Here is a 57,671-nt window from a genome sequence, read left to right on the forward strand (position 1 = left end):
ACACAAAATTCACCCCATTGGACGTGGTATTCTTGATGTATACCACAGAACGTTCCCCGGTCCACATCACTGCCGACTTAGGAATGGTTATCGCTTCTGATGCAATGGGCTGTTTTGCTTTTACGGTTCCGGAAGCGAACATTTCCGGCTTTAACCTTAAACCGGTGTTCCCGATCTCGATTCTGGCCTTGGCAACCCTTGTCATGGGATTGATCACCGGGTCGATATAGGAAATCCTGCCTTTGAAGTTTTCGCCCGGGAGCGAGGGTATGGTAAAGACCACTTCATCGCCTTTTCTTACCCAGGGCATGTCGGACTCATAAATATCGAACAGTACCCAAACGCTGTTCAGGTTGGCAATTTGATATAATGCCTTGCCCTTGTTGACATAGTCGCCAAGGTTTACCATTTTTTCGGTAACGTAGCCTGAAACATCGGCATGTATCGGCAATTCCTCCTTAACGGTCCCGGATTGAAGTATCTGTGCGATTTGGTTGTCGGAAAGCTTCCAGTTTTTTAATTTTTCCTTGGCGGCATTAAAAAACTGCGGTTGGGTGTCCGCCACCTTTCTTGCTTCAAAAAGTTCCTCTTGTGCAGTGACCAGATCAGGGGAATAAATATAGGCGATGATCTGCCCCTGCTTGATGTACTCCCCTGTAAAATTGACCATTAGCCGTTCCACCCTCCCGGGAATATGGGAAGATTGGGAATAGATCGATCGTTCATCCGCTTCCACCTTGCCATTAAGATCGATCAATTTGACCGGGGCGGTCTTGCCCACGATTTCCGTAGTGACATTGGCAAGCTGCATGGCGGTTTTCGACATGCTAACGGCCATGGGGTCCAGTTCCGAACCGTTGTCATTTTCCAAAGGGATCAAGTCCATCCCACAAATGGGACAATCTCCCGGTTCCGTCTGTCTGATCTGGGGATGCATGGAGCAGGTCCAAATGGTTTCTCCCGATACTTCCGAAGTATGTTGGTGTTCCTCTTTGGCATTGCCCTTGGAGCCCCCGAACAATAGCCATCCCAGCAAAAGTCCAAGAACCAAGGTGGACAAGGCTATTTTTACTATTTTTTGTGTTTCTGATTTCATCTGATTATTTTTTTGCCGTGATATAGTTAAACTTGGCCAACGCTATTTCATATTGCGTCAATGCGCTTATTTTCAATTTAGTATACTTCAACAATTGTTGCTGCATTCGCAACACCTCCTCGAAGTCCTTCCCGGAATTCCCATAGGCTGTGAACAACAGATTGAGTGCTTGTTCCGATTCCATGATCTGTTCATCAAAGAGGGAAATCAAATCCGTCTGCTGCCTTATGTCAAAAACGGCCATTTCATAATTGGTCTTCAATGTATTGGTGACTTCCTTTTTTTGCAGTGCATAACTTTCCTGCATCAATTGGGCCTCCTTTTCGGCTGCCCTGTACTTACCCCTGAATAGGGGCAGGCTCAAGGTAACCATGGGCATCAATACATCCTTGCCATTATCGGGAACCACCATGTCGGTACGCTTATCAACCATTACATAGTCCAGTCCGACCCCCACTTTTGGCAGGCCTTGTTTAAGGGCTGCCCTTTCGGATGCCGCTGCAGCCTTGACCTTTAATTCCAGGGAATTCAAGAGCGGATGGTCCACTACCAAGGAATCTTTGACATAATCAATGGGCAGTACATTGACCCCAAAGGTCTCAGGGATGTTTATTTGTTCATCTTCCTTACGGTCCAATAGTTTATTGAAGGACGCCAAAAGGGGGATTTCCTTATGTTTAAGGATACCCAGATTCGTCCGGGCTTCCTTTAAAAGCACGTCCACCCTTAAGACATCGACCAATGATCCCAAGCCATTTTTGAATTTCGTATTGGAAACCGTCCTGTAGGATTCCAGAATGGCAATGTTGTCCTCTTCGATCCGTACCCACTCCTTAAGTTCGTACAATGGAAAATAAGCTGCTGAAACCTCGTAATAAAGTTTGTTCCTGGCATCCAAAAAAGACTGGTACTTGGCCTCTGCCATAAGTGCAGCGGCATCACCTTGGGCCTTTAAGGTTCCAAACCAAGGAAACATCTGAGTCAGTGAAAACCTTGCCTTTTGGGGCCCTACCCGGGTTTCGACCGGGGAGATGAAGTACCCAAAGGACAGGTTTGGATCTGGTAAAGCCTTCACCTGCGGTACTTTTTGTAACGCCGCCTCAAAATCTTTGTACTGTGAAAGCAACCCTGGATTGTTCTCAGCCGCTACCTTAAAGTAATCCTCCAAGGTCTGGCCGTTGGAAAGGATACTTGTCAAGACAAATATGATGGTCAATACATTTTTCATTTTACTGTATTTTTTTCAATGCTTTGTTGCGATTTATAATGACTGTTTCCCTCCAATAGGCTTGGAGTACCGGGACCACGAACATGGTCATGATCTGAATGGCCATTCCCCCAAAAGTCGGGATGGCCATGGGAATCATAATGTCGGCCCCTTTTCCGGTAGAGGTCAGCACGGGCAAAAGGGCGATGATGGCCACGGCGGCCGTCATCATGGCGGGACGGACCCTTTTTTTCCCTGCCTCCAAAACCGCCGCTCTTACATCCGGTACGGTTTGAGGGTTCTTTTCCTCAAAAACCTGGTGGATGTACGTACCCATGATGACACCATCATCGGTGGCAATACCGAAAAGTGCGATAAAACCAACCCAAACCGCAACGCTTAAATTGATCGTGTGCATTTGGAACAGATCCCGCATGTTGACCCCTGAAATGGCAAAATTCATGAACCAATCCTGACCATAGAGCCAGAGCATTATGAAACCTCCCGCAAAAGCAACAAAAACTCCGGAAAAATGGATGGAGGATGCGATGACCGTCTTGAACTGAAAAAACAGGAGCAAGAAAATCACAATCAAACTGATCGGTATGACAATGGACAGTCTTTTCACTGCCCTGATTTGGTTCTCATAACTCCCAGAAAACTTATAGCTTATTCCGGCGGGAACCGTTAATTCCCCTGCATCGATTTTTTTCTGGATGGCTTCCTGGGCATCGTTCACCACATCGACTTCCGCAAAACCGTCCCGTTTATCAAAAAGCACATAGCCCACCAAAAAGGTGTTTTCGCTCTTGATGGCCTGAGGCCCGCGGACATATTCAAAATCCACCACTTGGGATAAGGGAATTTGCGCCCCTACCGGTGTGGGAATCAAAATTTTCTTCAACGATTCCGGGTCGTCCCTCAATTCCCTCGGGTAGCGCACCCGCACGGGAAAACGTTCCCTACCTTCAACGGTGGAGGTGATTTTCATCCCACCGATCGCTGTTTCGATGCTTTGCTGCACATCTTCAATGTTCAAACCATATCGGGATATCCCGTCCCTGTTGATATTGAGGTGCAAATAAGGTTTGCCCACTATTCTATCGGCGAATACGGCTTCTGCCTTGACCGAGGGCACTTCCTTCAAGATACCTTCCAATTGCATCCCAAAATCCTCGATGGTCTTCAGATCGGGACCAAAAACCTTGATCCCCATGGGAGCGCGCATTCCGGTCTGCAACATCACCAACCGGGTTTCTATGGGCTGTAATTTGGGAGCAGAGGTTATGCCCGGGATCTTGGTGACCTTTACGATCTCATCCCAGATATCGTTGGGGGATTTGATATGAGGCCTCCAGTTTCGGAAAAACTCACCGTCCTCATCCACGATCAGGTCCTTCTCGGCAATCCCTAACTGCAAGGCCTCCTCATTGGTCAAAGTGTCTTTATGCTGGGTAATGAACCTGTCCTTTCGATCTACTTTATAACGGACCCTATGTCCGTCTTCATTCACAATGAATTCAGGTTTATAGTTGATGATGTTCTCATACATGGAAATGGGTGCAGGGTCCAGTGCGGATTCAACGCGACCGAGTTTACCGACAACCAAGTCCACTTCGGGTATGCTTCCCAAGAGCATATCCAACTGTCCAACCACCCTTTTGTTGTATTCCACCCCTGAATGCGGCATGGATGTCGGCATCAACAGGAACGAACCTTCATTGAGCGATGGCATGAACTCGGATCCTATTCCCGGGAATCTCTTGGAAGCTGCCTGCCATCCCGAGGTCTGTCTGACACTTTTCCAACCTACCGATTCAAAGCCTTTGGCCACGATTCCAAAGGTGCTATCGAACCCCAGCCAAACCAATACCCCAAAAAACAGGGTCACGAATGGGATGAGCATGAACTTTCCTTTGTTTTCCAGACACCACTTTAGGACCGGGGTATAGAAATGTACGATTCCCATCAAAGCGGCCAGGATAATGCCCACTAGGAACAACACAAAAAAGTAGTTGACCACAATACCGTTTTGGGGTCCCAAGGGCATCCATTCCTCGGTCAGGAAGAAGGAAGCGATAAAAACGGTCAGTCCCAAATTGATATAGTTGGGAAACGATTTATAGTGCTCCGGCCATTTGGGTTCCATCAAATTGTTCAACCCAATGAGTGAAATGACCAATGGCAACCACATCTGGGCATAAAATGCAAAAATAAGCCCGGTGGATATCAATAGAATGGACCAAAACCGTCGCACCCGTTTCTTGTCATAATCCACCCCCATTACAAAATGGGCCAATGCCGGAAGCACAACGATTCCAAGCACAAAGGCGCTCAACAGGGCAAAGGTCTTGGTAAAGGCCAAGGGCCTAAATAGCTTCCCTTCTGCCGATTGCATGGCAAAGACAGGCACAAAGCTCACGACGGTGGTCGCCAATGCGGTCGTAATTGCCGAGGCCACTTCCACGGTGGCCTTATATATTACCTGAATGAGTTCCTTGCCCTTGGCACCATGGTTCTCGGGCATTTCCAAATGACGGATAATGTTCTCGACGAACACGATCCCCACGTCCACCATCACCCCTATGGCAATGGCTATCCCGGAAAGGGCCACCACATTGGCATCTACCCCGGCATATTGCATGACAATAAAGGTCATTAGGACCCCGACAGGCAATAGACTGGATATGATCACAGAGGCCCTCAGGTTGAGGACAAGTACCAGTACAACGATGATGCTGATCAGTATTTCGTGGGACAGGGCATTTTCCAAAGTACCTATGGTCTCGTGGATGAGCTGTGTCCGGTCATAAAACGGGACCACGGTCAATTGGCTTTCCACACCATTGGCCAATGTCTTTTTGGGCAAACCGGGTGCGATTTCCTTGATCTTGTCCTTCACATTATTGATGACCGCCAAAGGATTGGAACCATAACGGGCGACCACGACGCCACCTACCACTTCGGCGCCCCCTTTATCGAGCACGCCCCTTCGTGTGGCCGGTCCCAAGCTGACCACCCCAATATCCTTGACCCGAACCGGGACATTGTCAAAGACGGCAACCACGGCCTTTTCTATGTCTTCCGTATTTTTGACATATCCCAAGCCCCTGACCAAATATTCTGCTTGATTGACTTCAATGGTCTTGGCGCCCACATCCCTGTTCGACTTCCGTACGGCCTCCATGACCTTGTATAAAGGAATATTATAGGCTTTCAGGGCATCTGGATTTACATCCACTTGATATTCTTGGACGAAACCACCGATCGAAGCCACTTCGGACACCCCGTCCACGGCATTCAACCCGTATTTCACATAAAAATCCTGGGCAGTCCGTATTTCGTGCAGATCCCATCCTCCCGTAGGGTTGCCATCCTTGTCCCTTCCTTCCAGGGTATACCAATATACCTGTCCCAATGCCGTGGCGTCAGGACCCAAAGTCGGGGTTACCCCATCGGGCAACAGCCCTGCGGGAAGTGAATTCAATTTTTCAAGGATCCGGGAGCGCGACCAATAAAATTCCACATCATCATTAAAAATGATATAGATACTGGAAAATCCAAAGATGGATGAACTACGGATCGTTTTCACCCCTGGAATTCCAAGTAAATAGGTCGTCATTGGATAAGAAATCTGATCCTCGATATCTTGTGGCGATCGCCCGGGCCATTGCGTGAAAACAATTTGCTGGTTTTCCCCAATATCGGGAATGGCATCCACGGGCACCGGGTCTTTTGGGAGAAAGCCCGTATTCCAATTGAAGGGGGAAGTGACAATCCCCCAGGTAACCAACGTTATTAAAACGAGAACGGTCACCAGTTTGTTCTCTAAAAAGTATTTTATGATTTTATTAAGCATATCATGAGTTTATTGTGTTGGAAATAGTGAAAATGTTCCAAAGGCAATAAATACCTAGGGCCATGCCAAAAACCATAGCACGGCCAAACGTCATCGATATGCTCTTAAATAAGGAAAGTTTGATCAAGAATCTGAATATCCTTGACCAAAAGGGGCGGAGGGTAATGTACGACAGAAACTATATTTTCCTGTAATCCCTCAAAAAGATTGATGTAACTGTAGGTGAAGGCAACCAGGAACTGATGCTCCCCAACACTTAAATTTTCAACGGAAAGCAATAGATCCCTATTTCCTTGTACGGAAAGCGTTTCGTCATCGCAACACTGTTTTTTCTGCAGCTTGTGCTGGTGTGAATCCGATGGCTGCTGCATATCCATTCCACAGGATTCCGCTTTACCGAAGAAGGAAAAATCAACAAGATCTTCCCCACAATAGTGTTGTGCCACCGCAAAGGAAAAGGTGGATGCCAGCACGTTGAGTGCCATAAAACAAGATAATATTTTGAACCAAAATATTCTCATAAGCGGTTACAAAACTACAAAAATTTTAACAACCTCATTAAATTTAACACAATTTATACAAGGATTCCGCATAAAGCCCCTGCTTTTCAAAGTACCGACCATGGCACCCCATACTTTTGACCATCAATCATTTATACGACCATCGTATCTGGTCCGGGACGGTATAAAGCACATCGTGGTTCGAAGGCCCTCCTTACTGGCAACGGATGGAACCCTGACCAATAGCATTGTATTTTCAACCCGATTAAAGGTGGAACCCTTGTCTTCAATCGAACCATAACAGACCTTAAAGTTCCTCGATACCGAATCCGATCGTTGGACAGCTGACGGTCATTCCTTTCCCCACATATTGTATACCAGTATAGTATTGTGATCCTTGTGGTGGCCCAATGCCAGTACTTTTGGTAAACCTGATATTTGTCATGTTTTTTCCGAATCCCATACCTTACATTTGGAACCAAATCCTGCTGAAATCACACACAAACAGTAATCATATGGATAACTGCATAATTGATTACAGTTTGATTTTTAGCGAGTTAAACAAAATTTAGTAACTTTAGGAAGTGAAGCAAACCACATCGAAAATATTGTCCCTGTTTCTGGCCTGTTCTGTATTGATCAGTACCACTTCCTTTGCATCGAATGCCCATTTTTGCTGTAACAAGTTGGTCAGTTTTTCTGTGACCGGCAAAGCAAAACCCTGCGACCAAAAGCTTCAAAATCCCAAAAACACCTCAAGGAAGTGCTCTTTGGAACAAAAGGATTGCTGCAGCACCGATACCTATGCCAATATTGGCAAGGATGACCTGATGCTGGATTCCTTTGACCTTGATTTCGGCACACTTGTATTTCTAAATGCCTTTATTTTTTACCATATCGATCGTTTCGAAGGGCTACAGGAAAACATAATCCCTTTTAAAGACTACGATCCCCCGTGGATCGAACAGGATCTCCTTGTCCTTCATGAAACTTTCCTAATTTGATTTTTACACTGGCGGAACGTCAATGCAATCGTTCGCTCTTCACATTGGTCATGGCCACTAAATGACCTTTTTTGTCGTGTGCTATCTCCACGACGGCATATCCTGATCGATTCTCCTATCGGGTTTTGACCCGATATTATTTACGCTTAACAATAACTCAGACACCATGGATTCCAAAAAGGAATACTGGATAAAGCATATGGTCTGTAGGCGATGCCTCAAGGTCATAAGACAAGAATTGCATGACCTGGGCATTGAGGTTCTATCCCTTGAACTGGGGAAACTTACGGTAAATGCCCCGGAAATAGGGATTGCCGAAGTTGACCAAAAAGTCGTGGACGTCCTACATTCCAATGGCTTTGAAATAGCCAAAAGCGAAGAGGAAATGATCGTTGAGAAAATCAAGATAGGCTTGATTTCCTTAGTGACCAACGTCCCGATTAACCACAAAGGGAACACCTCGGACTACCTTGTCGATTTATTGCATCGCGATTACAAAGTACTGAGCAAGGTTTTTTCCAGAAATGAAAACATCACGATCGAAAAGTACTTTATCAAGCTCAAGATCGAAAAGGTAAAGGAGCTTATCCAACTGGGACAATATTCATTTTCCGATATCGCCTATATGCTCGATTACAGCAGCGTCAACCATTTGTCCGCACAGTTCAAGGAAATTATGGGGATGAGCATGACGGATTACAAAAACGGACAAATGTGGCAAAGGGATTTTCTTGACGAAATAATATAAAAATCCAGGAATATTATGAAGATGGCCTGTCAGGTCAAACAGTAGTTTTAACGCAACAACCTAACAAATAATAAAATGAAACTTACACAAAAAAAATCAATACCCATAATGCTAACGTTCCTAATGACCCTTTTGGCCCTACAGGCGACCAGAGCACAGACCCAATGGGAAGCCCCGGCCAGTGCGGACAATTTGAACAATCCCTTAAAAAATGATGCCACGGCGACAGAAAGCGGCAAACGGACCTTCAGAATGCTCTGTGTGATCTGCCACGGGGCCAAGGGTAAGGGAGACGGCATGGGCGGAGCCGGATTGACCCCAAAACCCACCGACTTGACCAGTGCCAAGGTACAGTCCCAATCGGACGGTGCCCTATTCTGGAAATTGACCAACGGTAAGCCCCCTATGGCTTCCTATGAAACCGCACTTCCCGAAAACAAGAGATGGGAATTGATCAACTATATCAGAACCTTGAAAAAATGAAAAAACTACTAATGACCCTAATTATCTTAGGGTTGGGATCTTCGGCTTTGGCCCAGACCTACAACACCTTTGAACCCAGTAAGACGCAGTTCATGCTGCGTGGTTACGGACACACCGGATTTGAATATTTGGATACCGGTGGTGAACAAGAATCCACCTTTCTAGGGGCCACATTCGCCCCTATATTCCTCTACAAGCATTCCGACAAGCTCATGTTCGAGGCCGAACTGGAGTTTGAGCTCGAAGGAAATGAATTGAAAACGGGACTGGAATATGCCGATGTGATGTATGTGCTCAACAAGCACATGACCGTAAGGGCCGGTAAATTCCTGCTTCCCTTTGGAACCTTTATGGAGCGTTTGCACCCTGCATGGATCAACCGACTTCCAAGCAGACCCCTTGGATTTGGTCACGACGGAATTGCACCGGCCTCCGATATCGGCGTCGAACTCAGGGGGGCATTCGATCTGGGCGGTCCCAAACTGAACTATGCGGTTTATGTGACCAACGGTCCGCGCATCAAAGATGGAAGTGAGGAGCCTGAAGAAGCGGGTATGCTGGATTTCGGTTATTATGAAGATGTGAACCTGGCCAAGGCCTTGGGTGGCAGGATCGGCCTACTCCCGCTCTCGGATTCATCCATGGAATGGGGGATTTCCGCCTATACCACCAACAGTACCGGTGCAGAGGACTCCGATTACAAGGATGTGGGTGCCTTTCTTTGGGCGCTGGATCTTTCCTATGTAAAATCGATCACCCCCTTACAAGGGGTTGTGGACATCAAGGCCCAGTACAACAGTTCCAATGTGGATACCGCCACCTACTATGAAATCGAAGATGGGATTTCCGAACCTTACTCCTTTGACAACCAAAGCAGCTCCTTTTATACACAATTGAGCTATCGCCCCATCATGTCGGGAAGCGACTTTATGAAACAACTTGAATTTGTGGGTCGATATTCCGATTTCAACGCACCTGAAGGAGCGGAGTGGGAAGAGAAGTCAACGCAGTACGCTTTTGGTTTGAACTATTGGCTGAGTTGGCGTTCCGTGGTCAAATTCAGCTATCAAACCACCAAGATGGAAGGTGGTCATGACAGTGATGGCACGACCCGTACCAATGGATTGTTTGTGCATTGGGCCATTGGATTTTAAAATCAAAAAAAGAAAGTGAAATGAAAACAACAACGAATTTTAAAGCAGCAATAATCCTGTCCGTCATGGCATCGATCATGGTCGCCTGCTCCTCCAATAAAAAACCCATTGCGACGGATACCGCGACCGAGGTGGCGGGGAGTGAAGTGGATTTCAAAATTGAAAAATCCGGGGCGCAGCTCTGGGGCGAGGTGTGCAACCGATGTCATATTGCCCCTTCACCCGCGGATTACAACGATACCGATTGGGAAACCATAAGCCTGCACATGCGGGTTAGGGCCAATCTGACGGAAGAGGAGATCACCAAAATCGAATCCTTTCTGAAATCAGCCAATTGACGATTAATCCTTAATTCATATACAATGAGAAATTTAGTAATTATTTTTTCTGTGATAGGGCTTTTGTCCTTGAACGGTTGCAAACAATCAACCGATGTACAAACCTTGCTTCAAAACGAGGAAACCAGAAGCGAGATCCTTAAAGATCTGGTACAAAACCATGATTATATGATGGAATTCATGGAACAGATGCAAGGGAGCGACCATGCCATGCAAATGATGCAGGGAAACAAAAAAATGATGGGCACCATGATGAAGGGACAAGGCATGCAAATGATGATGGGCGACAGCACCATAATGAACCAAATGATGGGCAACAGACAAATGATGCATTCCATGATGAACGGAATGATAAAGGATGGCGAGATGATGGGCGAAATGATGCAAATGATGCAAGACAAAGGGATGATGAGCAATGATTGTATGGAGTCGTGCATGAATATGATGAAGGAAAAGGGAATGGATATGGAAGGAATGGGAATGATGGATGATGGTACAATGAAATCAAAAGGAGATGACCATTCTGAGCACCATTAACACATAATAGGTAACGAAAAAATAAAAATCATGAAAGGACATTGGATTTGGATGGTCATCGGTTGTGGTCTCCCGCTATTGTTGATTTTTTTTGCGCCTGCATTTGGCATTACAGGGTACAATGGGCTTTTTTCCTTTATCATCGTGATGTTTTTGATACACCTTTTCATACCTCACGGTGGTCACGGGCATGGTGATCATGGAAAATCTGATAACAGTAAATACCATGATCATGACAAAGAGCAAGATTCCACTGAGACCCAAGAAGATCACCGGGGGCATCGGCACCATTAAAATATACTTTCGAAATGAAGTACAGATATCAAATTAACGGAATAAGCTGCGGTGGCTGTATCACAAGAATCAAGAAGACCTTGGAAGAACATCCTGAAGTAGAGCAAGTAGAAGTTTTTTTACAGCCTATGGGCGCAACCATTGTAACAATGAACAAGAAGCTTACGGTAGAAGAACTGCAAGGGCAACTCAACAAACTTGAGGGCTATACCATAGCAGAGATTAGTTAAAATCATAAAAACCTTCAAATTAAAAATATGTTTTACAAAGATGGATTTTTTTGGGGCATGCACCTGATCTGGTGGGCCATTTGGATTGTGGCATTGGGCTGGATTTTCTTTGCCCCAACCAGTTCCTCCTATGAAGAGATTGAGGGAGATGACCCACTAATGTTGCTCAAAATCCGCTTCGCGAAGGGCGAGATTTCCAAAGAAGAATACGAGCAATCTAAGAAACTTTTACAATCGGACAAATAGTCCGAAAACAAGTAATGTATAACCTTTAAAACTAAAACTATGCATTTTTTCGACGGACATTGGGGCGGCATGCACGTCATCTGGTGGGTCATATGGTTGATCCTCTTGATATGGATATTCTTGGTGCCATATGACATCCCTTACAGAAAATCAAAGAAGGAAGACCCACTTTCAGTTCTAAAAAAGCGCTTCGCCAATGGCGAAATCTCTAAGGAGGAATATGAAGAATCAAAAAAGATCTTGAAATCAAATTAAGGAATGTAGGGCAAATATTAATTACTAAAAAAAGTCAAAATGAAGATAAAAGTTTATAAGACAGGCATAATGGTATTGGCTACTTTACTCATTTCGGCCTGCTCACAAAAACAGGGTAGTTCTGTAAAGGATATGCTCGAGGACCACTCTCAGCAAGAAGAGGTATTGTCCGCACTTGTCGAAAATCACGATCTGGGCAAAAAATACATTGCCAACATGATGGATAACGACCATGCCATGGGAATGATGGTGGACGAACTCGTAAAAGCAGCAGCAAAGGATACCATACTAGCGAACAAATTGAGCGATATGATTACTAGATATCCTGACCTTATGCTACTGACCACCCACCATTTTATGCCGGTCATTGCTTCGGACAGCCTTTTGACCGATTCTTTTTGTGATCACACGTTAGAACACGAGGATCTCGCCAAGGCCATGCACAATAAAATGGAATACAAAAAGAGCCTTGAGCGCAACCATTGACTCCAACTTTGGTTTTTGCACATGAACAAACTCATAAATGAATAATAACAACAATAAACATTAAAACAAGAATCATGAATCGTATCAATGTAAAAAAATTCGGTTTTGCCATGGGGCTGACCGCTGCAATCCTCTACGCCGGCTGCATGATTGTTTTGGCGACAGCAGGACAAGAAGGAAGCATAACCTTTTTCAACAGCCTGCTGCACGGCTTGGACACTACCAGTATAATACGGGTAGACGTGCCAATTTGGGAGGCACTTATTGGCATTGTCCAGACATTTATCATTGCTTGGCTCACAGGTGCCCTGATTGCAGCATTTTACAACACACAGATTAAGAGTAGATAATCTGAACAAAAGATCGGAGAGACTTTTTAGGAACCGGTGTCGCATCGACCACAGGCAATTTGTTGGCGGAAAGTGCCAAAGAACTGAGCAATTGACAATAGAATCCCGGAATTGAACCTAGAGTACAACCATATAAAGTAGAATAAGTGAATAGTACTGCAAGAAATATCAAAACAATTTTCACCCAAACGGCAATATGGGGGGGCATTTTCTATTTCCTTGTCCATCCTTTTACCATGGTGCTCTATTGGTTTGAATTTAGCAATACACCATTTTCATTTTCCCTGTTTTGGGACGTCTTAAAGTCGCAGTTTTTAGAATCTTTCACTTTTGATATGAGAGGGATGAGCGTCTCGCTTACAATCCTTGGCATTTTCCTAGGGATAGTTTCCGGTCTATTTTTCATAACCCTCAGGCGAAAGAACAAGCTTATAGGCACACAACAGCAGTTGTTACTGCGTGATTTAGAAGAATTGATAGAGGCGGGTGAGAATGAACGGGTAGAATTCAAGTCATCTATTCGTTACGATTATTTTAGGAAAACCACGAACCGCGAACTGGAACTAGTCATTGCCAAGACCATCACTGGTTTTATGAATGCAAAAGGTGGAAAATTGATCATTGGCGTTGACGATGATGGCAACATTGTGGGCCTTGAAAAAGATTTCAAGACCCTAAAGCACAAGAACAAAGATGGATATGAGCGTGAAATTTTCAGGATAATTTCAACACAGTTAGGTCACGAGGCTTGTTTTAGCAATCACATTTCATTTTACAAATTAAATGGTGAAGATGTGTGCGTAATAGCTGTCGAACCTTCTAAAAAACCAATCTATGTCAGCGATACCGAAAATACAACCTTTTATGTCAGAACGGGGAATGCCACCTACCCCTTGACGGTCAAGGAAGCGGTTGATTATTTAGAAACCAGAAAATTATAATCTTATGCAATACGTTTGGTTTATATGGTCCCTTATCATACTGGCCCTTTGGGGCGTGGTCTATCTTTTGAAGAAGGATTCCCGTAAAGAAATGTTGAGGATGAGTTGGATAACCATGCCCTTTGGGCTAACCGAGCCGCTGTTCGTTCCCGAATATTGGCACCCGCCATCGCTCTTCGATTTGGCGATAAAGACCGGGTTCGATATTGAAAGCATCATTTTCTCTTTTGCCATCGGGGGTATTGGCACCGTACTTTACAATCTTATTTTCAAGCGAAGGTATGTTAAAATACCGCATACCGAGCGTAACCATTATAGACATAGGTTGCATCTATATATCCTTTTCGTACCGGCGGTCGTGTTTTTGATATTGGCCCTTTTCACTCCCATGAACCATATTTACTGTGGAATATTGGCCATGTTCTTGGGTGGAATGGCCACGTTATACTGCCGCCCAGACCTTAAGACCAAAATCTGGATAAGTGGATTTCTGTTCACGGCATTGTACTTTGTTTATTTTGGAAGTATTCTCCCGTTTTACCCCGACTACGTAACATTGTTTTGGAATCTGGAAAACCTGAGTGATATTCTAGTGGCCGGCATACCAATCGAAGAGCTTTTGTTCGCTTTCACTTTTGGCATGTATTGGTCAGGCCTCTATGAGCATTTGTATTGGAGAAAATTAATCAACCCAATTGTTTTGAATCAAAATTTTTAAGTTAAGTCTATAAATAAAAACGAAGAAGATGAAAGTATTACTCGCAATTGACGGCTCTGAATTCAGCAAAGATGCCATCGATGAACTAGCGGCAATGTCGCTGCCAAAATTAGTTAAAATACATGTTCTAAATGTTTATGAAAATCCAATGTTAACTGTACCAGGGGCTTTCCCCTTAAGTGGTATCGGCCATTATAAAGAAGAAGCCATGTCAAATGCGAAAAAATCGGCTGAAACCATCGTTAACAATGCTGCAAAGTCGTTAAAACAAAAGAACGGCAAGTTGTCGATAACGACCAATATTGTAGAAGGGTTTCCCAAAAATGCAATCTTGGAAAAGGCAACTGATTTGGAGGTGGATCTTATCGTATTGGGATCACAAGGCCATGGCGCATTCTCGCGCTTTTTGCTTGGTTCGGTCGCCCAATCCATTGCCATGCACGCGCATTGTTCTGTTTTGATTGTCAGAAAAAAACATCAAAAATAAAATATAGCCACTTACAATGTGACAGGATAAATTTTGTCCGTAGAAAAATAAAAGAGCAGATCATGGGAAATCAGAATACCTGCATATCAAAGAACAATACCGATGCCAACTGTGAAGTGATGGAGTCTGTTTGTTTGCCCAAAACATTTTTGCCGCGTATAGTGGTTGTGGGTGGTGGCTTTGCAGGGCTGGCCCTGGTAGAAGGCCTTAAAAACAAGGAGGTACAGGTCGTGCTGATAGACCGTAACAACTTCCATCAATTTCAGCCCTTGTTCTATCAAGTGGCCACCAGCGGTCTTGAACCGGACAGTATCGTATTTCCCTTCAGAAAACAGTTCAAGGGCTATGGTAATGTGAGCTTTAGGTTTGCCGAAGTGACGCAAATCGAACCCGCTTCCAACACAGTTGTAACAGACAAAGGCAAGCTCACCTACGATTATCTGGTCTTGGCCACCGGAACCAAGACCAATTTCTTCGGCATGAAAGAGGTGGAACAAAACAGTCTTGGTATGAAAGACATCAAGGACTCGCTAAACATACGTCATATGATGTTGCAAAACTTGGAGCAGGCAGCCATAACCTGTGATGATGAAGAACGCGATGCGCTGACCAATTTTGTGATTGTGGGCGGTGGCCCGGCCGGTGTCGAAATGGCAGGTGCCTTGGCGGAATTCTGTAAGTACATCCTTCCAAAAGACTATCCCGAGTATCCGAATAGCATAATGAACATCTACCTGATCGAAGCATCGGACGAACTATTAGCCTCAATGTCCAACAAAGCCTCGACAAAAACACTTCGGTATCTAAAAAATCTAAATGTGCAAGTGTTGTTGAACGAGGCCGTGAGCGGTTACGACGGTAATGTGGTATCTACCAAAAGTGGAAGGAAAATCATGGCGAAAAACCTGATTTGGACGGCAGGTGTAACAGGCCAGGTTCCAGCGGGCATCAATCAAAAACATATAATTAATGGGAACCGTCTAAAAACGGATACCCATCTAAAAGTGGAAGGCATGGATAATGTTTTTGCCATTGGGGACATTGCCGGGGTAATCACCGACGAGACCCCTAAGGGCCATCCACAGGTAGCCCAAACCGCCATTCAACAGGGCGGTCATTTGGCCAAAGTGCTATTGAACACCGTTCAATCAATGCCTTCCAAACCATTTAGGTATAAAGATAAAGGTTCATTGGCCACAGTTGGTAAAAGAAAAGCGGTCGCTGATTTAGGAAAGCTCCACTTCGGCGGGTATGCTGCCTGGCTTTTATGGTCCGTGGTTCACTTGCTTTCCATCAGCGGGTTTCGAAACAAATTTTTGGTGGGCTTCAATTGGGCCATCAGTTATTTTACCTACGAAAAAAGCAACCGGGTAATCATAAGAAGTTTCAAACGTGATGCTTATATGAAAGCCTCCTTAAAATATAGTTCCAATAATGAATGGGAAAAGGATGTAAATCCCAAAAAATCCAGCATTGATGCCTAGCCATTATTCAAATAACAGTATTATGAAATTCTTCGGCAGCTCGATCAAAAGACTGCACAACTATGGCATTGTGCTCTTTATCACTGTTGTTATTGCTATGGTGTGGGCCAACTCGCCATGGAAGGGATATTATGTCGGCCTAATGCAAACCGAATTTGCCTTTAGTGTGGGTACATTTCAGCTATCTGAGTCGCTACTGTTATGGATCAACGATGGCTTAATGGCACTATTTTTTATGCAAGTCGGTCTAGAGCTGAAACGTGAAATAATCGGTGGTAAACTGTCGTCCCCAAAGGATGCAATACTGCCCATCGGTGCAGCAATAGGTGGTATGGTGCTCCCTGCCCTTATTTATTTTATGTTCAACAACTCGGGCGAGGCTTCCAATGGTTGGGGCATTCCCATGGCCACGGATATTGCATTTTCATTAGGGGTTCTGGCCCTTGTCGGAAAAAGACTTCCTTCGACCTTGAGGGTTTTTCTTATTACACTGGCTATTGTGGATGATCTAGGTGGTGTCTTGGTCATTGCCCTCTTTTATACCTCAGGTATCTCGCAGATGGATCTACTCCATGGACTATTGTTCTTCGCGGCTTTGATAATTGGTAATTATGCGGGAGTAAGAAGCACATGGTTCTATGCCATTATTGGCATCGGTGGTGTTTGGTTGACCTTCTTTTTTTCAGGGGTACATCCAACCATTGCCGGGATTCTGACCGCATTTGCCATTCCTGGTAGGGTAAAAATTAAGGAGACTACCTTTTTAGAGCGTTTAGACCGTTTACATAAGAGATTTCAAGAAACCAAGTCCATAAAGGGGACGCTTATCTCAAAAACGCAATTGGAGATATTGGAGGATATAAAGACTGCAAGTTCCGAGGCCGAAACTCCACTCCAAAAATTGGAAAGGACTTTAAACCCAATAGTGGGCTTTGTAATTCTTCCCTTGTTCGCTTTGGCAAATGCAGGAATACATCTTCATGGAGATTTGCTGAAAGTACTATCCAGCCCGGTTAGCTTGGGGATTGGTCTAGGTCTCATTTTTGGCAAGTTTATCGGTATTACTGCTTTTTCAAGACTACTCGTTGCATTTAAACTCGCCAAGCTTCCGGAAAACGTGAATTGGAAAATGATTTATGGTATAGGTTTTCTTGGCGGTATCGGTTTTACCATGTCGTTGTTTATAACCGAACTGGCTTTTACGGACGAGTCCCTAATATTTACGGCCAAGGTAAGCATCCTATTCGCTTCATTGACAGCGGGGGTAATGGGTGCTCTATTATTATACAGAAACAGAAAACAATTAAGAACAGTTAAACATAAAAGAACATGAAAAACATTGCAGTAGTAGGATACGGAGTTATCGGGAAAAGAGTGGCCGATGCCATTAATGTACAAGATGATATGAGCCTTATTGGGGTTTGTGATGTCATCAGCGATTGGCGCATACAAAATGCGGTGCGAAAAGGGTATGCAGTTTATGCGGCCACACCCGAAGCCGAAAAAGAAATGAAAGCAGCCAATATTGCCATTGAAGGAAGTATGCAAGACATTTTAGAAAAAGTAGATCTTGTAGTGGACTGTACGCCAAAGAACATCGCCGCGAAAAATGTGGAAATATACAAAGGGCAAGGGATCAAGTTTATCGTACAGGGAGGTGAAAAACACAAGACCACAGGCCACTCCTTTAGTGCCGAGAACAATTATAGCACTGCGGTAAATCTAGATGCTACCCGGGTGGTTTCCTGTAACACCACATCTATCTTAAGGACATTGACCGCTTTAAAAAAGGCAGATCTATTGGATTATGCACGGGGAACATTATTAAGAAGGGCGACCGACCCATGGGAAAGCCACTTGGGCGGCATCATGAACACCATGGTGCCGGAAAAGGACATCCCGAGCCATCAAGGTCCCGACGCGCAAAGTGTCGATCCGGATTTGGATGTCATTACTTCTGCGGTCAAAGTTCCCGAGACTTTGAGCCATATGCATTACTGGAACGTTAAGCTACGAAAAAAAGCCTCAAAGGAAGAGGTGTTGAACGCCCTCAAAACCTCAAGTAGAATCAAGTTCATTCACTATGATCAAGGCTTGGTCTCCAACAATACCATCAAAGAAATGTTTTTGGATATGGGTAGGCCTTGGGGCGATATGTACGAGGTGGCCCTATGGGAAGACATGCTCAAGGTTGTGGGCGATGAACTTTTTTATGCCTACGTGGTCGATAACCAAGCGATTGTAATCCCTGAGACCATTGATGCCATTCGGGCCCTCACGGGTATTGAGACCGATGCACACAGATCCATCGAAAAAACCAATGCAAGTTTAGGAATCGGATAAAATTTCATTATGAAAACTTATGATAACATAGTCGCGCATTTAGGGGACAAAGCATCTTTCTATTTAGATCATGTAAGCCAGAAGGTCACCAAAGATGAACTGCAGTTGCCCGATAAGAATATTGTGGACAACGTATTCGTCAATAGTAATCGAAATCAACAAGTACTCCGAAGCCTTTCGCAATTATATGGCCATGGTAATCTGGGAGGTACGGGGTATCTCAGCATTTTACCGGTAGATCAGGGAATCGAGCACAGTGCCTTATTTTCTTTTTACAAGAACCCCGATTATTTTGATCCCGAGAACATTGTAAAGCTCGCCATCGAAGCCGGTTGCAACGGTGTGGCCTCCACTTTTGGGGTGTTGGGCCTTTGTTCTCGGAAATATGCGCATAAAGTCCCCTTCATTGTCAAGATAAACCACAATGAATTATTGTCCTATCCCAACACTTATGACCAGAACCTGTTCGGAAAAGTCAGGGAAGCGTGGAACATGGGCGCGGTTGCAATCGGGGCTACCATTTATTTTGGGTCCCAGGAAAGCAATCGACAGATAAGGGAGATTGCGGAAGCCTTTGCCGAGGCCCATAGCCTTGGTATGGCCACAATTTTGTGGTGCTACACCCGCAACGATGCTTTCAAAACAGACAAAGAGGACTATCACACCGCCGCGGATTTAACGGGTCAGGCCAACCATTTAGGGGTAACGATACAGGCCGATATCATCAAACAGAAGTTGCCCACGACCAATTTTGGTTTCAAGAACCTGAAATTCGGCAAGTTTGATGATGCCATGTACGAAACACTGACCACGGAGCACCCCATAGATCTATGCCGGTTGCAGGTGGCCAATTGCTACATGGGCAAAATAGGTTTGATAAACTCAGGTGGCGGTTCACAAGGCGAGTCAGATATGTCGGATGCGGTCAGAACTGCGGTCATCAACAAAAGGGCAGGCGGAGCAGGATTGATCTTAGGGAGAAAGGCCTTTCAAAGACCTTTTAAGGACGGTGTGGAATTATTGCATGCCGTGCAGGGCGTTTACCTTGAAGAAAGAATAACAATAGCATAAGTCATCTGATAAAAGAATGCTGGATACGGAAATAAAATCATTAAAATCATTAAACCACTACCTACAAAGGTTGGTTGAGAACCGGCTTTGGCTCAAAGTTATCATTGCTTTGTTTCTTGGTGTTGGAGTAGGCCTGTTGTTAAGTCCCCAAAACGGTTGGATCACCAAAAGCACCGCCGATGTTCTGGGGAATTGGCTGGCCCTGCCGGGCATGCTCTTTTTGAAATTGGTCCAGATGATCATGATACCACTGATTGTGGCCTCCATCATCACCGGCATAGCGAGTAACGACAAGGAAAATCTGAAAAGATTGGGCGGGGGCGTACTCTTATATTTTATATCGACAACGATTATATCGGTAACCATAGGTACGGTTCTGGCCTTGATCTTTAGACCGGGAAAGTTTCTCCACCAACAGGCGGAAGTCGATCATGCAAATGCTTTGGCCAATACGGACGAAAGTACGGAACTGTCGTTTGGAATAAACGATATACCGAATGCCATTACCGATCTACTGCCTGAAAACCCATTGGCCTCGATGGTCAGTGGTGAAATGTTGAGCATTGTGATTTTTACCATTATAATCGGGGTTGCCGTATTGTCGCTGCCTGACGATTTGCTCAAACCTGTAAAGCTGCTTTTGGGTGCCGTACAGGAAATCTGCATGACCGTGGTCAAATGGGCCATGTTGTTGGTACCCATCGCAGTATTTGGTTTAATGGCGCAACTTACCTCCAGTGTTGGTCTAAACTCCCTTTCAGGTTTGGGCTTTTATGTGCTCGTGGTACTGATAGGGTTATTCCTTTTGGTCGGTGTTTACCTGTTATTGGTAAGTCTATTGGGCCAGAGCAATCCGTTTAAATTTTTGAAAAAGATCACGGATGTTCAACTATTGGCATTCTCGACCACGAGTTCTGCCGCAGTAATGCCCCTTTCCTTAAAAACAGCGGAAGAAGAGCTCAAAGTGAACGGCTCCATCAGCAATTTCATTATTCCGATAGGGGCTACCGTGAACATGGATGGAACAGCACTTTACCAAACCATAACGACTTTGTTCATCGCTCAGGCTTATGGCCTTGAAATGGGCCTTCTGAATATTATTGTTGTCGTGGTCACCATAGTTGCCGCCTCCATCGGCACCCCAGCAATACCAGGTGGTGGGGTAGTGATCTTGGCCTCTGTACTGTCCAGTGCAGGTATACCGGCAGAAGGCATCATCATAATCATAGGGGTCGAACGTTTGCTGGGAATGTTCAGAACTGCGGTCAACGTTACCGGGGACCTCACCGCTTGTATGGTTTTCAATCGGTTCTATGGAAACAAGCTCGCCATAGGCCGTGATAGTATTTCAAAATCAAAAAAAGGGTATTCCCTCATTTAAAAACCAAAAGATGATAAAATCAATCGAAAATATAGATCTTACTCCCAAACGTGGAAAGGAATACTGGGTAAACTGCCATAGGGAATGGCGTGAGGAGATCATTTACTTTCTTATGGTTGACCGGTTTCATGATAGCAATGCACGGCACTCAAAGAATTTCGATATCCGGCACCCTGGTTTCGGGAATGAAGATCAATTGCGAAAGCCCTTTGGCGGTACTCTTAAGGGGATCATCAACAACATTGACTATATCAAAAACTTGGGCTGTACGGCCATCTGGCTAAGCCCCGTGTTTGAAAACAATCCAGAGTCCTACCATGGCTATGCCATTCAGAATTATATGGATGTGGACAAACGCTTGGGCACAAAGAAAGACTTGGAAAAACTCGTTGACAAGGCACACGGGCTTGATATACGGGTCTTTTTGGATATCGTTCTGCATCATTCTGGCGATAATTGGTCCTATCCCTTTGATTACAGCTATTATTATTTCAAAGGAGAGCGTTTTCCGTTGGGTGATTGGCGAGAAAAGGACAGACCGATACCCCTTGAACTGAGAAATCCCGAAATGTATAACCGTAAAGGGCAGATCAAGAATTTCGATGCGTATCCCGAGACCCAGGAAGGCGACTTCTTTACCTTAAAAACATTTCGGAACGATGGTTCCCCCGCCAGTGAAGACTTACAGGAGCTACTGGCCAAAATCCATTGTTACTGGATACGTGAGGTGGATGTTGATGGTTTTCGTTTGGATGCTGTCAAACATATGAAAGGGCAGGATACCAGCCGTTTTTGTTCGAGGATTCGGGAATATGCTTACTCTTTGGGCAAAAGAAACTTTTTCCTGTTCGGTGAAATTATCGGCAACGATGAAATGAGCAATCCCTATATAGGCCCTAAAGTACTGCCTGAAGACCGTAACATCTATTATGGGCTTGATTCTATCTTAGATCACCCCCTGCACAGTGTCCTGGCGGAAGTGATAAAGGGCAATTCATCACCGAACCTATTGATACGGCGCTATGAAGAACTGCGAAAGAATGCCCTTCACCGTGGCGAGTATGGCGAATTTCTGGTGACCTATATCGACGACCACGACCAGGTTGGGATGGATTTTAAGCACCGCTTTGGCCACAATGCCGCTCCCGAGCAAATTGTTGCGGGCATGGGCTTTCTCATTTGTGCCCTTGGCGCTCCATGTATTTATTACGGTACCGAACAAGGTTTTGAGGGCAACGGTACTGATGATCGGTATATCAGGGAGGGCATGTTCAATCCCGATGATAAGGAGACCAACGTATTGAACCAAGGGTCATGGCTATTCAAGAGAATTTCGTTCTTGGCACATCTTAGGCAAAGGGAAGCCATTCTAAAATTCGGTAGAATGTATTTTAGGGAAACTTCAGAAAATGGGCTCGATTTTCGGTTTCCAGATTGTGAACAATGTCTTTTGGCATTTTCAAGGATCCTTTATCAGGGCGAGATACTTGTCGTCTATAATTCTTCTCCAAAGAATACCAAAGAAGGATACGTAACCATAGATAACGCTATCAACAAAGAAAATCTTCTAATGGAATGTATCTATGGGAACAAGAAAAAAGTCAAAATCGAAAAAAACACAGCTTTAGAAACCGATCGCCTTTTCATCAAGGTAAAACTAAGACCCATGGAGTTTTTGATCTTCAAGAACAATTGGGTGTAAGAAAAAACGAGGTCGGGTTCGACATAGGATAATGAAACATGCAATGATGAAAATAGCGAAAAAGACCTTTTGGGCAGTATTGGCGATTGTGGCACTCATCATGTCGGTAGCGGGATACCAATACCTTACGGTCGCCGTAGCTCCTGAATATGATCCAGAAACCATGCCCTTGAACTATGAAATAGTGGGTTCGGGAGATAAAAACATGGTCTTGATCCATGGTCTGGCAGGTTCAAAAAACTATTGGAAAAGGGGTTTGGAACAAATTACCGGAACGCATAGACTTCTTTTGGTCGATTTGTTGGGCTTTGGCGACTCTCCCAAGCCCCAAAGCGAATATACCCTCGAAATTCAACTTACGGCCCTTGAAAAGGTCATCTCGGCAGAGGGGTTTGACAAAGGAGGGAGCCTTATTGTCGGTCATTCCATGGGAGCCATAATATCGCTGGCATTATTCGAAAAACATCCTAACTGGTTTAAGGGAGCGACCGTAATCGGCCTTCCCGTCTTTGAAAGCAGAGATCAATTTTTGGAACAGATGCCCGATGGTTCTTATTTTGATACGCTCGCCGTAGGCCGATATGGAAAATTGTTCTGTATGCTACACCCCTTATACATTGTTAAATGGTTCAAGCCCGAAAATCTGACCGATGACGTTTTTAAGGACTCAAAAAAACATACTTGGCAGAGCTATTACAATTCGTTGAACGAAGTAATTCTCAACACAAATTTATTTGTACTTGCCAAAAACATACGTGACCGGAAGATCCTCTTTATCCAAGGCACAGACGATAAATTGGCACCCTACGTAAATGTAGAGAATTTTGCAAGTCCATTTACCAAGAGTAAGTTAATGCGTGTGGAGAATGGTGACCACCAACTCTTTCTAAAAGAGCCCTTTAAAGTTTGGAAAGCGATAAGCGATTTTTTTAATCATTAACCGCAATGAACAATATTGGAAGAAATGTAAGGACAAAATGAAAATGAAAGAACAAAAAAATCATATTGATCAACTCTACGGATTGATACACACTGATGTCGAGGGAATCGATGACCTTTTGGAACTTGCCCTGAACATTCGCTGGTCATGGAACCATGCCTCGGATAAACTATGGCAACAATTAGACCCCGAACTTTGGAAACTTACCCAAAATCCATGGGTAATCTTGCAGACCGTTTCACGCGACCGGCTTGAGGGGCATTTGAACGATCCAGAATTCCGGGCGAAAATCAAAAGCCTTTTGAATGAGAACGAAAAAGCACTATCGGCCCCGAACTGGTTTCAACAAAACTATGCCAAGACCCAGCTTAAGTGTGTTGCCTATTTCAGCATGGAGTATATGCTGAGCGAGGCACTGCCCATTTATGCAGGCGGCCTGGGCAACGTGGCCGGAGATCAGTTGAAATCGGCAAGTGACCTGGGCGTACCGGTCGTGGCCGTGGGGCTACTCTATGCCAAAGGGTATTTCCGTCAGGAAATCGACAAATTTGGCTCACAAAATGCCTTGTTCCCGCACAATGACCCAGGGCAATTGCCCGTTACGCCCTTACGCCTACCCAACGGGGAGTGGCTTCGCATAAAGGTATCGTTGCCCGGTCACCCGCTATGGCTAAGGACATGGCAGGTACAGGTAGGAAGGTCAAAGCTATATCTATTGGATAGCAACGATGCCGCCAATTTGCCCCTCCATCGTGGTATTACCGACGAGCTATATGGAGGTGGCCCCGACCATCGCATAAAACAAGAGATTGTTCTGGGTATCGGGGGCTACAAATTACTTAAGGCCCTGAATATCCAGCCAGAAGTGTGCCATATGAACGAAGGCCATGCAGCCTTTCTCGTGCTGGAACGTGCCAGCGATTTTATGAAGATGAATGGAACTTCTTTTGAACGGGCACTTGCCGTTACCCGGGCAGGCAACCTGTTTACCACCCATACAGCGGTTGCTGCCGGTTTTGATCATTTCAGTCCAATGCTAATGGAACAGTTTCTTGGCCAATACGCCAAAAACGAATTGGGTATCGATTTCAATGACCTGATGGCCTTGGGCAGGGCAGATTCCAATAATCATTGGGAGAGCTTCAACATGGCCTATCTGGCCATTCGCGGTAGCGGTGCGGTGAACGGCGTCAGTCGTTTACACGGCGAGGTTAGCAGAAATCTTTTTCGAAATCTCTTTAAGCGATGGCCGATACAAGAAATACCTGTTGGCCATGTCACCAACGGGGTTCATATGCCCTCTTGGGATTCTGAATATGCGGACAAGGTATGGACAGCAGCCTGCGGAAAAGATCGCTGGCGGGGCGAACTCGATGACCATTCGGCACATATTTCTAAGCTATCCGACGGAAAACTTTGGGAGTTTAGGAACCAATCCAGAAATCGTCTTGTCGATTTTATAAGGGAAAGGTTTGAGAGACAGGCAATAGTCTCGGGCCTACCATCTGAAGTGGTCGAAATCGCCGACCAAGTTCTTGACCCGGACACATTGACCTTGGGCTTTGCCCGCCGGTTTGTGCCTTACAAAAGACCGGATCTCTTATTGTACGATCCCGAACGTTTGGTCCGAATTCTGACCAATTCGGAACATCCGTTACAATTGGTTTTGGCCGGCAAAGCGCCCCCATTTGATGAAGCGGGAAAAGGGTTGATACAAAAGTGGGCGCAGTTCATCCAACAACATAATTTGTACAGGCATGTCCTTTTTCTAAGTGATTATGACATGCTGTTGACGGAAAATTTGGTCCAGGGCGTTGATGTATGGCTCAATACCCCGAGACGGCCCTGGGAAGCCAGTGGTACCAGTGGCATGAAAGTACTTGTAAACGGTGGCCTCAACTTATCGGAACTGGACGGTTGGTGGGCCGAGGCATTCACCCCAGAAGTGGGCTGGGCATTGGGTGATGGACAAGAACATGGTGATGACCCTGCTTTGGATGCTGCCGAGGCGATAGCTTTATATGAAATTCTGGAGCAACAAATAGTACCCGAATTTTATTCACGTAACAAAAAAGGCATCCCTGAACAGTGGGTAGGGAGAATGCGAAAAAGTATGGCGACCCTAACGCCCCGTTTTTCGACCAATCGAACGGTAAGGGAGTACACAGAACAATTTTATCTGCCTGCAGCAGAAAAATACAAGAGGCGTGCGGCAAAAAAGGGAGCTGCTGGAAAAAGGATTTTAGACACGCAAAACGAACTTATGAAAAGATGGGATACCATAAAATTCGGAAAAGTTCAGATTGAAAGTGAGCGCCATAAACATCATGTTAGAGCACCCATTTGGCTGAATGGTATTGACCCCAAGCATATTCAGGTAGAACTTTTCGCAGAAGGTGTTAACGGCAAAACGCCCGAAAGAAACACGATGAAATTTGATTGGATGGGCGAAGAAGGGGAACATAACTTTTACGCACAGGTAATTACTGACCGGCCAATTGATCACTACACGGTTCGTATTGCACCGAACTACGAAGGTGTATCCGTACCGTTGGAGAATAACTTGATATTATGGCAGCATTAAATCAAATTTCAAATAATCGGACAAATGAAAACACTGGAATATCACGAAACCATATTAAAAAAAGTCAGCTTCGACAAGAGGTTGTTGAGGATGGAACTGAAAAAGGCGGTCCGCAATACCACGTCTTTCGAACAGCCGGCCCTTCTTGAATGGTGCGGAGAGCACCTTGGCGAGGAATACAAAAAGATGGCCGCCGAATTTATGGAAAACAAGAGCTGTGCTTTTGAAGATAACGATAACCAATAAAATCACAAGTTAAAATGTACCTGCAAAACCCACTCCTTTTAACAATCAGTGCCGGACCATCAAATATTAGGTTCACAATGTATGAAATGGCAGAAAATCCCGTGAAGGAACTTTTTGGTGATATTCGTCACCTCGGATCCGGCAAAGAGGTTTTCAGGGTTACCCATGTTAAAGGCAATGAAAGGGAAAATTCACGGATATACGCTCCTGGCTTTTATCAAGCGACCGTTTTTTTAATAGGTTGGCTAAAAAACCAACCCGGCTTCGATCGTATTGGTTACATAGGACACAAGATAACATATGGATTGAACTATCCTGGGCCGAAAGTAATCGATACCGCCCTATTGAACGAACTGAAACAGATTGCCGACTATAATATTCCTAACTGTCTTTCAACTGAGATTGAGATTGTTGAAACGTTCACAATGCGATTTCCGGCATTACAGCAGGTAGCTTTTTTTGATACCAGTTTTCTGGTGAACCTGCCCAAGGCTGCCAAGATACCCCCTTTCATTCCAAGGCATTTTGAACGGGCACGCACGCACGGGCATGGCTTTCATGGGCAATCGTTTTCCCATATCATGATGGAGCTTAAAAAAAGGATAGGTATTCAAAAAGCCAATGGAAGACTCATTCTTGCACATCTTGGCAAAGAGGCCAGTATAACTGCCATCAAGGAGGGCAAGAGCATAGATGCCGGCATGGGGCTTACACCATTGGGTGGGTTCGTCATGGGTACAAGAAGCGGAGATTTAGATCTTGGCGATTTTGCGCATTTACTGAAAAAAGAACGGAAGGGGGCAAAACAGCCCAACAGCTTGACAGATGATGAGGGCGGTTCGCCAAAAATCTCCGAAACAAGTACCGATATACTTGATTTACTTTTAAAAGAAGATGTTGACCGAAGGGCAATGGAAGCTGTAACTTCATTCTGCAATCAAGTAAGAAAGTGGATCGGGTCGTTTACCGCTGTCTTGGGCGGTTTGGATGTGCTGGTTTTCTCGGGTGACATCGGTGAAAATTCCCCAATAATACGATCCAGGATTTGTCAAGGACTTGACTTTTTAGGTATTGGGCTCGATGAGGGACAAAACAGAAAAAATTCATCTAAAATCTCTAAAGAGCAAAGTAAAGTGCTGGTCATGGTAATTCATGCCGATGAAGAATTGGTTATTGCAGAGAGCTTGGCCAATCAATATTTTAAAGATAAAAGTTATGATAAAGTAATTTCACCCCAAAAGAGGGGAGGGCAAAAAAGGCCAAGGGTTTCCACTCGAAAAAATATTGACAAATTCACCATATGGGATGGGTAAAAAGAATATTCCGGTTTCCCTGTTCCGGTCCGGTGCTAAATATCCGTTTGTCAGAACGAAGCGTTGAAAACCGGGCTGGGTGATTTTCTTGTAATATACCTGTAAAAAATTATGAAGAATAAGAGTATGAAGACTATTAAACACATAGGCGTATTCACATCTGGGGGCGATTCCCCGGGAATGAACGCCGCCTTGCACGGGGTGGCCAAAACGGCTGAGATGAACAACCTAAGGCTCAGCGGTTTTAAAAAAGGTTACGAAGGCCTAATCGACGGTGACCTAGTACAGTTGGATTCCAGTCAACTGAAAAAGAACGTTCACAGAGGCGGCACATTGTTGAAAACAGCAAGGAGCAAGCGGTTTTTGACGCTGGAGGGAAGACAACGAGCTATGCAAATTCTTGAAACGAACAAGGTCGATGCCCTGATTGCTATTGGTGGTGATGGCACCTTCAAAGGGCTATTGGCATTTTCAGAAATCTGTGACCTGCCGTTCTTGGGCATTCCCGGCACCATCGATAATGATCTGGCAGGTACCGATTTTACACTCGGTTTCGATTCTGCAGTGAACACCGCAATTGAAAACATTGATAAGATCAGGGATACGGCGGAGTCCCATAATCGAATATTTCTGATAGAGGTAATGGGCAGGGACTGCGGGTATATTGCCATCCATTCCGGATTGGGTACGGGTGCAGATGCCATTTTGATACCTGAAAGTGGGCATGACTTTACTCAATTGTTGGAAAAGGCGGGAAGCTACGATCGTGAAGAGGCCTTTGTTGTGATTGTTTCAGAAGGGGATGAACTAGGGGTCGAGCCGGCAGCCAAAAAGATAAAGGAAATAAACCCTGAAGTGGACTTGCGCATTGCCAAACTGGGCCATGTACAACGCGGTGGAAACGCCTCGGCATTTGATCGAATGTTGGGCATACGGCTCGGCACTGCTGCCGTAGAGGCACTTTTACATGGAAGAAAGAATGTCATGGCGGGAATCTTGAACAACCAACTGAGCCTTACCCCGTTTGACCAAGTGGTAAAGGAACATCAAGTGAACGATGAACTGCGGAGTCTCTTGAAAATTTTCGGAAGCTAAAATTACAATGAAAAGAGCGTCGACCAACATAGCGATTATTTTCTTGCTGACTGCGGCTACCATAGTCTTCGAGATAAGTCTGTCAAGACTGTTCTCGTACCTTCTTAGTTTTCATTTCGTCCTCATTATCATTGCATTTTCCATACTGGGTTTGGGTATTGGCCAGATCACGTATGCCAAATATTCCAAGATGATTAATCATTCATGGCTTTGGTGGATGGCACTACCGTCCGTCACGATGTTTCTCAGTTTTGCCCTTTTGCTCAGCCTTTCACAACTGGGCGTTTCGTCGTCCACTGATTTTGGCCTGCCCATTTTTATATTCTTGTCAACTATTCCGTTCATGGCCATCGGAATAGTCTATGCCCATATTTTTGAAACGGATAATCGGCACTTGTCAACCTTATATGCCTTAGACCTTATAGGGGCGGCCACAGGTGCACTCACCTCCGTTTTTTTGCTCAACACGTTTGGCTTGGCACAGGTGGTGGCGATTGCTATAGGGTTACTGCTGCTGGCCCTGGTAGTAGCCTTGATAGCACACAAGAACCGTTATTCAAAAATACTGGCCCCCTTAGTGCTTGGCGTTATTTTTCTAATGGGATTTGCAAAAGATGCCCTGAACTTCACTATACCCGTTGCCAAAGACCCGTCCAAGGATTTGTACCGATTGATGGCCAACCCCGCTTTTAAAAGCGAAAAAATCGAAAGCCGCTGGAGTGCTTTTGGTCAGACGGATCTTGTAAAGTTCACATATCCTGATGGTACCGTGTCCAAATCAATGTTTATAGATGCTGCTGCGGGAACCAAAGTTATCGATATCGATGAACTTGCAAAGGATACTGTTAAAATGAGAAAAGTATTATCCGGATTTCCGGCCGTATTTGCTTTGAACTTTTTAAGCGAAAAGGAAAAGGATTCGGTGCTGATAATAGGTCCCGGTGGTGGAATAGATATTGCCACAACATACTTCATGGGCTTTAAATATATCGAGGCAGCAGAGGTCAACCCTTCCTTTGTAGCATTGATGGAAAAATACAATCCCTCTACCTTCCTCGATAAGGAGAACATAAAGGTACATGTGAACGAAGGAAGAAATTTCATAATTGAGAACAAGGGAAAATTTGATGCCATCATATTGACCATTCCGGTGACCAAAAGTTCAAGGGGCACCGATTTTTATGGACTTACCGAGAACTATCTGTTCACCATGGAGGCACTTGCCGATTATTTGGATGGTTTAACGGAAGACGGGGCCATCTATTTTACGATGCACGGAAGGCAGGAGGTATATAAAATGTTGGCGAACTTTTTGGAGCTCCAGGATCGGATGGGGGTCAATCAAATAGAGGCGTTAAAAAAGGTGTATATCTATTCCGACGAAATGAACCCTGTATTGGTCATTAAAAAGAACCCTTTTGAACAAAAAACAATGGAGGAGGCACATAATACCGCACACTATTATGGATTGGACAAGGAGCCGTTTTATTTTCCGTATATCAGACAGGAAAGTTTGGACACCATCGTGCAGAACGTAAACTATCAATGGTTCATGTTCGACAAACTGTTGTACGATATCTCCAACGGATCTTATGCGTATGATGAACTTTGGAAAGCCGCTTCCATAAACTTGAGTCCGGTTTCCGATGATTCCCCCTATTTTTTTAATTACAACAATGGCCTACCCGATGCCATGACCACCCCTTTATGGCTTGGTCTGTTCATCATCGGGTGGTTCATTTTCAATCATATGAACGGATGGAAATCGGTCTCTTTTTCAGAAAGCACCTCTTTATATATGCGAAGAAAATTTAGGGCCTGGGCACTCGTTTCCTTTTTGTTGGGGTTCTCATATATCCTCGTACAGGGATATCTTTTTCAGGTACTCAACTTAAAACTTTCCAATCCATCACAGTCTTTTTCATTGCTGCTTTTTACATTTTTGTTGGGCAATGGCTTGGGCAGCCTTGTGACGGGGGCTTTCAAAAAAAATCTTTCCCGAAAGCTCATCACATACACGGTCTTGATTATTTTGGTTTCCTTACTAACCGTTTACGTACTGCTCCCTATATGGTATAAACAACTATCTGAATTCTGGATCGCCCTATTTTTGCTGCTTCCGTCTTTCTTTATAGGAATCCCTTTTCCGGTATTGCTGAAAAAGGCCTCCTCCCTGAAAGAGAAGAAAAGCATTCCCTATTTATTGGGTATATCAAGCGTGGCAGGCGTTGCCGCCTCGATCTTTGCCGTTGTCATTTCCATCCTTTACGGTTATAGATTTGTATTCCTTCTTGCCCTGTTAGGATACGGTTTGGTGATAGTGCTGGCGTACAGATCAAAAACCCTTAAAATACAGAACACATGAAAAAATGGTCCCTCTTTATTGGAAGCTATGCGGGCATCAAGGTCTTCGTCCACTGGACGTTTTGGATCATTGTCGGATGGATATTCATGATGCATTTTGAAATGGGCCATGGTTGGACAGAAGGCATAAAGGGAGCATTTTTCATCATCGTTCTCTTTGCCTGCGTTGTCCTACACGAATTTGGCCATGCGCTCGCGGCCAAAAAATATAATATCCCAACGCGTGATATTACGCTCTATCCCATTGGTGGCGTCGCCAGTCTCAATAGAATGCCGGATAAACCTGCCCAGGAACTGGTGGTGGCACTGGCCGGCCCTGTAGTAAATATTGTGATTGCCGGGACCCTTTTTGTTCTTCTCTACGTTAACGATGAACTGTTGCCAATTTCGAAAATAGACCACATGAGCAGTGAAGATTTCTGGTTTAACATCATGGCTGCCAATGTGATCCTTGCGGTCTTTAATTTGATACCAGCTTTTCCAATGGACGGTGGAAGAGTGTTGAGGGCACTATTGGCATTCAGGTTAGATAAGCTGAAAGCAACGACCATTGCCGCACGGGTAGGCCAGTTTTTAGCCATAGTATTCGTTTTTCTTGGTTTTTTCTCTAATTTCTGGTTGGTTTTTATTGGCCTGTTCATCTATCTAGGTGCCGGAGTCGAGCAAATGCACGAAAGTGGCAAATCTGCTCTGGTCGGATTTACCGTAAAGGATGTTTTGATTGCACAATATACCTGTTTATCGCCCACGGAAACCTTGGGAAACCTGGTGCAGATATTGCAAAGTACCCAAGAAGAGGTTTTTTTGGTCACAGAAAATAATCATGTGCATGGCGTGCTGACACGAAAGGACCTGATCAAGGGGCTTTCCTCATATGGCAATGATTCCTATGTATCCGATCTTATGAGAAAAGATTTTGTAACAGTAGACACAAATATGCCCCTACAGCAGGTGTACGAAAAGCTCATGTCTAACAATTCCCAGTTTGCCACGGTCTTGGATGACGGGCAGCTGAAAGGAATTGTGACCCTGAAAGGAATTAATGAAATGATAATAGTTACAAGGGAAAGAAAAAAATAATGCAAACACATCAAAACATAAGTGAGCTATTAAGCCCCTACATTCTGGGGGTACTCCTAAGCACGGGTATAGGTCTTATCCTTGGACTGGAAAGGGAATATGACAAGCTAAAGGATGAGCAGGGGTTTGCCGGTATTCGAACATTTCCGATAACGGCCATAATCGGTTTTATGTTGGGCAGTTTGAACGAGACTTATACCTCTTGGCTTGTCATTGTTAGTTTGGCGACCATTATTTTGTTCTTTGCCATCAGCCATTTGTCCATTGTGCAGAAACATTCCATGACCGGTAATACCACAAATCTCGCTTTGATTGCCACATTTATTCTTGGTGTTATGGTTTCGGGCCATTTGTACAAAGAGTCTATTGCCACGGCCGTAATTGTGGTTACGTTGTTATCCCTAAAGACCACCTTCCGCTCGTTCATAAAGAATATCACATCCGAAGAACTGTTTGCCTTTATCAAATTCTCAATCATTGCACTTTTGATATTACCGTTTCTGCCCGATAAGGATTATGGGCCAGAGGGCCTTCTGAACCCTTTTGAGATAGGGGCTATTATAGTCATTGTTTCCTTTTTGAACTTTATCGGCTACTTTTTGGTCAAATATGTTGGATCAAAAAAGGGAATCTTGTTGACGGCTATTCTGGGCGGTTTAATATCGAGTACGGCGGTAGCTTGGATCTATGCCTCCAGAAGTAAGGAGTCTCCCGAGCTTTCAAAAAAATACGCAGCGGGTATCATTATAGCATCGGCGATTATGTTCCCTAGACTTGCGGCTCTTGCCTATATTTTCAATATTGCTATCCTGAACTATCTTACAATTCCCTTTGCCCTGCTTACGGTGGTCTGTCTCGTAGCTTCCCTGCTTTTGATACGGAAGGATGACGATCAGCCGAACACCGACATCAATTTGGGAAATCCACTTAACATCTGGAATGCGATCGGTTTTGGCGGCATCTATGTGGCCATCCTGTTCTCGGTTTTTTATGGAAACAAATTTTTTGGCGAAAGTGGTCTTTATTATTCGGCATTGATAGCAGGTTTGGCCGATACCGATGCCATAACCATCAGTATGGCAAAATTTGCCTTGCAGAATGAAAAGCTGATTTTGGCATCGAATGTCATCATTGCAGCGACCCTGAGCAATATGACCGTGAAATTGGGCATTGCCTTTTTCAAAGGCTCTCAAAAAACAGGGCGACTAGTGGGCTATGCCTTTGGGGCGGTCGTCCTTCTTGGCATCCTTTATATTGTACTTAATTCTTGGATAAATTGAGATTTTAATAGCAGAAACCAAAATGAACACAACAGTATATAGCACACACAAGTTTGAAGAACATTATCTAATTCAAGCAAATAATAATAAACATCAATTAATACTACTTGATGTTCGATTGACAGAAGAAACGGCTGTTCTAGCTAAAGGTTCTAAAACAGTTAGCTTATTTACAGGTGATGATGCCTCAAAGAATGTACTAAAAAAACTAAAAGTCATTGGCGTAGAAAATATCGCATTGCGTTCGGCTGGTTTTAATCATGTTGATTTGGCAGCAGTTACCGAATTGGACATAAAAGTAGCTAGGGTTCCTGCCTATTCCCCCTATGCCATTGCCGAACACACCATAGCGTTGATACTTGCATTGAACAGAAAACTGGTTAGGGCCCACAATAGGGTCAGGGATATGAATTTCTCGCTGAACGGACTCACAGGGTTCGACCTGAACGGCAAAACGGTCGGGGTATTGGGCACGGGAAAAATTGGTGCGGTCCTGGTCAAAATACTATATGGTTTTGGCTGTAAGATACTGGCATACGACCTAGAGGAGGATAAGGAATTGAAAGAAATGTATGGTGTACGATTCACTGACTGCCAAACACTCTGCAGCGAATCGGACATCATAAGCCTCCACGTTCCCTTAACCCCCGAAACGAGGCATATCATCAGTGCCGAACAAATCGAACGCATGAAAAAAGGGGTAATGCTTATCAATACGAGCAGGGGCGCGCTGGTCGATACCAAAGCGGTCATAGAGGGACTGAAATCAAGGAAAATCGGCTATTTCGGTATTGATGTGTATGAAGAGGAAGAAGGGCTGTTCTTTGAAGACCACTCCGACGAGATTTTACAAGATGATGTAATTGCCCGATTAATGACCTTTCCCAATGTCTTGATTACCAGTCACCAGGCTTTTTTGACCAATACGGCTTTGACCAACATTGCTGAAACCACCATTTATAACATTGATTGTTTCGAAAATGGAACCGTTTCAGGAAATGAAATAAAAACGAAGTGAAACAACCCATAAAATCATAGTTAAGATGAAAAACATATTGGTACCCACAGACTTTTCAGAGAACTGCAATAAGGCGGCGGAGTTTGGAATCAAGATGGCCAAGCTCTTCGAGGCAGAAATCCATTTTTTCCATTTGCTGAAAACACCGGTGGATTGGGTAAAATTGGATAAGCAAAAAGAAAAGCGATATCCGGAGACCCTCAAAAAAATTGGGGCAGCAAAAGCCTCATTACGTGCATTGGAAAAAAAGGCCGAACAAGAAAACCTGAAATGTCAGACCTTTTTGCAATTTCAGGTGGACCAGGAAAACATACTGAAACATTCTGGCCATTATGACCATGATTTCATTATTGCGGGCAGTAGTGGCACCAAGGGCATTGTACGGGAACTTTTGGGAAGCAACGTCGAACGTTTGGTAAGAAGATCTGATGTTCCGGTCATTGTGGTAAAAGAAGATGATGTAAGGTTTCCTTTCAAGGATATCGTCTTCGTTTCAGATTTTGTGGAGGATGTGGGCAATGCCTTTAAAGAGGTACTATCCATCGCAGTAAAATGCAATGCAAAAATTCACCTTTTGCGCATCAATACAGAATCGGACCGTAACAGTATTGCCCTCGGCCTAGACCCTATTCGAAAGTTTTTGGAGGGTTTTCCCAAACTCAAGAATTTCTCTATGAACGTCTATAACGAAATGACGGTGGAGACGGGCATCAACACTTATTTGAAGCAAAACAAAGCTGACCTGATCGCCATGCGCACACATGGCAATACAGGTTTTTTGAGTTTGTTCTCAAAAAGTATAGCTGAAGGGGTTGCAAACCATTCATCACTGCCGGTAATGACTATCAAAATTTGAAAAGTATAACACTATGTCCGATAGCTTAGGTCAAATACGAGAAATAGCCTTCTACAAATTATTGTTGGACAGAACGGTATTGCCCCTGGTTACCATTTTGGGAATAGGCATCCTGTATGTCGTTTTGATGTCGATGATAGACCACCCCTCTTTTCCATTCCACATAATTATCGTTGCGGCAGCACTTGGAAAGACCATTGTGATAACGGCAACTACCCTGAAACGCTTGTCAAAATTGATCAAGATCTGTCATTCATTGGAGAGATTGCTTTGGGTTTTTGGATTGATTATCATCATTAGCATTTTCTCCTATGCGACCGACTATGCTTGTCTTTTCCAATTTAACCATACCACATTTGAAGGCGTTCCTGATTATTCGAACTCGTATCTCTACAATTTGTATCACTTTTTTTATTTCAGTGTGATCACATTTTCAACGGTGGGCTACGGCGATATTGTTCCTACTTCAGACGTAGCCAGATTTGTTGTCATGCTCGAAATATTCCTAAGCTTTTTCTTGGTCGTCTTTGCTTTGGCCAATATTAAAAAAATACACATTAATGGATAAGATAACAATTATAAAAGCAAGCGGCGAGAAGGCACCTTTTCAAATGGAAAAAGTAAGGCGGTCATTGGAACGGGCCGGTGCGAATGAAATAACAATTAATGAGATTGTCAAAAATATTGAGGACATCGTTTTCGACGGAATGACCACCAAGAAGATATATCAAATGGCCTTTAAGATGTTGAAAAGGAAATCTCGGGTAAGCGCATCAAAATACAAACTCAAAAAAGCGCTGATGGAACTGGGGCCTTCAGGCTACCCCTTTGAAAAGTTTGTCGGCAAATTGCTGGAACACGAAGGATTTCAGACACAAGTCAGTAGCATCATACAGGGAAGCTGTGTGACCCATGAAGTAGATGTCATTGCCCAAAAGGATAAGAAACATTATATGATTGAATGCAAATACCATAGCGACCAAGGCAGGTTTTGCAATGTCAAGATTCCACTATATATACATTCAAGATTTTTGGATGTCGAAAAACAATGGGAAAAACAGCAAGGCCACAAAACAAAGTTTCATCAGGGTGGAGTGTACACCAACACCCGTTTTACAACTGATGCTATACAATATGGCACCTGTGTTGGGCTGATGCTTACAAGTTGGGATTATCCGGAAGGAAACGGTCTGAAAGAACGCATAGACAAATCCGGCCTACATCCCTTAACCTCTTTAACAACCTTGACGAAGGCCGAGAAATCCAAATTATTGGATAAAGGCATTGTGCTCTGCAAAGAGCTTCACGAAACACCTACTTTGCTAAATGAAATCGGAATAGATAAAACAAGGCACAAAAAGATTTTGGAGGATTCCGAAGCACTGTGCAAAAACCATTAAAAAAATAAAATCTTAAAAATAACTATCATGAAAACAGAAGAATTAAAGAAACAAAAGAGTATTGATTTAGAACCATTTTACGAAGCATTGGAAGATGACCCAAAACTGCTTGAAGAAGCCTTGGAAATACTATTGGAAATGGTAAACTTTGAACCTTCATCCATTAAAAAGTTAGCCCTTTTTATCAAAGAGGATTCGCGAAATCTTTATAATGAAATAGTAGAGTTGTACAAATCGACTCAAGACAAAAGTAACACACCTTCTTGCTGTGGTGGCCACTAAAAAAATATTATAAAAATGAAAAATAATAAAATAAACATCCATTTTTTGGGAGCGGTTGGTACAGTAACCGGTTCCAAATATTTAGTGGATACTGGAAACAAAAAAATACTGATTGACTGTGGATTGTTTCAAGGCTTAAAAGAGTTACGTCTCAAAAACTGGGAATATCTCCCTGTGAACGTTTCAGAGATTGATGTGGTTTTGCTCACACACGGCCATATGGACCACACAGGCTATCTACCAAGATTGGTCAAACAAGGATTTAATGGTTTTATTTACGGTACAAATCCAACCTTGGATATTGCCAAAATCATTCTGAACGATAGTGCTAAAATACAGGAACAGGAAGCCGAACGTGCCAATAAAGAAGGTTATTCCAAGCACAGCCCAGCAGAGCCACTATACGACTTAAAGGATGTTGAAAAAACCGTTCCACATTTTAAGGGCGTTCCGCAATCACAATGGATTCCATTGTTTGATGGCGTAAAAGCCCGTTTCCAATACAATGGACATATTTTGGGAGCAACTTATATCGATTTGGATGTACATGGAAAACGCTATGTCTTTTCAGGAGATATAGGTAGAACCCATGATTTACTGTTATACCCACCATTAAACCCGAAAAAGGCCGATGTACTGTTTATTGAATCCACTTATGGCGGAAGATTTCATCCAGAGGAAGAAGAAGCCATTCCACAGATTGAAAAACTGGTCAATGACACCCTTGATAGAGGTGGCAGTCTATTTGTCCCAAGCTTTTCGGTAGAACGTGCCCAACTTATGATGCTTATTTTTTGGAGATTGCTCAAGGAAAATAAAATACCAAAAGTGCAAATGATAATGGACAGCCCTATGGGGACTAATGTACTAGAACTATTCCACCGCACAAGGGATTGGCACAGATTAGAAGACAATGAATGTGATGAAATGTGCTCGCACTTTACCGTTGTAAGCAGTTATCGTGAAACTATGGAATTGCGGACTGATAATAAACCAAAAATTGTCATTGCCGGAAGCGGAATGCTTACTGGAGGAAGAATGCTTAACTATCTTGAAACCCAAGCTCAAAACTCCAATAATACCCTTCTATTTGTAGGTTATCAGGCCGAAGGTACACGTGGCAGGAAGTTACTGGAAGGTGACAAGGAACTCAAAGTTTATGGAAAATGGGTTCCTTTTAACATGGAAGTTGTTGAAATTGAAGGGCTTTCAGCGCATGCAGACCATAAAGAACTTTTGGGTTGGATGAGTAAGATACAGAACACGCCTGAACGGATTTTTATTGTACACGGTGAAAATGAAGGTGCAAAGGCATTGAAAAACGACATTGAGAGAACTTATAGCTGGAAAGCAGAAATACCGCAATTATACAGCATTGAAGAAATAGTATAGGCCATGGAACAACATTCAAATATTTTAAAATATAAACATCTTGGTATCTATACCCAAAACGAAAATGTGGTATATATGCGTGATGATTGCCTCGTGTGTATTTCGGAAGGGTTTGAGGCACTCACAAGGATAAGGGTTGCTAAAGTAACCCGTTCAATAGTGGCAAGCCTCAATGTCATAAATTCAGATATTCTGTTGCCCAATGAGATAGGTCTATCAGACGCTGCTGCAAAAAAACTGAATGTTTCCCCAAATGATATGCTGTATGTTTCCCATTTGGAACCTATTGAATCGTTGAGTCACGTAAGGGCAAAAATTTATAATCAAAAGCTCAATTACGATGCCTATAATCAGATCATAAAAGACATCGTGGAGGGAGATTATTCAAATATCCATCTTTCAGCATTTATCACAGCCTGTGCAGGAGACCGAATGGATATTGATGAAATATCCGACCTAACAAAAGCGATGATTGCTTCAGGAAAGCAACTAAACTGGAACAAAGAAATAGTTGTGGATAAACATTGTATTGGTGGATTGCCTGGAAACCGAACCACCCCCTTGGTAGTGGCTATAGTTGCCGCTTACGGGCTTACAATGCCCAAAACATCGTCCCGAGCCATTACATCACCAGCAGGTACGGCGGACACAATGGAAGTTCTCACCAACGTTGCGCTTTCTGCTGACGAGATAGAGAACGTAGTAAATCAAGAAGGTGGTTGTTTTGTTTGGGGCGGTACTGCCCAACTAAGTCCCGCAGATGATGTGCTCATTAAAATTGAAAAAGCATTGGATATTGACAGTGAAGGGCAGCTAATAGCTTCCGTACTATCAAAAAAAGCTGCAGCTGGTTCTACTCACGTTGTTATCGATATCCCTGTAGGTGAAACTGCCAAAGTTCGTAGTATGGAAATGGCTGAAAAGCTGAAAAATCATTTGGAAAATGTCGGTAAGGCTGTCGGCCTGAAGGTAAAAGCAATCATAACAGATGGCTCTCAACCTGTAGGCTATGGCATCGGCCCAACATTGGAAGCTATCGACATATTGAATGTGCTAAAAAATGAAGAAGATGCACCCAAAGACTTAAAGGAACGTGTTGTGCTGTTGGCTGGAGAACTGTTAGAACTTTCAGGAAAGGTCGAAAAAGAAAAAGGAATGGAAACCGCCAAAGAGGTACTTATATCTGGTAAGGCCTACGAAAAATTTCTTGCCATTTGTAAAGCCCAGGGGCGTTTTACACAACCTGTTTTGGCACCTTTTAAAACAGAAATCAGAGCGGAGACTTCGGGGATTTTGAAGCGTATTGACAATAGAAAGATAGCGAAGCTCGCAAAACTTTCAGGTGCACCCCAATCTAAATCTGCGGGAATTTCATTGAATGTCCATTTAAATGATAAAGTTGAAAAAGACGGCTTACTATACACGCTTTTTGCAGAATCACAAGGTGAGCTAAACTATGCTTTAGAATACAAAAATCGCCATAACGATATCATAACCATTAAATAAAAAACAAAATGAAAACTATATTATTCAGTCTTCCCGGAAATCAGGAACTCACCGAGTTGTTGGCTAAAAAAATGAAAGCGGAAATCGGGGAATGCAACATAAGAAAATTTCCGGACGGTGAATCCTATACACGCATACTTTCCGATGTAAAAGATAAATGTGTAGTTTTGGTCTGTACCTTACACGAACCAGATGAAAAACTATTACCGCTCTATTTTTTAAGCCAAACAGCAAAATCACTTGGTGCGATGTGTACCTGTTTGGTAGCACCCTATCTTGCCTATATGCGGCAAGACAAGATTTTTAATGAAGGTGAAGGTGTAACTTCTGGTTTTTTTGGGAAATTGATTTCGGGTTTCGCAGATAGCATCACCACCATTGATCCCCATTTGCATCGGATACATTCGTTGGGCGAAGTATATAGAATTCCGAACAGAGTCATCCATGCCGCTGACGAAATCTCAAAATACATCAAGGAAAATATCCATAATCCGGTACTGATCGGGCCCGATTCGGAAAGCGAGCAGTGGGTTGCAGATGTGGCAAAAAAAGCGGGAGCACCTTTCACGGTCTTACAAAAGACTCGCCATGGTGACCGTGATGTTGAAGTCTCCGTGCCTGAAGTTGACAAATTTAAGGACGCGACCCCTGTTTTGGTGGACGATATCATCTCTACGGCCCGTACCATGATAGATACTACGGAGCATTTGAAGAGTACGGGAATGAAACCTGCAATATGCATTGGCATTCATGCCGTATTTTCAGGGAATGCCTATCAAGATCTCTGGGATGCCCATGTCAAGGATATCATTACCTGCAATACAATTCCACATCAGTCAAATAAAATTGATTTAAGCGATACCATAGCCAAGGAAGTAAACGAACTGATGCACCATCAATGAAAATAGGATTGCACTTTACAGTATTCATTTTTATGGTCGTTTCTGCATATGCACAGAATAAAATGTTGATCGGACAATTGTCCGATAGATGGGTGGAACGGGAAAGTTTTAATAAAAATGGAGACTTTCTGAACAAGCAGACCTTTAAGGCGGGAAAGCTAAAAGAAGTCGATGGATATTATGAGGTTGAAGTGGTTGCCGAACTGTTTGACAAGGACAAAAAATCTACTGACAAATACACCATGACGTATCGCTGCAAGCCCGATGAAGCCAGTATAATGGTAATGGCCTTTCCGTTTTCGAACCCAAAATCCAAGGAAACCGAAATCAGTACGACCTCTGAAAATTTCAAGGAACTCTATGATCTGTCGAACTTGGATAGTGTCGAACTCGAAATGAGTTTCGACTCCGGATTGTTGAATTTCTTTGGTTCTAACAGCAAAATAAAAATTTATGACCGGGTGTTGGAATCCAATGGTAATGGGAAAACAATCAAATCCAAAATCAATATTAAAGCCTACGCCATTGGTATACGAATTAAACAATTGGACTATGTTGCAAGTGAAAAACTTACAAATGAGAACTTGTTATCATTCCAGAAATTTACCGAGAAAGACGGCAGCTATTTTACGATGACATACAAACCATAAATTATGAGAAACTATGACACCCTATCAGAAGCAATTAATGATTTACAGATCAGGGGATATACCTATGATTTCAACTTGAAACCAGAATGCTTGCAATGTGCCTCACTGAAAATGGAAATTCAGCCCGAAGATTTTGATGTGGATGAAACCCATCGTTTTGAAGGTATGAGCAGTACAGACGATAACAGTGTTCTTTATGCCATTTCATCAAAAGATGGTATAAAGGGGCTTTTGGTAGATGCCTATGGGGTCTATGCTGAAAATATCTCGGAAGCAATGCGAAGAAAATTACGATAAAACTGTAACCTATGATAGACTTAAATACAATTTCAACCCTTCCTCCCGCAGGTAGCTCAAAAAAACAATCCAAAAAAAGATTGTTAGGGATACGGGAAGAACTTTTTGAGCTTCAGAACAAATTTTATGCCGATGGGCGCTTTGGCTTGTTGATTATTTTGCAGGGAATGGATACTTCTGGAAAAGACGGTACGATTCGTAATGCGCTTAAGGGCATGAATCCACAGGGTGTTCATGTAAAATCATTCAAAAAGCCGACCGAAGAGGAGCTCAGGCACGACTTTCTGTGGAGGGTCTATCCGCACTTTCCCCAAAAGGGCATGATACAAGTTTTTAACCGCTCGTATTATGAAGATATCCTGGTACCCAAGGTTACCAATTCCCTCGAAGAAGAAATACTTGAACACCGTTGCAAGCTATTAAAATATATGGAACAGCATCTTAGGCAAAATAACATTCATGTACTCAAATTTTTTCTTCATATCTCCAAAGAAGAACAGAAAGAACGTATCAAAGAAAGACAGACCAAACCTTATAAACGCTGGAAATATAGTGCCGAAGACGAAAAAGCGGCCAGCCAATGGGAAGTTTACAGAGAGGCTTATAATATGTTAATGAACAACTGCAACGACCCTCAATGGCACATTATTGCAGCCGACAAACGTTGGTACCGCAACTATTGCGTTGCCAAAATAGTATTGGAACACCTTAAAAAACATAATTTAACATATCCAAATACCTAAAAATAGAACACTATGGACAATCACAAAGAGCACAAGGACAAAAAAATGGACCATTCTAAGATGGATCACTCAAAAATGGATCACAGTAACCATGACCATGCTAAGATGGACTCCTCCAAAAAGCAACACCAAAGAGAAGACCATTCTAAAATGGATCACGGAAGTGGAGACCATTCGGGCCATAACCCCGCTCACGGACAAATGGGGCACGACCACCATAAAATGATGGTCAAGGATTTTAGAAAACGGTTTTGGATATCTTTAATCGTTACCATCCCAATATTGTTCTTATCGCCAATGATACAGGAGTTTTTTGGGTATGACCTATTGCTCCCCGGAAATCCGTATATCCTATTTGCACTATCAACATTTGTCTATTTCTGGGGCGGCTGGCCATTTTTAAAGGGATTTTATAATGAAATAAAATCCAAGGGTCCGGGCATGATGGCCCTAATCTCAATGGCTATAAGTGTGGCCTATTTCTATAGTGCCGCTACAGTTTTCGGACTCCCTGGGGAGGACTTTTTCTGGGAACTGAGCACCTTGATTGTCATCATGCTGTTGGGACATTGGTTGGAAATGAAATCGGTGCTGGGCGCATCCAAGGCACTCCAACTTTTGGTCAGTATGCTGCCCGCTGAGGCCCATAAAGTTGTGGGTGATAAAATTCAAGATGTAAAACTAGAGGATTTATTAAAAGATGACATCATATTGGTTAAACCCGGCGAGAAAGTACCTGCGGATGGCATCATCACCGAAGGATCTAGCTACCTGAACGAGTCGATGCTGACAGGCGAGTCAAAACCGGTAAAAAAAGAAGTACAGGATAAGGTCATCGGAGGTTCCATAAATGGCAATAGTACCTTAAGGGTAAAGGTAGAGCATACTGGAAAGGACAGTTACCTGAACAAGGTGATCAAGATGGTCGATGAGGCACAGCGCACGAAATCGAAGATGCAGAACCTTTCAGATCGGGCGGCCAAATGGCTGACCTATATTGCATTGGCCATTGGCTTTGGGACACTCGCGGTTTGGCTGATTTTAGGTTTCCCATTTGTTTTTGCATTGGAAAGAATGGTAACGGTCATGGTCATTGCCTGTCCACACGCGCTCGGTCTTGCCATTCCGTTGGTTGTCGCTATATCTACAGCGGTATCTGCCCAAAATGGTTTATTGATCCGAAACAGAACGGCCTTTGAAGAATCCCGAAAAATATCGGCTTTATTGTTTGATAAAACGGGAACATTGACCAAAGGTGATTTTGGGGTGACCCGAATTGAATCAGTGAACGAATTGTACACCAGAGATGAAATTCTGAGGTTATCCAGTGCTCTAGAACTAAGCTCCGAACACCCCATCGCCGTGGGGATCATCAAAAAGGTCAAAGAAAAGGACATCGAGATTCCAAAGACCAAAAACTTCAACGCCATAACGGGCAAGGGTGTAGAGGCAATCGTAGAGGGTAAGAAGGTCAAGGTAGTAAGTCCGGGATATCTTCGGGATGAAAAAATCCAAATTACCGAAGATGCCTTTAGTGATGCCGCAGAGACCGTAGTTTTTGTTCTGATAGATGGAAAATTAGCAGGATATATTGCGCTGGCCGATGAAATACGGCCAGAATCTGCCGATGCCATCAAAGTATTCAAAAAGAATAACATCAAAGTCTTAATGGCTACGGGCGATAATGAAAAAACAGCAAAGGCTGTGAGTGACAAACTTGGTTTGGATGGGTATTATGCCGAGGTGCTACCCCATCAAAAAGTGGAAATCGTAAAAGAACTGGAAAGCAAAGGAGAGTTTGTGGCCATGACGGGAGATGGGGTCAATGACGCACCTGCATTGGCAAAAGCTGATGTAGGAATTGCTGTTGGTTCCGGTACCGATGTTGCCGCGGAAACCGCCGATATCATTTTGGTAAACAGTAACCCAAAAGATATCGCCAATCTGATATTGTTCGGTAAAGCCACCTATAACAAAATGATCCAGAATTTGGTGTGGGCAACAGGCTACAACGTTGTGGCCATACCGTTGGCGGCTGGGGTTTTATATTCTTCTGGATTTGTGTTGGGGCCAGCAGTAGGTGCCGTATTTATGAGCTTGAGTACCATCATTGTTGCCATAAACGCTCAATTGTTAAAAAGAAAAATCGGAAGCAACTGATGAACAGGAAAGAAAAACTCGGTAGAATATTTCTAGTTTTATTGAGTTTGTTCGTAGTGATGTTGGGCTACGGCATTTTATTGCCTACCCTCCCATATTATACCGAAAAACTGGCTTTAAAAGACAATCTGGATACGGACCTTATCAACTTCCATATCGGAATGTTGACCAGTATTTATCCGTTGTTCCAACTCTTGTTCGTTATCGTCTGGGGCAAGCTTTCCGATAAACACGGCCGTAAACCTATAATACTATTGGGGCTTGTAGGTTTTGTCGTGATGAACTTGCTAACCGGTCTTTCCACTTCTCTGTCGATGCTATATATAGCCCGTATCATAGGGGGCATCTTTACGTCAGCGGTCACTCCGGTCAGTAATGCCTATTTAAGTGATATTACCTCTGAAAAGCGAAGGACCAAAATAATGGCCTGGTCTGGGGTCGCTATCAGTTCCGGGGTGATATTTGGCCCTGTTCTGGGGGGATTTCTGTCGCAAACGAACCTACATTATACATACTCTTTTGGGGTGTTCCACTTAGACGGTTTTTCGGTTCCCTTTATTTTGGCTGCTCTTTTGGGCTTTGTGGTATTGCTGATAATCATAAAATGGCTGAAGAATACCGAAATAAAAAAACGTATTGTTTCTGAGGCGGTCAAATTCAGTTTTTCCCTGAGTAACTATTTTATCATTTTGTTGCTCCTATCCTTTGCGATACAGTTTGTGGTTACCCTGTTTGAGACCGTGTTTTCAATTTATGGGAAGGATGAGTTGGCATTTACAACCAATCAGGTGGGTATCGGTTTTATGCTCTGTGGTTCGGTAATGGCCGTTTTGCAGCCTGTGTTCGCGACCTATGGCGAAAAAATGCTGACCTCAAAACAGCAAATAACATTAGGGTTATTAATATCCGGTGTTTCGTTAATTGTCTTCCCCTTTGTGAGCGGTGAACTATACATTTACGGTACCATAATAATTTTCGCAGCTGGGGGAGCCATGGTGACACCAAACCTGCTTTCGGCAATTTCTTTGATTTCCCGGGATAATACGGGAAGGAATATATCCATTCAAAGTTCCACGAACAGTATCGGACAGATTTTGGGCCCGGTACTGGGGACTTGGCTGATAGCTGGTGGGTTTTATTACCCTTTTATTATTGCCGGTGCAACCATTTTTGGTGCTATGGGACTGGTTTACTTTTTGAAGCGACCAAATAAAGGGATTGACGGGCCCTTAAGCATAAAAAACTTTAGGGATGGATCATAGAAAATGTAGTAAAACAGCACTTCAAAATGCTGCTGACAATTCGAAATATGTTGAATTGGTTCGTTCGGGAGAAGACTATTTTTTAAGGCTGGAAAAGTTAATCGATAAGGCAGAAAAAGAAATCCATATACAGACCTATATTTTTGAAAACGATGATACGGGAAACCGTATAGCCTCCTGTTTGAAGAAAGCCGCTCAACGAAAGGTAAAGGTATATGTCTTATTGGACGCCTATGGTAGCGCTGCATTACCCAATAGTTTTGCCCAGGATTTGGTGCAGCATGGTATTTTACTTCGTTTTTTTTCACCTTTATTCTCTCTGAACAATTTTTATATCGGCAGGCGGATGCACCATAAAATTGTGGTCGCCGATGAAAAAATGGCATTGATAGGCGGAATCAATATTGCCGATAAGTACCACGGAACCACAGGTTCGGAACCTTGGTTGGACTATGCCGTTCAGTTAAACTGCCCAGCAGCCAAGAATCTACAAATATTGTGTAGCGATTATTTTTTCAAAAAAGGGAGTTCAAAAAAAATACCACCAGTTTTACATTCGGCCGGTAGTGCACTCGTGGGTATTTTACAAAACGACTGGCTACAGCAAAAAACGGAAGTCTGTGATACCTACACGAACGCCTTCATTCATGCCGAAAAGGAAATTGTAATCGTGGGCTCGTATTTTTTACCTGGAAACAGATTGGCAAAGGCTTTGAAAAAGGCGTGTAAAAGAGGAATAAAAACAACGGTGATCTTAGCGGGTATTAGCGATGTGCCTTTGGTGCGTAGGGCAACCGAACATTTGTACTCCTCTTTTCTAGACGACCATATGAGAATCTATGAGTGGAACAAATCCGTAGTACACGGTAAAGCTGCGGTGGTTGATAACAAATGGTCTACCGTAGGTTCATTTAACTTGAACAGTCTTAGTTGCTATGGCAGCATTGAAATGAACGTAGAGGTTCACTCAGTAGAATTTGCCGAAAACCTTCGGGCTGACTTTGAAATAGTTATAAGCGAGTGTAGCGAAATTACAAAGGGGAGTCTAAGACAAAGAGCCGGTATATTCAATAAGTTGGGTAATTGGATTTTTTACCAAATGGTACGAACGATTATGCTTTTTCTGACCTTTCTTCCGCATTTAAGGTTTTTGAAAAATTATAGGTTATAATATGTTGGCAAGTGGTTAAATGGTTGGGCTCGTTTATCTGTCTTTACGACCCGAGCAGCAAACCATACGGCACAAGAACCTAAAATAAGGAAATATACAATCAGTGGCGGAATGCAAACTGTAACTGCGCTAGGCACCATACATATAAAACGATTAGTAATATTGAAATACATTAATAATGACAGATTTAACACCAAACGCGATCGAACGCATACTCAGGAACAATTACCTCGGCCACTTGGCCTATCTATGGCAAGGGAAGCCCCATGTGATTCCCTTTACCTATTATTTTGACCCTACGGACAATACGATCATTAGCTATACCTCGGAAGGCCATAAAATCGATGCGATGCGAGCCAACAAATCGGTTGCCGTTCAAGTCGAACAAGTGCAATCCATATCCAATTGGGAATCGGTCATGTTACAAGGTACATTCGAAGAAATTCGAGGCAGTAGTGCCAAACAAAAATTACATCTATTCACCGAAGGCGTGAAGGACATTATCCGTAGAAAAGAAAACAGAGAGGTAGGGTTCATCAATGAATTTTCCAGTAAATCATCTGCTAATGGCATTCCAGTCGTCTTTCAAATCAAAATACTAGAAATGTCGGGTAAAAGAAGAAAAAAATAAAAGATAGATTTCAAAAAGAGACCATCTTTTTGAATCATAGGATTCCGAAATGAGAAACGAAAAGATTTTAACGTGGTTAAAAAAAATTAAACAAGGCCAAAATTCGTTTAAAATTGGAATACGATTTTTAAGGTCTAAGTAATCTCTAATCTAATAATTGAAGAAAATTAAGCTCACGGCGTATTGTGGCAAAACCATTCTGGGACATTTTAATGACCCTAAAGCAATTGATCGGAACATTATATTGGATCCCGACACCAAATCTGACCTATTATCTCCTGAAAGGATTCATAACCACAAACAGAACCCAAATTCACGCAAAATTTAGAGAAATCACTCTTAACTGTTAATCACATTTGCCCTTGCTGCTTAAAATTAAGGTTATTATACTATTAAACGATCCTGGTTTGGGAGGTAAGCATAAAAAGATTGGGGCATCTACGAATCAGCTTTTAAAATTGATCAATTGCAAATGATATAATTCAATTATGAATTCAGGCCTCAGGATTCTGCATAAAGCACACAACCAACATGTTATAAAGTTCTGGATGTTTTTTTTTGAGTAAATCTGGACGTTCAAAAAAATACTCTGAAGCAACTGCAAAAAATTCAACAGCGTTTGTTCCACCATATTTTCGAATATCAGAATGGTCACTGTTTATCGCTTCCATTTCCTTATGGATCAAATTTATCCAAGGTATGGTATATTGATGCTCTAATAATCTTTCCGGAATACCATCTGCAAAATCATCAAGCTTATCTAAAAGGTGTACAAATTCGTGTATGCCGGTATTGCTTTTATCACTTTGGTTCACAAAACCATGGTATAATGCCTTTTTTGATAATATCATCTGTTTTTCAAAACGTCCGTTACCAACAATTCCACCAATATTCCGTGTTTTTGCCTTACCATTGAATTGCATGTCCGCATTGAAGTAATCGGGATATAACAAGATTCCACTTAAATTGGTATAATGCCACTCTTCAAATCCAAAAACAGGTATAATTGCACTTGCCGCAATCAAAACCTTATCAAGATCTTGTAATTCCAATCGCACACCTTCAATGTAGACTTCACTTAGAAATTCCATCATTCTGCGTTGAAATAGCATTTGCTTGTTTCCAGGAAGATTTCGGTAGTAAACCACATAAGCCATTGCCAGCTCATGCCAGTGACCAGGAAAAGGCCGAGGTTTACGCCGTTGCGACTTTCTATAGTTATAAACAAAAAATAGAAGAATAACTATTAATACAAAAACATAAATCATATTTGTGTTACTTCAGTAAAGTGAATCTCTTATTGAAGATTCCCAATTTAAAGATCTTCAAAAACTCCTTTTTGTGCGACAGGTCTAGAATCTCCAACGGGGTATATCCAAACCAGTACAATGCCGCGATGATACTTCCCGCACTGGATCCGGAAACATCTTCCGGAAATATCCCGTGGTCGTTAAGGGCCTGAAGGACCCCTATATGGGCAGCTCCCCTTGCACCTCCTCCTGACAAAGCAATTCCAATCAATGGCATCTTTTAAATTGTTTTTACTCCTTCAACAATTTAAGTATAATTGGAAGTACCACCAATAACAATGGCAATGCGAAGACCAACCCTCCGATGACGGCAATCGCCAAGGGCTGGTGCAACTGGGCCCCTGCTCCGATACCCAGGGCCAAGGGGATCAAGGCCATGATTGCGGCAGTGGCTGTCATTAATTTGGGCCGCAATCGTTGCGCTATGGAATATTCGATCTTTTGTGGGTGTGATAACGAAACATCACATTCTTGGTACTGTTGATAGGTAAAAATGGCATTCTCCCCGATAATCCCAACTATCATAATGATACCTGTGTAACTTCCTACATTCAAAGGTGTTCCTGTCAATAATAGACTCAACAGACAACCTGCAACCCCTAAAATGGCAATGAATATGATGGCAAGAGCAATCTTGATCTTTCTGAACAGAAACAATATGACGGTAAAGACCAACAGTACCGCGGCAATCAAAATGAGCATCAATTCCTTAAAAGCCTGTTGTTGTTGCTGGTATTCCCCTCCATATTCAATATGATACCCCGGGGGAAGGCTGATCTTCGTGGACAGATTGTTTCGGATATCGGTCAAGGTAGACCCAAGGTCCCTGTTGTTCAAGCGAGCCGTAACGACCCCTATGGATTTTTGGTTTTCCCGATTGATCTCTGCCACTCCCTTCCCTATTTCAATTTTCGCCACTTTTTGTAAGGGTACAATATCCCCACTGGGCAATTGCAGGGTCATTTGTTGGATATCGGAAACCGAATTGGTGTTGGTGCCGGGAAATACCAACCGGATATTCACTACCTGCTCCCTTTCAATTATACTACTGATGACCACCCCTTGGATCTGGGTTTCCAGTTGCTCGATATTGGCGAACTGGTTGTTCTCGATCTTGGTCAACAAGGTCAAGCGCTTGGTCATTTGGGAGAGTCGCTGTATATCCCTTTGGATGGAAGTGAGTTGTTCGAACTGCTGGTCGTCCAATGGTTCCTCCATATTGATCACGTTCTCGATCTTTGCCTGTATAATGGCCAAGGGGGTCTGCATCTCATGGGATACATCCTCCGTATATTGTTTCAGGTTCCGATAATCCGAACGGACCTTATTGGTCAAGATCTTGATCTCTGAATTCAATTCGGAGAACTCCAGGATTCCACTGTCCATCAGGGCGATGGGAGCATCGGAGCTGAGCGAAAACCGTTTCATTTGCTCCAGGTTGTGGAAAAAAGGGGTCCACAGTTTTTGGTTCCTCGAACGATTCACATAAAACAGGAACAGGAATACCAAAAGGATGATCACCAAATAGGAAATGACCACGGCGATCAGGATATTCTCCGATTCCACCACAAGTGCGCGGACCGTGATCCTATAATTTTCACCATTGATGGCGGAGAAGGTGGACAGTTCCCTGAACTCTTCCATTTCATCTTGTGAGGGATCATAGATGATGGTATCCTTTAGCACCTCATTGCCCAACCGGGATACCTTTTGGATCTCGACCACCGGGGACAATTGAAAAGGCTCCGGATTTTCGATCAGGGAACTTTCGATCCGTGCCTCTGTCGAACGGAGCTCTTCCTCCACTTCAGACTGGAGCAGGTTCCTCAGATAGAAATAAAGGGCCACCGTACTGACCAACATCAACAGGGCACTGATCCCCAAAAAAGTTTTGGAGGTCTTTCTGATCAATCGTATTTTTTTCAAGGTATCCCCCATAGATCACTCTTCCACGAACTTATACCCACTTCCGTAGGCCGTTTTGATATACTTGGCCCCTGCTTCGGTCAATTTTTTGCGCAGGTTGTTGATATGGACATAAATAAAATCAAAATTATCCGCAAGATCGCTATGATCCCCCCATAAATGTTCGGCGATGATCTCTTTGGAAAGCACCCGTCCCTTATTGGTGACAAAAAAAAGCAAGAGATCGAATTCCTTACGGGTCAAGGAAAGGGCTTGCTCATTGACATAAGCGGTCCTAGAGCGCGTATCAATGGAAATCTCGTGGAACTCCAAACGGTCATTGCCCCCAAACTTGCCCCTTCTCAAAACCGCCTTTATCCTCGAATTGAGTTCGGCCAAATGAAAGGGTTTGGTCAAATAGTCATCGGCACCCAGATCCAATCCTTCCAGTTTATCGTCCAAGGAATTGTTGGCGGAGATGATGATGGTCGGGGTCTCCGAACGGTTGCGCTTCAACAGTTTTAGGATATCCAATCCACTACCGGTGATCAGGTTGATGTCCAGGACCAACAGATCATATTCATAGAGGTCAATCTTATAGAGGGCCTCGTGGTAGTCTGAAGCCATTTCACAGACATTGCCATCCCTTTCCAAATAGGTGGCAATGGATTTCTGGAGTTCGGTCTCGTCTTCTGCAATAAGGATCTTCATACCATAAATTTATGGTATAAAAATAGATCTCAAATCTTTAGGAATTCTAAAGTCGCCATCTACACTTCCAGCAATGGATCAGGTTGTTGCGACTGATGTCCCTTTCATTCCTTCACTAACAAACTATCCATGACTTGAATCGGACGGTTGGATGACAATGATATGCTGATGTGCCAATGCTTTTAATACAGCTGGAAGCCAGTTCCATTTTTCCTGAGGTGTACCATTCCTATTTCATTTCCTTTCTTGGCCAACACTATAACCTTTGTTATGGCAAAATTTTGTTTTCATGTTAAATTATATACCCTATAAGGGATTCCACTTCTCTTTATCGATAGGTCAATAGTTGAGCTCCAACCTTCTGCCTCCACGGCTTTCCAAGAGAATCAGTCTTAGATGCTCCTTATGGGATAGGACAAATTTGGGTAGCACAAGTACAAATCGTTGGGAAGTCCCGGTTTTAATAATTTTGGGTCGTTCAAAGATATAGTGGGGTTCCAACCTGGTTTCTTGATACGAGGATCTCCGTTTCAAGCTGCCATTTATCCTTAGGGCCTCAAGGGTGCCTACTTCAAAATCAATGCCTGATCGGTTGTGCACCTCTACGACCATAAATACTTGAGCGTTTCGGTAGACCAACCTTTTCAACCGCAATCGGATTCCCTTTCTTCGCACCGATGCCAAGGCACCATTTCCATCACTTGATAGCAATCCACTTAAAAAAGCAAATCGAGCTGTGTGGGAAGCCAAGGAATCCCCTTTTTTACCAGGTAATGGCTGTACTGGACCAATGCTGTGCGCCTTGTCCACAAAAAAATGGGTTTGGGCAACGTTTTCCCTATAGGCCACCTTAAATTCATATGCTTGTCCGTCCATGGTGACCACCAAAAGGTTGGTAATGGTGTTGGCTGTGGCCTGCAATAGCCCAAAATATTGAGCTTCTTCCCGGTTATAGGTAAAGATCGCTTTAGTGTTTCCCGTTATAGCCTGTTTGATGGGACTGGGAAAAAAGAGGGCCACGTTCATTTGTGAATTGGCTTGGATGGTGTCCAAAACCTTTTGGCCCGATACGGTGTGCCCATAGGCCATTAGCATTACTGCAATGATGACGTTTAGTGTTCTCATGATCTAGGTATTAAGAAAAATTGATAATGGTCGGAAATCTGAACTTTAACGGTACGTTGATCACGCTGAAATATGCGTTTGATCCCATTGAACTGGGGCACACCCGGCACATTGATCTCTCCAAGGCCCTCATCCAAAGACCGATCCACCACTTCACCCCGCAGATGGTTCTTCACATAAATCCCTTCCTGCCCATCCTGGGCATCATAGGCTTGCATATCCATAAGGGTTGTCCCCAATCGGGTAAGTTCCACCATCACCCGGTTGGGCCTTATCTTTACAAAGCCATAGAGGCGGGTACCTCCTGGCATCCTTTTCCCATCCACAACATAGTCATGGGCGAGTCGCAAGTCCAATCGTTGTCCATCCCGAAGGGTCTGGTCCCCATCCACATACACCTTGGCCACAGCAGTAGTTGGTAAATTTCCATCGGAACGGTTCCTTTTTGGATTGGAGGCAAAGAACAGTTGATGTACCAATCCTAGCTCCGTTTCCGTCCTTGGGGAACCCATTGTCAACTTTTCATCGTCTACCTTTACCTTCTTTACAGTCCCCAACTTGGGCATTACACCTGCATCCGATACAGAATTTTTTTTTGCAGTAAAGGCATTGATATCATAGACGCTGTCTATGATACGCTGCTTTTCATATTCCATATAATCGGGATTGAAATACCCTTTATCATCCACCATGTGGTCGGGATACACTTGGGGTGCCGTGGATTGTTTTTCCACCTTGATGGCTTCCACGGCTTCCAGTTTGGTTTCAAACTCCACCGAAGTGTCCTCCAGATCCGGCATGGGGATCCTCCCTACATCAAGGCTTTCCTTTTTTGGCTTACCAAAAGTGACGATGCTATATATGGTGATAAAGAGTACCATACATGCCAGTACCAGCACAAAAACTATTTTATTCTTCTGTGTTTTCATGAGTTTCTAGTTTACGAAGTGAGTTTTCAAAAAAATCAGTGATCAACAATCCATGAGGATTATGGGGAAAATTCCGTTCCACCTGGATCAAATGTCCCGAGGTCACCAGTTCATAGGTATCGGTGACGGTTCCCCGATTGATCCGTATATGCAATTGGGTCCTAAACGCAAAGGAAGACCCATCCCAATCCAGCTCTGTATCGATTCGGATGACCTCTTGCACAAGGGAATATTGCAACAACCGGTTATAGAAACCGTCTGCCTTTTTCTGTTGAAAGACAGCACCAACGGAGGCATTGCCCAACCAAAGGGCCCTTTCCATGTTCTTCTCATAACTGCCGGCATCCACCCCATAAAACCACCTATGAAACTGTTCCAAATGGGCCAGGGCCTCCACTTCCAGATGATCCCGTTGTTCGGCCCAGGAAAGCGGTATGACCTCCCCTTCCCCATTGACCACGAAGGCCCCGTTCAACGATTCACGGTATATCCTGCCCACTAGGACCATAGCAACCATACAGACCAAAACCGAGGCGATAACCACGGCAAGAACCACAAAACGGTTGAGCCGCAGCACATGAACAATACTTTTAAAAGGTGTTTTCATAGACTTCAATTTAACCGGTGAACAATCGAAGGGTAAAACTGGTCGCCCTTCGGTACAATTTAAATTTGAGCAAGACAATAAAGCCAATGGTCCCGAGTTCAATGATCGGGGCAAAGAATTCACTCCCAAAATCAAAACCAAAGAGGTTCCCCCAGAAGTTGGTACTGATCTCCGTATAAAGGTTGTTGACGAAGACATTGACCAAAAAGAAGGCGGGCACCAGCATATATACAGCTGCATACAACTTAAAAAACTGATAGGCCAAGGGCCTGAATTTCTCAAAGACGGCCAAACTGATGACCAAGGGAAAAAAGGCCTGTAGGATTCCCAACAGGAAATACCGCTCCGCAAGGAACAAAGGATAGATGAACAGGTCCATCAACCAAAGAATGACCCCGATGATAAAGGCCAAGACCTTCAAACCGTACAAAGGGGTCACCAGGGCCTCATACAACAGTGCCATGGCCTTTTTGGCGGCTTCCAAGGCACCCACATCCCGTTCCAGATCTACATCCTGCAGCTGCAATGGGAGGAGTGCCGGAGCCGTGTCCCGGTATTGGACCTCAATGGCCACCAAAATGCCATCGAAGACTCCCAATACCTCTGTGGAGAAAATGACCAGCAGCACCACCAAAAAATTCTTGGCCAGTTCCGTTGGGGTCAATCCCCAGGTATGGCCATCGATGGTGGCGATGCCCTCATTGTATTTCTTCAATATATTTATCAAAAAGAACAGGACGGCCAAGGTCTTCATCCCCACAATGGTATATTGGGAGAAATCACTGTCCTTGATGGTCTGAAAGACCGCATCCACATATTCCAATCCTATGCCCAAAAAGTATCCCGCCATCAGTATTCCGTTTCCCGATTATTGATAATATCCTGCATCCTCCGAAAGGAGATGATCTCTCGATAGCGACGGGTCTTGACCTCAAGCTCGGCCACCATTTCCTGGGACTGGACTTTCTTTTCCATCAAAATGGCGGTACGCTCCGCATCGGTCATCTTCAAAAAATCACTAGACAAGATCTGGTATACAAAATCCAGGTCATCAATGGCCGTATCCATGATCTGCTCAAAGGCTTTGGATACCTGTTCCACTTCCCCCGCCTTGATATAGGGGGAGTTCAGAATATCACGAAGATCGTTCTGTACCGTTCGAAATAAAATCTCGTTGTTACGTGCCAATTCCCGAAGCGCCTTCAGTTGTTTGATGGTGTTATTGACCTTGACAATATTGTCCTTCTGTTCCTTTAAAAACTCCACGGTCTTTAGCAGTTCAGAGGTCTGTTTGGCCGATTCCAACAAGGACTTCGTCATACTGATAAAGTTCGTGTTGTCATACACCGGCATCCCCTGGGCCGTAGCACGGCCGGACAAGGAAATGGCCAAGATCAGCGCCAAGATCCACAATCGGGGATTGTTCCATAAGGTTTGTTTCCAATCTATTTTCATATCATTTTCTTTTGTTGATTTATAAATTCCGTAATGGCCCGTTCCATATCCCCGAACTGTGCAAAGAGTTCCATGATCTGACCATGTTCCATCCCATCGGTGAGATAGGCCGCATAGACCTCTGGGGGTACCTCCAAGCGAAAGACATTGCTTTCCTTCCCGATTTTGATAAAGATTTCGGTGTATTTGCGCACCCCGGTAAGATTGTTTCTAAGGGACTTTAATTGATTGAGATCATGGTTGGAGAGGTGCAACCGTCTAACCAATTCATGATAGCCCTTCTCGTTCCGCAGGCTATAAATTACTTGGGTATTCTCCAGGATACTTGCCGAAGTGGCATTTTCAGGTAACTGGTTGATGGATTGCAGGATGATCCCAATGGCCCCGTTCTGTTTTCGGATGGCCTGGTAATAGAACTCCACACTCTCCAGGACATTGGGAAACTTGAGCTGCTTGGCAAACTCATCGAAAAGAATAATGCCCCTTTCCGAACGGTTTCGCCAAATGGTGCGTTGGATGGCCGACTTGATCAATTTGAGCATTACGGACAGGATTTCCCTATTGTCGCGCACCTCGTCCAACTCAAAGACAATTAAACGCTTGTCCTCAATTTTATAGGTCTGATCTTCTGCCATATGAAACAGAAAACTGTACAGTCCCCCGTCCACATATTCGGAAAGGATGTGCAAAAATCCATAGACATTGAAATCCGATTCCTGAACCCGTGTATCCTCGATCAAAGTATCTTTGTTCCTATCAACGAACTGATATAGGGAAGCCAAGGAATGCCCCTCCATGATCTTATTATAATAGTGCAACAACACTTTTTTCAAGGCCACTTCCTTGGATTTGGTCACATGGCTTTCCGCCAAGAGCTCCAAAAGGAACAGGGCCAGATCTTCCAAGCGTTCGGGATTCAAATCGGACTGTTCTGAAATGTAAAAGGGATTGATGCCCAGATTCTTCCCCTGTTCGTATCGCAATATGATATGATCATCGGGATACAATTGGGCAAATTTGGCATAGGAACCCCCTAGATCGATAATGACCAATCGTACATCGGCCTCAAAGTATTGACGTAGAATATTATTGGCCAAAAAGGATTTCCCCTCCCCGGTCGGGGCGAATATGGCAAAGTTTCGGGCCTTGATACGCCGTTTCCCCTTATCCCATATATCCTTGACCACAGGAATATTGTACTGTCTATCGTTAAAAACGATTCCTGTTTCATCAGAGCGATAATTGGTATTGTTGATATACAGACAAAGGGCCGCCTTTAGGTCCATCACAAAAAGATCCTCATTGGAAAGGTTGGAAGCATGACTGGGATAGGAGTTCAAAAAATAATGTTTGCGCTCCTCCCCGTTGGGATGATAGGGTCGAATATCCAATTCCTTCAATTGCGCCTTGATGCCAGAAACAATGCGCTTTAACACGCCAACTTCCGTATGCCAGAAAACAATGTTCACATGGCCACGAACGATTCGTGCGGTATCATCCCCATTGATCCTGTCCAAGATATGTTGGACCTTGTTGCGAACCA

Annotated in this window: 60 protein-coding genes (1 of these 60 running past the window's edge); 45 read left to right on the forward strand and 15 right to left on the reverse strand. The window is 43.7% G+C overall.

The window, feature by feature from the left end; all coding sequences use genetic code 11:
- The 4 genes from J0656_RS17450 to J0656_RS17465 form a co-directional block, all read right to left on the reverse strand.
- Window positions 1-1,096, reverse strand: a 1,096-nt coding sequence (locus J0656_RS17450) for a heavy metal-binding domain-containing protein (protein ID WP_207036258.1), incomplete at its 3' end; no start/stop codon positions are given.
- A gap of 4 nt (window positions 1,097-1,100) precedes the next feature.
- Entirely contained in the window at window positions 1,101-2,324 is a 1,224-nt protein-coding gene (locus tag J0656_RS17455; protein WP_090294896.1) for a TolC family protein, read from the reverse strand.
- Window position 2,325: 1 nt separating this feature from the next.
- Window positions 2,326-6,162 (reverse strand): efflux RND transporter permease subunit, encoded by a 3,837-nt coding sequence (locus tag J0656_RS17460; protein ID WP_036385877.1) that lies wholly within the window; start codon window positions 6,160-6,162, stop codon window positions 2,326-2,328.
- 104 nt (window positions 6,163-6,266) lie between these two features.
- A complete protein-coding gene (locus J0656_RS17465) occupies window positions 6,267-6,683 on the reverse strand; it encodes an HYC_CC_PP family protein (protein ID WP_417947624.1) in 417 nt (138 codons plus the stop codon).
- Window positions 6,684-6,783: 100 nt separating this feature from the next.
- Between J0656_RS17465 and J0656_RS17470 the strand changes: the two genes are divergently transcribed.
- Window positions 6,784-6,963: a hypothetical protein gene (locus tag J0656_RS17470; protein WP_139297725.1), complete on the forward strand. Its 180-nt coding sequence runs from the start codon at window positions 6,784-6,786 to the stop codon at window positions 6,961-6,963.
- A gap of 6 nt (window positions 6,964-6,969) precedes the next feature.
- Here J0656_RS17470 and J0656_RS17475 read toward each other — a convergent pair whose 3' ends face one another.
- On the reverse strand, window positions 6,970-7,125 hold the full coding sequence (locus J0656_RS17475) for a hypothetical protein (RefSeq protein WP_175443744.1): 156 nt from the start codon (window positions 7,123-7,125) through the stop codon (window positions 6,970-6,972).
- A 121-nt stretch (window positions 7,126-7,246) separates the two neighbouring features.
- Between J0656_RS17475 and J0656_RS17480 the strand changes: the two genes are divergently transcribed.
- The 44 genes from J0656_RS17480 (at window position 7,247) to J0656_RS17695 (ending at window position 48,086) form a co-directional block, all read left to right on the forward strand.
- Complete coding sequence (locus tag J0656_RS17480; protein ID WP_036385880.1) at window positions 7,247-7,666, forward strand: HYC_CC_PP family protein; 420 nt, start codon at window positions 7,247-7,249, stop codon at window positions 7,664-7,666.
- 166 nt (window positions 7,667-7,832) lie between these two features.
- Window positions 7,833-8,414: a helix-turn-helix domain-containing protein gene (locus tag J0656_RS17485; RefSeq protein ID WP_036385881.1), complete on the forward strand. Its 582-nt coding sequence runs from the start codon at window positions 7,833-7,835 to the stop codon at window positions 8,412-8,414.
- Window positions 8,415-8,489: 75 nt separating this feature from the next.
- Window positions 8,490-8,897 carry a c-type cytochrome gene (locus tag J0656_RS17490; RefSeq protein WP_036385883.1) on the forward strand — a complete coding sequence of 136 codons (408 nt, stop codon included), beginning with the start codon at window positions 8,490-8,492 and terminating at the stop codon, window positions 8,895-8,897.
- Window positions 8,894-10,051, forward strand: coding sequence for a putative porin (locus tag J0656_RS17495; RefSeq protein WP_036385884.1), 1,158 nt, complete (start codon window positions 8,894-8,896; stop codon window positions 10,049-10,051). The genes J0656_RS17490 and J0656_RS17495 overlap by 4 nt, the downstream gene beginning before the upstream one ends.
- 20 nt (window positions 10,052-10,071) lie before the next feature.
- A complete protein-coding gene (locus tag J0656_RS17500; protein WP_147378303.1) occupies window positions 10,072-10,389 on the forward strand; it encodes a hypothetical protein in 318 nt (105 codons plus the stop codon).
- 24 nt (window positions 10,390-10,413) lie between these two features.
- A complete protein-coding gene (locus J0656_RS17505) occupies window positions 10,414-10,926 on the forward strand; it encodes a hypothetical protein (protein WP_036378936.1) in 513 nt (170 codons plus the stop codon).
- A gap of 30 nt (window positions 10,927-10,956) precedes the next feature.
- On the forward strand, window positions 10,957-11,220 hold the full coding sequence (locus tag J0656_RS17510) for a hypothetical protein (RefSeq protein ID WP_081894146.1): 264 nt from the start codon (window positions 10,957-10,959) through the stop codon (window positions 11,218-11,220).
- Window positions 11,221-11,234: 14 nt separating this feature from the next.
- A complete protein-coding gene (locus tag J0656_RS17515; protein ID WP_036385886.1) occupies window positions 11,235-11,450 on the forward strand; it encodes a heavy-metal-associated domain-containing protein in 216 nt (71 codons plus the stop codon).
- Between the two features lie 27 nt (window positions 11,451-11,477).
- Window positions 11,478-11,696, forward strand: a complete 219-nt coding sequence (locus J0656_RS17520) for an SHOCT domain-containing protein (protein WP_036385889.1) — start codon at window positions 11,478-11,480, stop codon at window positions 11,694-11,696.
- A 39-nt stretch (window positions 11,697-11,735) separates the two neighbouring features.
- Window positions 11,736-11,951, forward strand: a complete 216-nt coding sequence (locus J0656_RS17525) for an SHOCT domain-containing protein (protein ID WP_036385890.1) — start codon at window positions 11,736-11,738, stop codon at window positions 11,949-11,951.
- A gap of 39 nt (window positions 11,952-11,990) precedes the next feature.
- Window positions 11,991-12,437, forward strand: coding sequence for a hypothetical protein (locus J0656_RS17530; protein WP_036385892.1), 447 nt, complete (start codon window positions 11,991-11,993; stop codon window positions 12,435-12,437).
- A gap of 74 nt (window positions 12,438-12,511) precedes the next feature.
- Window positions 12,512-12,787, forward strand: coding sequence for a DUF5676 family membrane protein (locus J0656_RS17535; RefSeq protein WP_036378938.1), 276 nt, complete (start codon window positions 12,512-12,514; stop codon window positions 12,785-12,787).
- Between the two features lie 146 nt (window positions 12,788-12,933).
- Window positions 12,934-13,728, forward strand: coding sequence for an AlbA family DNA-binding domain-containing protein (locus J0656_RS17540; protein ID WP_051947114.1), 795 nt, complete (start codon window positions 12,934-12,936; stop codon window positions 13,726-13,728).
- Between the two features lie 4 nt (window positions 13,729-13,732).
- Window positions 13,733-14,446: a lycopene cyclase domain-containing protein gene (locus J0656_RS17545; RefSeq protein WP_036378939.1), complete on the forward strand. Its 714-nt coding sequence runs from the start codon at window positions 13,733-13,735 to the stop codon at window positions 14,444-14,446.
- 28 nt (window positions 14,447-14,474) lie between these two features.
- The gene (locus tag J0656_RS17550; protein ID WP_036378941.1) at window positions 14,475-14,933 is read left to right on the forward strand and encodes a universal stress protein; all 459 of its coding nucleotides are present in this window, start codon (window positions 14,475-14,477) and stop codon (window positions 14,931-14,933) included.
- Window positions 14,934-15,052: 119 nt separating this feature from the next.
- On the forward strand, window positions 15,053-16,417 hold the full coding sequence (locus J0656_RS17555; RefSeq protein WP_051947539.1) for an NAD(P)/FAD-dependent oxidoreductase: 1,365 nt from the start codon (window positions 15,053-15,055) through the stop codon (window positions 16,415-16,417).
- Window positions 16,418-16,439: 22 nt separating this feature from the next.
- On the forward strand, window positions 16,440-17,750 hold the full coding sequence (gene nhaA / locus J0656_RS17560) for a Na+/H+ antiporter NhaA (protein ID WP_231562577.1): 1,311 nt from the start codon (window positions 16,440-16,442) through the stop codon (window positions 17,748-17,750).
- A complete protein-coding gene (locus J0656_RS17565; RefSeq protein ID WP_036378943.1) occupies window positions 17,747-18,760 on the forward strand; it encodes a type II glyceraldehyde-3-phosphate dehydrogenase in 1,014 nt (337 codons plus the stop codon). Before nhaA ends, J0656_RS17565 begins: the two co-directional genes overlap by 4 nt.
- Before the next feature lie 9 nt (window positions 18,761-18,769).
- Window positions 18,770-19,831, forward strand: coding sequence for a class I fructose-bisphosphate aldolase (locus J0656_RS17570; RefSeq protein WP_036378945.1), 1,062 nt, complete (start codon window positions 18,770-18,772; stop codon window positions 19,829-19,831).
- Window positions 19,832-19,847: 16 nt separating this feature from the next.
- Window positions 19,848-21,212, forward strand: a complete 1,365-nt coding sequence (locus J0656_RS17575; protein WP_207036262.1) for a dicarboxylate/amino acid:cation symporter — start codon at window positions 19,848-19,850, stop codon at window positions 21,210-21,212.
- Window positions 21,213-21,222: 10 nt separating this feature from the next.
- The gene (locus tag J0656_RS17580; RefSeq protein ID WP_207036264.1) at window positions 21,223-22,914 is read left to right on the forward strand and encodes an alpha-amylase family glycosyl hydrolase; all 1,692 of its coding nucleotides are present in this window, start codon (window positions 21,223-21,225) and stop codon (window positions 22,912-22,914) included.
- A 46-nt stretch (window positions 22,915-22,960) separates the two neighbouring features.
- Window positions 22,961-23,854, forward strand: coding sequence for an alpha/beta fold hydrolase (locus J0656_RS17585; protein ID WP_207036267.1), 894 nt, complete (start codon window positions 22,961-22,963; stop codon window positions 23,852-23,854).
- 43 nt (window positions 23,855-23,897) lie between these two features.
- Window positions 23,898-26,438 (forward strand): alpha-glucan family phosphorylase, encoded by a 2,541-nt coding sequence (gene glgP / locus J0656_RS17590; RefSeq protein ID WP_036385906.1) that lies wholly within the window; start codon window positions 23,898-23,900, stop codon window positions 26,436-26,438.
- A 24-nt stretch (window positions 26,439-26,462) separates the two neighbouring features.
- Window positions 26,463-26,684, forward strand: a complete 222-nt coding sequence (locus J0656_RS17595) for a hypothetical protein (RefSeq protein ID WP_036378951.1) — start codon at window positions 26,463-26,465, stop codon at window positions 26,682-26,684.
- 14 nt (window positions 26,685-26,698) lie between these two features.
- Window positions 26,699-27,997 (forward strand): acetate/propionate family kinase, encoded by a 1,299-nt coding sequence (locus J0656_RS17600; protein ID WP_207036268.1) that lies wholly within the window; start codon window positions 26,699-26,701, stop codon window positions 27,995-27,997.
- A gap of 126 nt (window positions 27,998-28,123) precedes the next feature.
- A complete protein-coding gene (locus tag J0656_RS17605) occupies window positions 28,124-29,092 on the forward strand; it encodes a 6-phosphofructokinase (protein ID WP_036385910.1) in 969 nt (322 codons plus the stop codon).
- 7 nt (window positions 29,093-29,099) lie between these two features.
- Window positions 29,100-31,457: a hypothetical protein gene (locus J0656_RS17610; protein ID WP_207036270.1), complete on the forward strand. Its 2,358-nt coding sequence runs from the start codon at window positions 29,100-29,102 to the stop codon at window positions 31,455-31,457.
- On the forward strand, window positions 31,454-32,536 hold the full coding sequence (locus J0656_RS17615) for a site-2 protease family protein (protein ID WP_207036272.1): 1,083 nt from the start codon (window positions 31,454-31,456) through the stop codon (window positions 32,534-32,536). Before J0656_RS17610 ends, J0656_RS17615 begins: the two co-directional genes overlap by 4 nt.
- The gene (locus J0656_RS17620; RefSeq protein WP_036378956.1) at window positions 32,536-33,816 is read left to right on the forward strand and encodes an MgtC/SapB family protein; all 1,281 of its coding nucleotides are present in this window, start codon (window positions 32,536-32,538) and stop codon (window positions 33,814-33,816) included. Before J0656_RS17615 ends, J0656_RS17620 begins: the two co-directional genes overlap by 1 nt.
- A gap of 22 nt (window positions 33,817-33,838) precedes the next feature.
- Window positions 33,839-34,834: a 2-hydroxyacid dehydrogenase gene (locus tag J0656_RS17625; protein WP_036378959.1), complete on the forward strand. Its 996-nt coding sequence runs from the start codon at window positions 33,839-33,841 to the stop codon at window positions 34,832-34,834.
- A gap of 25 nt (window positions 34,835-34,859) precedes the next feature.
- Window positions 34,860-35,690, forward strand: coding sequence for a universal stress protein (locus tag J0656_RS17630; RefSeq protein ID WP_036378961.1), 831 nt, complete (start codon window positions 34,860-34,862; stop codon window positions 35,688-35,690).
- Window positions 35,691-35,703: 13 nt separating this feature from the next.
- Window positions 35,704-36,258 (forward strand): potassium channel family protein, encoded by a 555-nt coding sequence (locus J0656_RS17635; protein WP_051947117.1) that lies wholly within the window; start codon window positions 35,704-35,706, stop codon window positions 36,256-36,258.
- Window positions 36,251-37,090, forward strand: a complete 840-nt coding sequence (locus J0656_RS17640; protein ID WP_036378964.1) for an ATP cone domain-containing protein — start codon at window positions 36,251-36,253, stop codon at window positions 37,088-37,090. The genes J0656_RS17635 and J0656_RS17640 overlap by 8 nt, the downstream gene beginning before the upstream one ends.
- Before the next feature lie 27 nt (window positions 37,091-37,117).
- Entirely contained in the window at window positions 37,118-37,372 is a 255-nt protein-coding gene (locus J0656_RS17645) for a hypothetical protein (protein ID WP_136565982.1), read from the forward strand.
- Between the two features lie 15 nt (window positions 37,373-37,387).
- Entirely contained in the window at window positions 37,388-38,764 is a 1,377-nt protein-coding gene (locus J0656_RS17650; RefSeq protein WP_036378967.1) for an MBL fold metallo-hydrolase RNA specificity domain-containing protein, read from the forward strand.
- A gap of 3 nt (window positions 38,765-38,767) precedes the next feature.
- Complete coding sequence (locus J0656_RS17655) at window positions 38,768-40,270, forward strand: thymidine phosphorylase family protein (protein WP_036378969.1); 1,503 nt, start codon at window positions 38,768-38,770, stop codon at window positions 40,268-40,270.
- Between the two features lie 8 nt (window positions 40,271-40,278).
- A complete protein-coding gene (locus J0656_RS17660; protein ID WP_036378972.1) occupies window positions 40,279-41,172 on the forward strand; it encodes a ribose-phosphate pyrophosphokinase in 894 nt (297 codons plus the stop codon).
- Window positions 41,169-41,822, forward strand: coding sequence for a hypothetical protein (locus tag J0656_RS17665; RefSeq protein ID WP_051947118.1), 654 nt, complete (start codon window positions 41,169-41,171; stop codon window positions 41,820-41,822). The genes J0656_RS17660 and J0656_RS17665 overlap by 4 nt, the downstream gene beginning before the upstream one ends.
- Before the next feature lie 3 nt (window positions 41,823-41,825).
- Window positions 41,826-42,119, forward strand: a complete 294-nt coding sequence (locus J0656_RS17670) for a hypothetical protein (RefSeq protein WP_036378974.1) — start codon at window positions 41,826-41,828, stop codon at window positions 42,117-42,119.
- Window positions 42,120-42,130: 11 nt separating this feature from the next.
- A complete protein-coding gene (locus tag J0656_RS17675) occupies window positions 42,131-42,862 on the forward strand; it encodes a PPK2 family polyphosphate kinase (RefSeq protein WP_036378977.1) in 732 nt (243 codons plus the stop codon).
- Window positions 42,863-42,874: 12 nt separating this feature from the next.
- On the forward strand, window positions 42,875-45,022 hold the full coding sequence (locus tag J0656_RS17680; RefSeq protein WP_036378979.1) for a copper-translocating P-type ATPase: 2,148 nt from the start codon (window positions 42,875-42,877) through the stop codon (window positions 45,020-45,022).
- Complete coding sequence (locus tag J0656_RS17685; protein ID WP_207036274.1) at window positions 45,022-46,284, forward strand: MFS transporter; 1,263 nt, start codon at window positions 45,022-45,024, stop codon at window positions 46,282-46,284. Before J0656_RS17680 ends, J0656_RS17685 begins: the two co-directional genes overlap by 1 nt.
- Window positions 46,274-47,455 carry a phospholipase D-like domain-containing protein gene (locus J0656_RS17690; RefSeq protein WP_119647138.1) on the forward strand — a complete coding sequence of 394 codons (1,182 nt, stop codon included), beginning with the start codon at window positions 46,274-46,276 and terminating at the stop codon, window positions 47,453-47,455. Before J0656_RS17685 ends, J0656_RS17690 begins: the two co-directional genes overlap by 11 nt.
- A 178-nt stretch (window positions 47,456-47,633) precedes the next feature.
- Complete coding sequence (locus J0656_RS17695; protein WP_036378982.1) at window positions 47,634-48,086, forward strand: pyridoxamine 5'-phosphate oxidase family protein; 453 nt, start codon at window positions 47,634-47,636, stop codon at window positions 48,084-48,086.
- A gap of 494 nt (window positions 48,087-48,580) precedes the next feature.
- On the opposite strand, the gene J0656_RS17700 is transcribed toward J0656_RS17695, so the two are convergent.
- From J0656_RS17700 to J0656_RS17745, 10 genes are all read right to left on the reverse strand, one after another.
- Window positions 48,581-49,354: a M90 family metallopeptidase gene (locus J0656_RS17700; RefSeq protein ID WP_036378992.1), complete on the reverse strand. Its 774-nt coding sequence runs from the start codon at window positions 49,352-49,354 to the stop codon at window positions 48,581-48,583.
- Window positions 49,355-49,361: 7 nt separating this feature from the next.
- Window positions 49,362-49,613: a patatin-like phospholipase family protein gene (locus J0656_RS17705; protein WP_081894152.1), complete on the reverse strand. Its 252-nt coding sequence runs from the start codon at window positions 49,611-49,613 to the stop codon at window positions 49,362-49,364.
- A gap of 14 nt (window positions 49,614-49,627) precedes the next feature.
- Entirely contained in the window at window positions 49,628-51,307 is a 1,680-nt protein-coding gene (locus J0656_RS17710) for an efflux RND transporter permease subunit (protein WP_226789937.1), read from the reverse strand.
- Between the two features lie 30 nt (window positions 51,308-51,337).
- Window positions 51,338-52,012, reverse strand: a complete 675-nt coding sequence (locus J0656_RS17715; RefSeq protein WP_036378998.1) for a response regulator transcription factor — start codon at window positions 52,010-52,012, stop codon at window positions 51,338-51,340.
- A 339-nt stretch (window positions 52,013-52,351) separates the two neighbouring features.
- Window positions 52,352-53,137: a DUF4138 domain-containing protein gene (locus J0656_RS17720; RefSeq protein WP_036379000.1), complete on the reverse strand. Its 786-nt coding sequence runs from the start codon at window positions 53,135-53,137 to the stop codon at window positions 52,352-52,354.
- A complete protein-coding gene (gene traM, locus J0656_RS17725; RefSeq protein WP_036379001.1) occupies window positions 53,134-54,066 on the reverse strand; it encodes a conjugative transposon protein TraM in 933 nt (310 codons plus the stop codon). Before traM ends, J0656_RS17720 begins: the two co-directional genes overlap by 4 nt.
- The gene (locus tag J0656_RS17730; RefSeq protein ID WP_036379002.1) at window positions 54,047-54,673 is read right to left on the reverse strand and encodes a conjugal transfer protein TraK; all 627 of its coding nucleotides are present in this window, start codon (window positions 54,671-54,673) and stop codon (window positions 54,047-54,049) included. The genes traM and J0656_RS17730 overlap by 20 nt, the downstream gene beginning before the upstream one ends.
- Window positions 54,674-54,683: 10 nt before the next feature.
- A complete protein-coding gene (locus tag J0656_RS17735) occupies window positions 54,684-55,523 on the reverse strand; it encodes a hypothetical protein (protein ID WP_036379004.1) in 840 nt (279 codons plus the stop codon).
- Complete coding sequence (locus J0656_RS17740) at window positions 55,523-56,128, reverse strand: conjugal transfer protein (RefSeq protein WP_036379007.1); 606 nt, start codon at window positions 56,126-56,128, stop codon at window positions 55,523-55,525. The genes J0656_RS17735 and J0656_RS17740 overlap by 1 nt, the downstream gene beginning before the upstream one ends.
- Window positions 56,125-57,671: the 3' portion of a TraG family conjugative transposon ATPase gene (locus J0656_RS17745; RefSeq protein WP_207036384.1), read on the reverse strand. The gene runs 850 nt beyond the window's last position; only the last 1,547 of its 2,397 coding nucleotides appear in the window; the start codon falls outside the window, past its right edge — the gene reads right to left on this strand; its stop codon occupies window positions 56,125-56,127. The genes J0656_RS17740 and J0656_RS17745 overlap by 4 nt, the downstream gene beginning before the upstream one ends.

The organism is Flagellimonas aurea (assembly GCF_017313785.1).
In the GTDB taxonomy this organism is placed as follows: domain Bacteria; phylum Bacteroidota; class Bacteroidia; order Flavobacteriales; family Flavobacteriaceae; genus Flagellimonas; species Flagellimonas aurea.

What these genes read in the sequence shown, in the direction of transcription:
- J0656_RS17455 (WP_090294896.1), bottom strand. Translation starts at nt 2,324, where the DNA reads ATGAAAAATGTATTGACCATCATATTTGTCTTGACAAGTATCCTTTCC.
- J0656_RS17460 (WP_036385877.1), bottom strand. Translation starts at nt 6,162, where the DNA reads ATGCTTAATAAAATCATAAAATACTTTTTAGAGAACAAACTGGTGACC.
- J0656_RS17465 (WP_417947624.1), bottom strand. Translation starts at nt 6,683, where the DNA reads ATGAGAATATTTTGGTTCAAAATATTATCTTGTTTTATGGCACTCAAC.
- J0656_RS17470 (WP_139297725.1), top strand. Translation starts at nt 6,784, where the DNA reads ATGGCACCCCATACTTTTGACCATCAATCATTTATACGACCATCGTAT.
- J0656_RS17475 (WP_175443744.1), bottom strand. Translation starts at nt 7,125, where the DNA reads ATGGGATTCGGAAAAAACATGACAAATATCAGGTTTACCAAAAGTACT.
- J0656_RS17485 (WP_036385881.1), top strand. Translation starts at nt 7,833, where the DNA reads ATGGATTCCAAAAAGGAATACTGGATAAAGCATATGGTCTGTAGGCGA.
- J0656_RS17490 (WP_036385883.1), top strand. Translation starts at nt 8,490, where the DNA reads ATGAAACTTACACAAAAAAAATCAATACCCATAATGCTAACGTTCCTA.
- J0656_RS17495 (WP_036385884.1), top strand. Translation starts at nt 8,894, where the DNA reads ATGAAAAAACTACTAATGACCCTAATTATCTTAGGGTTGGGATCTTCG.
- J0656_RS17500 (WP_147378303.1), top strand. Translation starts at nt 10,072, where the DNA reads ATGAAAACAACAACGAATTTTAAAGCAGCAATAATCCTGTCCGTCATG.
- J0656_RS17505 (WP_036378936.1), top strand. Translation starts at nt 10,414, where the DNA reads ATGAGAAATTTAGTAATTATTTTTTCTGTGATAGGGCTTTTGTCCTTG.
- J0656_RS17510 (WP_081894146.1), top strand. Translation starts at nt 10,957, where the DNA reads ATGAAAGGACATTGGATTTGGATGGTCATCGGTTGTGGTCTCCCGCTA.
- J0656_RS17515 (WP_036385886.1), top strand. Translation starts at nt 11,235, where the DNA reads ATGAAGTACAGATATCAAATTAACGGAATAAGCTGCGGTGGCTGTATC.
- J0656_RS17520 (WP_036385889.1), top strand. Translation starts at nt 11,478, where the DNA reads ATGTTTTACAAAGATGGATTTTTTTGGGGCATGCACCTGATCTGGTGG.
- J0656_RS17525 (WP_036385890.1), top strand. Translation starts at nt 11,736, where the DNA reads ATGCATTTTTTCGACGGACATTGGGGCGGCATGCACGTCATCTGGTGG.
- J0656_RS17530 (WP_036385892.1), top strand. Translation starts at nt 11,991, where the DNA reads ATGAAGATAAAAGTTTATAAGACAGGCATAATGGTATTGGCTACTTTA.
- J0656_RS17535 (WP_036378938.1), top strand. Translation starts at nt 12,512, where the DNA reads ATGAATCGTATCAATGTAAAAAAATTCGGTTTTGCCATGGGGCTGACC.
- J0656_RS17545 (WP_036378939.1), top strand. Translation starts at nt 13,733, where the DNA reads ATGCAATACGTTTGGTTTATATGGTCCCTTATCATACTGGCCCTTTGG.
- J0656_RS17550 (WP_036378941.1), top strand. Translation starts at nt 14,475, where the DNA reads ATGAAAGTATTACTCGCAATTGACGGCTCTGAATTCAGCAAAGATGCC.
- J0656_RS17555 (WP_051947539.1), top strand. Translation starts at nt 15,053, where the DNA reads ATGGAGTCTGTTTGTTTGCCCAAAACATTTTTGCCGCGTATAGTGGTT.
- nhaA (WP_231562577.1), top strand. Translation starts at nt 16,440, where the DNA reads ATGAAATTCTTCGGCAGCTCGATCAAAAGACTGCACAACTATGGCATT.
- J0656_RS17565 (WP_036378943.1), top strand. Translation starts at nt 17,747, where the DNA reads ATGAAAAACATTGCAGTAGTAGGATACGGAGTTATCGGGAAAAGAGTG.
- J0656_RS17570 (WP_036378945.1), top strand. Translation starts at nt 18,770, where the DNA reads ATGAAAACTTATGATAACATAGTCGCGCATTTAGGGGACAAAGCATCT.
- J0656_RS17575 (WP_207036262.1), top strand. Translation starts at nt 19,848, where the DNA reads ATGCTGGATACGGAAATAAAATCATTAAAATCATTAAACCACTACCTA.
- J0656_RS17580 (WP_207036264.1), top strand. Translation starts at nt 21,223, where the DNA reads ATGATAAAATCAATCGAAAATATAGATCTTACTCCCAAACGTGGAAAG.
- J0656_RS17585 (WP_207036267.1), top strand. Translation starts at nt 22,961, where the DNA reads ATGAAAATAGCGAAAAAGACCTTTTGGGCAGTATTGGCGATTGTGGCA.
- glgP (WP_036385906.1), top strand. Translation starts at nt 23,898, where the DNA reads ATGAAAGAACAAAAAAATCATATTGATCAACTCTACGGATTGATACAC.
- J0656_RS17595 (WP_036378951.1), top strand. Translation starts at nt 26,463, where the DNA reads ATGAAAACACTGGAATATCACGAAACCATATTAAAAAAAGTCAGCTTC.
- J0656_RS17600 (WP_207036268.1), top strand. Translation starts at nt 26,699, where the DNA reads ATGTACCTGCAAAACCCACTCCTTTTAACAATCAGTGCCGGACCATCA.
- J0656_RS17605 (WP_036385910.1), top strand. Translation starts at nt 28,124, where the DNA reads ATGAAGACTATTAAACACATAGGCGTATTCACATCTGGGGGCGATTCC.
- J0656_RS17610 (WP_207036270.1), top strand. Translation starts at nt 29,100, where the DNA reads ATGAAAAGAGCGTCGACCAACATAGCGATTATTTTCTTGCTGACTGCG.
- J0656_RS17615 (WP_207036272.1), top strand. Translation starts at nt 31,454, where the DNA reads ATGAAAAAATGGTCCCTCTTTATTGGAAGCTATGCGGGCATCAAGGTC.
- J0656_RS17620 (WP_036378956.1), top strand. Translation starts at nt 32,536, where the DNA reads ATGCAAACACATCAAAACATAAGTGAGCTATTAAGCCCCTACATTCTG.
- J0656_RS17625 (WP_036378959.1), top strand. Translation starts at nt 33,839, where the DNA reads ATGAACACAACAGTATATAGCACACACAAGTTTGAAGAACATTATCTA.
- J0656_RS17630 (WP_036378961.1), top strand. Translation starts at nt 34,860, where the DNA reads ATGAAAAACATATTGGTACCCACAGACTTTTCAGAGAACTGCAATAAG.
- J0656_RS17635 (WP_051947117.1), top strand. Translation starts at nt 35,704, where the DNA reads ATGTCCGATAGCTTAGGTCAAATACGAGAAATAGCCTTCTACAAATTA.
- J0656_RS17640 (WP_036378964.1), top strand. Translation starts at nt 36,251, where the DNA reads ATGGATAAGATAACAATTATAAAAGCAAGCGGCGAGAAGGCACCTTTT.
- J0656_RS17645 (WP_136565982.1), top strand. Translation starts at nt 37,118, where the DNA reads ATGAAAACAGAAGAATTAAAGAAACAAAAGAGTATTGATTTAGAACCA.
- J0656_RS17650 (WP_036378967.1), top strand. Translation starts at nt 37,388, where the DNA reads ATGAAAAATAATAAAATAAACATCCATTTTTTGGGAGCGGTTGGTACA.
- J0656_RS17655 (WP_036378969.1), top strand. Translation starts at nt 38,768, where the DNA reads ATGGAACAACATTCAAATATTTTAAAATATAAACATCTTGGTATCTAT.
- J0656_RS17660 (WP_036378972.1), top strand. Translation starts at nt 40,279, where the DNA reads ATGAAAACTATATTATTCAGTCTTCCCGGAAATCAGGAACTCACCGAG.
- J0656_RS17665 (WP_051947118.1), top strand. Translation starts at nt 41,169, where the DNA reads ATGAAAATAGGATTGCACTTTACAGTATTCATTTTTATGGTCGTTTCT.
- J0656_RS17670 (WP_036378974.1), top strand. Translation starts at nt 41,826, where the DNA reads ATGAGAAACTATGACACCCTATCAGAAGCAATTAATGATTTACAGATC.
- J0656_RS17675 (WP_036378977.1), top strand. Translation starts at nt 42,131, where the DNA reads ATGATAGACTTAAATACAATTTCAACCCTTCCTCCCGCAGGTAGCTCA.
- J0656_RS17680 (WP_036378979.1), top strand. Translation starts at nt 42,875, where the DNA reads ATGGACAATCACAAAGAGCACAAGGACAAAAAAATGGACCATTCTAAG.
- J0656_RS17685 (WP_207036274.1), top strand. Translation starts at nt 45,022, where the DNA reads ATGAACAGGAAAGAAAAACTCGGTAGAATATTTCTAGTTTTATTGAGT.
- J0656_RS17690 (WP_119647138.1), top strand. Translation starts at nt 46,274, where the DNA reads ATGGATCATAGAAAATGTAGTAAAACAGCACTTCAAAATGCTGCTGAC.
- J0656_RS17695 (WP_036378982.1), top strand. Translation starts at nt 47,634, where the DNA reads ATGACAGATTTAACACCAAACGCGATCGAACGCATACTCAGGAACAAT.
- J0656_RS17700 (WP_036378992.1), bottom strand. Translation starts at nt 49,354, where the DNA reads ATGATTTATGTTTTTGTATTAATAGTTATTCTTCTATTTTTTGTTTAT.
- J0656_RS17705 (WP_081894152.1), bottom strand. Translation starts at nt 49,613, where the DNA reads ATGCCATTGATTGGAATTGCTTTGTCAGGAGGAGGTGCAAGGGGAGCT.
- J0656_RS17715 (WP_036378998.1), bottom strand. Translation starts at nt 52,012, where the DNA reads ATGAAGATCCTTATTGCAGAAGACGAGACCGAACTCCAGAAATCCATT.
- J0656_RS17720 (WP_036379000.1), bottom strand. Translation starts at nt 53,137, where the DNA reads ATGAGAACACTAAACGTCATCATTGCAGTAATGCTAATGGCCTATGGG.
- traM (WP_036379001.1), bottom strand. Translation starts at nt 54,066, where the DNA reads ATGAAAACACAGAAGAATAAAATAGTTTTTGTGCTGGTACTGGCATGT.
- J0656_RS17730 (WP_036379002.1), bottom strand. Translation starts at nt 54,673, where the DNA reads ATGAAAACACCTTTTAAAAGTATTGTTCATGTGCTGCGGCTCAACCGT.
- J0656_RS17735 (WP_036379004.1), bottom strand. Translation starts at nt 55,523, where the DNA reads ATGGCGGGATACTTTTTGGGCATAGGATTGGAATATGTGGATGCGGTC.
- J0656_RS17740 (WP_036379007.1), bottom strand. Translation starts at nt 56,128, where the DNA reads ATGAAAATAGATTGGAAACAAACCTTATGGAACAATCCCCGATTGTGG.